At 53.7% G+C, this 57,259-nt stretch carries 51 protein-coding genes (2 of these 51 only partly in view); 27 read left to right on the plus strand and 24 right to left on the minus strand.

The genetic code is table 11. The features are described from left to right. Positions 1-1,411 carry the 3' portion of a tetratricopeptide repeat protein gene (locus CBE72_RS09675; RefSeq protein WP_100143350.1) on the plus strand. The gene continues 2 nt to the left of window position 1, outside the view, so the window shows 1,411 of its 1,413 coding nt (coding positions 3-1,413); its start codon straddles the left edge of the window (only 1 of its three bases is visible, at position 1); the stop codon is at positions 1,409-1,411. Here CBE72_RS09675 and CBE72_RS09680 read toward each other — a convergent pair. After that, entirely contained in the window at positions 1,408-1,707 is a 300-nt protein-coding gene (locus CBE72_RS09680) for a hypothetical protein (RefSeq protein ID WP_100143351.1), read from the minus strand. The genes CBE72_RS09675 and CBE72_RS09680 overlap by 4 nt on opposite strands. A 324-nt stretch (positions 1,708-2,031) precedes the next feature. Between CBE72_RS09680 and CBE72_RS09685 the strand changes: the two genes are divergently transcribed. Further along, a complete protein-coding gene (locus tag CBE72_RS09685) occupies positions 2,032-3,903 on the plus strand; it encodes a methyl-accepting chemotaxis protein (protein WP_100143352.1) in 1,872 nt (623 codons plus the stop codon). Between the two features lie 24 nt (positions 3,904-3,927). Here the strand turns inward: CBE72_RS09685 and CBE72_RS09690 are convergent, their stop codons facing one another. Beyond that, positions 3,928-4,887, minus strand: coding sequence for a LysR family transcriptional regulator (locus tag CBE72_RS09690; RefSeq protein WP_100143469.1), 960 nt, complete (start codon positions 4,885-4,887; stop codon positions 3,928-3,930). A gap of 113 nt (positions 4,888-5,000) precedes the next feature. Here CBE72_RS09690 and CBE72_RS09695 point away from each other — a divergent pair, with 113 nt between their 5' ends. After that, positions 5,001-6,206, plus strand: a complete 1,206-nt coding sequence (locus tag CBE72_RS09695) for a multidrug effflux MFS transporter (RefSeq protein WP_100143353.1) — start codon at positions 5,001-5,003, stop codon at positions 6,204-6,206. 199 nt (positions 6,207-6,405) lie between these two features. After that, positions 6,406-7,002 carry a tRNA-uridine aminocarboxypropyltransferase gene (locus CBE72_RS09700; RefSeq protein WP_100143354.1) on the plus strand — a complete coding sequence of 199 codons (597 nt, stop codon included), beginning with the start codon at positions 6,406-6,408 and terminating at the stop codon, positions 7,000-7,002. A gap of 215 nt (positions 7,003-7,217) precedes the next feature. Here the strand turns inward: CBE72_RS09700 and CBE72_RS09705 are convergent, their stop codons facing one another. Continuing rightward, positions 7,218-9,311, minus strand: coding sequence for a putative bifunctional diguanylate cyclase/phosphodiesterase (locus CBE72_RS09705; protein ID WP_100143355.1), 2,094 nt, complete (start codon positions 9,309-9,311; stop codon positions 7,218-7,220). A gap of 221 nt (positions 9,312-9,532) precedes the next feature. On the opposite strand from CBE72_RS09705, the gene CBE72_RS09710 reads away from it, so the two are divergent. From CBE72_RS09710 to CBE72_RS09720, 3 genes are all read left to right on the plus strand, one after another. Beyond that, positions 9,533-9,886 carry a hypothetical protein gene (locus tag CBE72_RS09710; RefSeq protein ID WP_229671977.1) on the plus strand — a complete coding sequence of 118 codons (354 nt, stop codon included), beginning with the start codon at positions 9,533-9,535 and terminating at the stop codon, positions 9,884-9,886. A 126-nt stretch (positions 9,887-10,012) separates the two neighbouring features. Beyond that, complete coding sequence (locus CBE72_RS09715; RefSeq protein WP_100143356.1) at positions 10,013-11,341, plus strand: M16 family metallopeptidase; 1,329 nt, start codon at positions 10,013-10,015, stop codon at positions 11,339-11,341. Positions 11,342-11,397: 56 nt separating this feature from the next. Continuing rightward, the gene (locus tag CBE72_RS09720) at positions 11,398-12,771 is read left to right on the plus strand and encodes a M16 family metallopeptidase (protein ID WP_371873388.1); all 1,374 of its coding nucleotides are present in this window, start codon (positions 11,398-11,400) and stop codon (positions 12,769-12,771) included. 70 nt (positions 12,772-12,841) lie between these two features. Here the strand turns inward: CBE72_RS09720 and CBE72_RS09725 are convergent, their stop codons facing one another. Then, entirely contained in the window at positions 12,842-13,819 is a 978-nt protein-coding gene (locus CBE72_RS09725) for a hypothetical protein (protein WP_100143357.1), read from the minus strand. Between the two features lie 291 nt (positions 13,820-14,110). Here CBE72_RS09725 and CBE72_RS09730 point away from each other — a divergent pair, with 291 nt between their 5' ends. Together CBE72_RS09730 and CBE72_RS09735 are read left to right on the plus strand one after the other, a co-directional pair. After that, positions 14,111-14,668, plus strand: a complete 558-nt coding sequence (locus CBE72_RS09730; protein ID WP_100143358.1) for a hypothetical protein — start codon at positions 14,111-14,113, stop codon at positions 14,666-14,668. Beyond that, the gene (locus CBE72_RS09735; protein ID WP_100143359.1) at positions 14,625-15,164 is read left to right on the plus strand and encodes a hypothetical protein; all 540 of its coding nucleotides are present in this window, start codon (positions 14,625-14,627) and stop codon (positions 15,162-15,164) included. The genes CBE72_RS09730 and CBE72_RS09735 overlap by 44 nt, the downstream gene beginning before the upstream one ends. A 1-nt stretch (position 15,165) precedes the next feature. On the opposite strand, the gene CBE72_RS09740 is transcribed toward CBE72_RS09735, so the two are convergent. The 3 genes from CBE72_RS09740 to exaC all read right to left on the minus strand — a co-directional run bounded on the left by CBE72_RS09740 (position 15,166) and on the right by exaC (position 20,342). Then, positions 15,166-15,630, minus strand: coding sequence for a tRNA (cytidine(34)-2'-O)-methyltransferase (locus CBE72_RS09740; RefSeq protein WP_100143360.1), 465 nt, complete (start codon positions 15,628-15,630; stop codon positions 15,166-15,168). A 130-nt stretch (positions 15,631-15,760) separates the two neighbouring features. Then, positions 15,761-18,625 (minus strand): TonB-dependent receptor plug domain-containing protein, encoded by a 2,865-nt coding sequence (locus CBE72_RS09745; protein WP_100143361.1) that lies wholly within the window; start codon positions 18,623-18,625, stop codon positions 15,761-15,763. Between the two features lie 196 nt (positions 18,626-18,821). Continuing rightward, on the minus strand, positions 18,822-20,342 hold the full coding sequence (gene exaC / locus CBE72_RS09750; protein ID WP_100143362.1) for an acetaldehyde dehydrogenase ExaC: 1,521 nt from the start codon (positions 20,340-20,342) through the stop codon (positions 18,822-18,824). Positions 20,343-20,589: 247 nt separating this feature from the next. Here exaC and CBE72_RS09755 point away from each other — a divergent pair, with 247 nt between their 5' ends. From CBE72_RS09755 to dddY, 5 genes are all read left to right on the plus strand, one after another. Next, a complete protein-coding gene (locus CBE72_RS09755) occupies positions 20,590-22,392 on the plus strand; it encodes a sigma-54-dependent Fis family transcriptional regulator (RefSeq protein ID WP_100143363.1) in 1,803 nt (600 codons plus the stop codon). A gap of 208 nt (positions 22,393-22,600) precedes the next feature. Then, positions 22,601-23,584: an acrylyl-CoA reductase (NADPH) gene (acuI, locus tag CBE72_RS09760; protein ID WP_100143364.1), complete on the plus strand. Its 984-nt coding sequence runs from the start codon at positions 22,601-22,603 to the stop codon at positions 23,582-23,584. Positions 23,585-23,998: 414 nt separating this feature from the next. After that, entirely contained in the window at positions 23,999-25,519 is a 1,521-nt protein-coding gene (ardA, locus tag CBE72_RS09765; protein ID WP_100143365.1) for an acrylate reductase flavoprotein subunit ArdA, read from the plus strand. A gap of 26 nt (positions 25,520-25,545) precedes the next feature. After that, positions 25,546-25,899: an acrylate reductase cytochrome subunit ArdB gene (gene ardB, locus CBE72_RS09770; protein WP_100143366.1), complete on the plus strand. Its 354-nt coding sequence runs from the start codon at positions 25,546-25,548 to the stop codon at positions 25,897-25,899. Positions 25,900-26,172: 273 nt separating this feature from the next. Further along, positions 26,173-27,417: a dimethylsulfoniopropionate lyase DddY gene (dddY, locus tag CBE72_RS09775; protein WP_100143367.1), complete on the plus strand. Its 1,245-nt coding sequence runs from the start codon at positions 26,173-26,175 to the stop codon at positions 27,415-27,417. A gap of 112 nt (positions 27,418-27,529) precedes the next feature. On the opposite strand, the gene CBE72_RS09780 is transcribed toward dddY, so the two are convergent. Continuing rightward, positions 27,530-28,384, minus strand: coding sequence for a LysR family transcriptional regulator (locus tag CBE72_RS09780; RefSeq protein ID WP_100143368.1), 855 nt, complete (start codon positions 28,382-28,384; stop codon positions 27,530-27,532). Between the two features lie 113 nt (positions 28,385-28,497). On the opposite strand from CBE72_RS09780, the gene CBE72_RS09785 reads away from it, so the two are divergent. Next, on the plus strand, positions 28,498-29,181 hold the full coding sequence (locus CBE72_RS09785; protein ID WP_229671976.1) for a TetR/AcrR family transcriptional regulator: 684 nt from the start codon (positions 28,498-28,500) through the stop codon (positions 29,179-29,181). Here CBE72_RS09785 and CBE72_RS09790 read toward each other — a convergent pair. Next, on the minus strand, positions 29,159-30,526 hold the full coding sequence (locus CBE72_RS09790; RefSeq protein ID WP_100143369.1) for an ATP-binding protein: 1,368 nt from the start codon (positions 30,524-30,526) through the stop codon (positions 29,159-29,161). The two genes, CBE72_RS09785 and CBE72_RS09790, sit on opposite strands and share 23 nt — an antisense overlap. After that, positions 30,526-31,212 carry a response regulator gene (locus tag CBE72_RS09795; protein ID WP_100143370.1) on the minus strand — a complete coding sequence of 229 codons (687 nt, stop codon included), beginning with the start codon at positions 31,210-31,212 and terminating at the stop codon, positions 30,526-30,528. The genes CBE72_RS09790 and CBE72_RS09795 overlap by 1 nt, the downstream gene beginning before the upstream one ends. 208 nt (positions 31,213-31,420) lie before the next feature. On the opposite strand from CBE72_RS09795, the gene CBE72_RS09800 reads away from it, so the two are divergent. From CBE72_RS09800 to CBE72_RS09810, 3 genes are read left to right on the plus strand one after another with little or no spacing between them, the layout of a single operon-like run. After that, a complete protein-coding gene (locus CBE72_RS09800) occupies positions 31,421-32,041 on the plus strand; it encodes a Spy/CpxP family protein refolding chaperone (protein WP_229671975.1) in 621 nt (206 codons plus the stop codon). A gap of 45 nt (positions 32,042-32,086) precedes the next feature. Beyond that, on the plus strand, positions 32,087-32,956 hold the full coding sequence (gene fieF, locus CBE72_RS09805) for a cation efflux pump FieF (RefSeq protein WP_100143371.1): 870 nt from the start codon (positions 32,087-32,089) through the stop codon (positions 32,954-32,956). 11 nt (positions 32,957-32,967) lie between these two features. Continuing rightward, positions 32,968-33,300 (plus strand): hypothetical protein, encoded by a 333-nt coding sequence (locus tag CBE72_RS09810; RefSeq protein ID WP_157929058.1) that lies wholly within the window; start codon positions 32,968-32,970, stop codon positions 33,298-33,300. A gap of 51 nt (positions 33,301-33,351) precedes the next feature. Here the strand turns inward: CBE72_RS09810 and glnG are convergent, their stop codons facing one another. The 7 genes from glnG to CBE72_RS09845 form a co-directional block, all read right to left on the minus strand. Then, a complete protein-coding gene (gene glnG, locus CBE72_RS09815; RefSeq protein ID WP_100143373.1) occupies positions 33,352-34,755 on the minus strand; it encodes a nitrogen regulation protein NR(I) in 1,404 nt (467 codons plus the stop codon). A 16-nt stretch (positions 34,756-34,771) separates the two neighbouring features. After that, entirely contained in the window at positions 34,772-35,830 is a 1,059-nt protein-coding gene (glnL, locus tag CBE72_RS09820; protein WP_025889905.1) for a nitrogen regulation protein NR(II), read from the minus strand. Between the two features lie 115 nt (positions 35,831-35,945). Beyond that, positions 35,946-36,491, minus strand: a complete 546-nt coding sequence (locus tag CBE72_RS09825) for a DUF4124 domain-containing protein (RefSeq protein ID WP_100143374.1) — start codon at positions 36,489-36,491, stop codon at positions 35,946-35,948. 71 nt (positions 36,492-36,562) lie between these two features. After that, positions 36,563-37,720 carry an iron-containing alcohol dehydrogenase gene (locus CBE72_RS09830; protein WP_100143375.1) on the minus strand — a complete coding sequence of 386 codons (1,158 nt, stop codon included), beginning with the start codon at positions 37,718-37,720 and terminating at the stop codon, positions 36,563-36,565. A 12-nt stretch (positions 37,721-37,732) separates the two neighbouring features. Next, positions 37,733-39,712: an FUSC family protein gene (locus CBE72_RS09835; RefSeq protein ID WP_100143376.1), complete on the minus strand. Its 1,980-nt coding sequence runs from the start codon at positions 39,710-39,712 to the stop codon at positions 37,733-37,735. A gap of 123 nt (positions 39,713-39,835) precedes the next feature. Further along, on the minus strand, positions 39,836-40,693 hold the full coding sequence (locus CBE72_RS09840; RefSeq protein ID WP_100143377.1) for a DMT family transporter: 858 nt from the start codon (positions 40,691-40,693) through the stop codon (positions 39,836-39,838). A gap of 122 nt (positions 40,694-40,815) precedes the next feature. Continuing rightward, the gene (locus CBE72_RS09845; protein WP_100143378.1) at positions 40,816-41,862 is read right to left on the minus strand and encodes a toxin-antitoxin system YwqK family antitoxin; all 1,047 of its coding nucleotides are present in this window, start codon (positions 41,860-41,862) and stop codon (positions 40,816-40,818) included. Positions 41,863-42,087: 225 nt separating this feature from the next. On the opposite strand from CBE72_RS09845, the gene CBE72_RS09850 reads away from it, so the two are divergent. After that, entirely contained in the window at positions 42,088-43,011 is a 924-nt protein-coding gene (locus CBE72_RS09850; protein ID WP_100143379.1) for a C-GCAxxG-C-C family (seleno)protein, read from the plus strand. Positions 43,012-43,020: 9 nt separating this feature from the next. Continuing rightward, entirely contained in the window at positions 43,021-43,518 is a 498-nt protein-coding gene (locus CBE72_RS09855) for a hypothetical protein (protein ID WP_100143380.1), read from the plus strand. A 95-nt stretch (positions 43,519-43,613) separates the two neighbouring features. Here the strand turns inward: CBE72_RS09855 and glnA are convergent, their stop codons facing one another. Continuing rightward, positions 43,614-45,023 carry a glutamate--ammonia ligase gene (gene glnA / locus CBE72_RS09860; protein ID WP_100143381.1) on the minus strand — a complete coding sequence of 470 codons (1,410 nt, stop codon included), beginning with the start codon at positions 45,021-45,023 and terminating at the stop codon, positions 43,614-43,616. 455 nt (positions 45,024-45,478) lie between these two features. Here glnA and typA point away from each other — a divergent pair, with 455 nt between their 5' ends. Beyond that, the gene (gene typA / locus CBE72_RS09865; protein WP_100143382.1) at positions 45,479-47,293 is read left to right on the plus strand and encodes a translational GTPase TypA; all 1,815 of its coding nucleotides are present in this window, start codon (positions 45,479-45,481) and stop codon (positions 47,291-47,293) included. Between the two features lie 186 nt (positions 47,294-47,479). Here typA and CBE72_RS09870 read toward each other — a convergent pair whose 3' ends face one another. The 3 genes from CBE72_RS09870 to CBE72_RS09880 form a co-directional block, all read right to left on the minus strand. Continuing rightward, positions 47,480-48,694 (minus strand): 4Fe-4S binding protein, encoded by a 1,215-nt coding sequence (locus CBE72_RS09870; protein ID WP_100143472.1) that lies wholly within the window; start codon positions 48,692-48,694, stop codon positions 47,480-47,482. Between the two features lie 182 nt (positions 48,695-48,876). Next, positions 48,877-49,527, minus strand: coding sequence for a DUF2959 domain-containing protein (locus tag CBE72_RS09875; protein WP_045283279.1), 651 nt, complete (start codon positions 49,525-49,527; stop codon positions 48,877-48,879). 20 nt (positions 49,528-49,547) lie between these two features. After that, positions 49,548-49,766, minus strand: a complete 219-nt coding sequence (locus tag CBE72_RS09880) for a hypothetical protein (RefSeq protein WP_025010146.1) — start codon at positions 49,764-49,766, stop codon at positions 49,548-49,550. A gap of 182 nt (positions 49,767-49,948) precedes the next feature. Between CBE72_RS09880 and CBE72_RS09885 the strand changes: the two genes are divergently transcribed. The 5 genes from CBE72_RS09885 to CBE72_RS09905 all read left to right on the plus strand — a co-directional run bounded on the left by CBE72_RS09885 (position 49,949) and on the right by CBE72_RS09905 (position 53,489). Then, positions 49,949-50,836 carry a virulence factor BrkB family protein gene (locus tag CBE72_RS09885; protein ID WP_226684670.1) on the plus strand — a complete coding sequence of 296 codons (888 nt, stop codon included), beginning with the start codon at positions 49,949-49,951 and terminating at the stop codon, positions 50,834-50,836. Then, a complete protein-coding gene (locus CBE72_RS09890) occupies positions 50,787-51,779 on the plus strand; it encodes an alpha/beta fold hydrolase (protein WP_229671974.1) in 993 nt (330 codons plus the stop codon). The genes CBE72_RS09885 and CBE72_RS09890 overlap by 50 nt, the downstream gene beginning before the upstream one ends. Continuing rightward, positions 51,776-52,213, plus strand: coding sequence for a D-aminoacyl-tRNA deacylase (gene dtd, locus CBE72_RS09895; protein ID WP_028780049.1), 438 nt, complete (start codon positions 51,776-51,778; stop codon positions 52,211-52,213). The genes CBE72_RS09890 and dtd overlap by 4 nt, the downstream gene beginning before the upstream one ends. A 1-nt stretch (position 52,214) precedes the next feature. Then, entirely contained in the window at positions 52,215-52,685 is a 471-nt protein-coding gene (locus CBE72_RS09900; RefSeq protein WP_100143383.1) for a thioesterase domain-containing protein, read from the plus strand. 210 nt (positions 52,686-52,895) lie between these two features. Further along, on the plus strand, positions 52,896-53,489 hold the full coding sequence (locus CBE72_RS09905; RefSeq protein ID WP_100143384.1) for an FMN-dependent NADH-azoreductase: 594 nt from the start codon (positions 52,896-52,898) through the stop codon (positions 53,487-53,489). A gap of 249 nt (positions 53,490-53,738) precedes the next feature. Here CBE72_RS09905 and CBE72_RS09910 read toward each other — a convergent pair whose 3' ends face one another. After that, a complete protein-coding gene (locus CBE72_RS09910; RefSeq protein ID WP_044735420.1) occupies positions 53,739-54,059 on the minus strand; it encodes a rhodanese-like domain-containing protein in 321 nt (106 codons plus the stop codon). Positions 54,060-54,217: 158 nt separating this feature from the next. Between CBE72_RS09910 and CBE72_RS09915 the strand changes: the two genes are divergently transcribed. Continuing rightward, a complete protein-coding gene (locus CBE72_RS09915; protein ID WP_229671973.1) occupies positions 54,218-55,333 on the plus strand; it encodes an HD-GYP domain-containing protein in 1,116 nt (371 codons plus the stop codon). A gap of 100 nt (positions 55,334-55,433) precedes the next feature. Here the strand turns inward: CBE72_RS09915 and CBE72_RS09920 are convergent, their stop codons facing one another. Together CBE72_RS09920 and CBE72_RS09925 are read right to left on the minus strand one after the other, a co-directional pair. After that, the gene (locus tag CBE72_RS09920; RefSeq protein WP_100143386.1) at positions 55,434-56,666 is read right to left on the minus strand and encodes a beta-ketoacyl-ACP synthase; all 1,233 of its coding nucleotides are present in this window, start codon (positions 56,664-56,666) and stop codon (positions 55,434-55,436) included. After that, positions 56,663-57,259: the 3' portion of a 3-ketoacyl-ACP reductase FabG2 gene (locus CBE72_RS09925; RefSeq protein ID WP_100143387.1), read on the minus strand. The gene runs 129 nt beyond the window's last position; 597 of the gene's 726 nt are visible here — the last part of the coding sequence; its start codon lies beyond the right edge, outside the window — the gene reads right to left on this strand; it ends in the stop codon at positions 56,663-56,665. Before CBE72_RS09925 ends, CBE72_RS09920 begins: the two co-directional genes overlap by 4 nt.

Below are 57,259 nucleotides of genomic sequence, written 5' to 3' on the forward strand. Positions count from 1 at the left end.
GCTGGATGATGTTGCCTTTATAGCCAGTGTGTCGGAAGACTTGGCCCGGGAGTACCGCACAGCCAAGCGCTACGTGCAGGATGTGCCAACCCAGGCACTTCTGCATGTTCGCAGTTTCGCCCATAGACTGACCGAGCTTCTGGCCGCCCCGGCCAGGCTCAGTTTTGATAGCCCCAACCTTTACGATAGGATCGAACAGCTCAATCGTCAGCGGTTGATCGATGTGCGCATCACCCGTGCATTGCACCGCCTGCGGGCCGATGGTAACCGCGGCGCCCATCCGGAAAAATTTCACCTCACCGAAACTCAATTGCTGCAACTGGCTAAAAAAGCCATCGGCGATCTGCTGAAATTGATGGAGCTGGCTTACCCTAAACTGAAGGGCCGGGAAGCGCCTGAATATCACTTCGATGACTTTGATCTGCAGGCCGGACGTGAACTCTGCTACCGAGCCGTAATGGAGGATGATGCCGAGGCGCAATATCTGTTGGGGATGGCGCTCAAGAATCGGGCGCTGATCGCTCGTGGTCAGGAGCAGGCGCTGCAGGATAAGGCTGACGAGTCGCTCGCGGGTGACTCGGCGCGAATGCTGGCCAAGGCGGCATATTGGTTTGCTGAAGCATCAGCGAGCGAGCCCAAGGCACTATTCGAACAGGGGGTTGCCCTGATCCACGGTTACAGTGGCGAAATAGATATTGCCGCCGGGCAGCGGGCGATTCGTCAAGCCGCCGAGGCTGGCGTGACCGATGCCATGGCGCTCATGGGTTACTTCTATCTGGTCGGCAGTGGTGAGCTGGCTAAAGATGAGACCGAGGCTGAGCGTTTCCTCAGTGCTGCTGCCGCCAATGAACAATCTGAGGCGATGGCCAATCTCGGGGTGCTTTGTTATCAACGCGGTCAGCTGCAACAAGCCTTTGAACACATAACCCGGGCGGCCAGAGCCGGGGATCCCCACGCTCAGTATCACCTTGCCTTGATGTTGGCCCGAGGCGAAGGCTGTGAAGCCGACCCAGGCGCCAGTGAACAATGGCTCGCCGAGGCGGCGGAGCAGGGACAGCTCGATGCCATGTTGGCGCGAGCGCAGCATATGCTCAACGATGACACCGCCTTTGGCTCAGATCTGTCCCAGGCAGAGCGTTATTTACGGCAGGTTATCCGCTACGGTCACAGTGTGACTGCCATGATTGAACTGGCGATAGCTCTGACCGATGGTTGCCTTGGCCGCATAGACGTAGTGGAGGCTGTTGCTTGGTTGCGTCTGGCGCGGGATCGCGCCGATGAACGTGAGTTGGAAGTGATAAGGCTCTTGTGGCAGTCACTGCAACAACAGGTTGAGAGTGTACTTCGACTGAGCCAGTCGGCAGAAGAGCGGCGTGCCCTGAAGCGGGCACAGGAGCTACTGGCCGATTAGTCCGGCTCGTGTTCTATGATGCGCCCTCTGGCCGCCATTCCAGATTCCCGGTACAGATTGGGCTCCAGATCGTAGAGATCCCTTTGCCTTTCTTTATAGCGGTACTGATTAATGCTAGTTAACTGTCGCTTCAGATAACTGCGACCAAACAGAGCCAGACACAGCAGCGTAGTTGCCGCTAGGATCAACACCAATGGCACAAGCAAGAGTGCCAGACTAAAGGCACTGAGACTCAGCAGTGCTCCCATCAAGGTTCTGGGATTGAGTGGCTGAATCTGCGCAAACTGTCGGTACATTTTTCTTCCTCCGGGCTTGGCCTGGGCCTTAGTGTGACCTCGTCCTGAGCTCAGGTCACGTTAAATCTGCTTCATTATTCATCATGTTTAATACGTCTTTATTAAGAAAGCGTTAAGAGGCTGGCGTTTATCGCATGATTTTTAATCATTTAGCTGGATTTAAAACCCAAACTAGGTTTTTTTGTTGAAAAACCGACCTGTTTCACAACTAATTGTGAACTAACACTCAGCCAAATCAGCAGAATATGCGATTATTCCGCCACCCCCAAGGGGAGCTCCCCAAAAGAGAGTTGGCCTTTTCTACAAAATCGGATCCCGCTGAAAATGAAATTCCGTTCATTGAAACACAAGTTGCTGGTGTGTGTGGTACTGGCATTGACTCTGGTTGTGGCAGCACTTTCCTGGCAAAGTTACAGCAGTCAAAAAACACAACTGTTGCAAACCGGCCAACAGGAGTTAAAGCGTATTGGTGATATGCAGGCGCAGCGTATTACCGAATGGTTGGCGATTCGCACCAATGTGGTTTCGACCTTGAAGGACTATATCAGCGATGACTTTGTGCCAGCGCTGCAACAGGCGAGGGCGGCCGGTAAACTGGAATCGGTTTACTTCGGTGGCAACGATGGACGAATGCAAGATGCCGACCCCAGTGTGGACAACAGTCATTACGACCCCCGCAGTCGCCCTTGGTACCGAGATGCTATGGCTAAAGGTCGAGCCATTATTACCAAACCCTATATTGATGCCGGTTACGGGACTCTGGTTGTGTCTTTGGCACAGCCGACCGCTAAAGGGGTGATAGGGGGGGATTTGGCGATCGATACCCTGGTGACAGAAGTGAAGCGCATGGCCATCCCGGCTGAAGGCTTCGCCATCATGATGCATAACGATGGTACTGTGATAGCTTACAAGGATAACGGCAAGGCGATGCGTCCGGTCGTTGAGATCGATAATGACTTAGGCGCAGGCATTCTGGCCAATATTCAAAAAACGGCGCAGCTACAATCCCTGTATTTTGACGCCGATGGTCGGGAAAAACTGGTGTGGGCAACAGCCATCCCGGATACCGATTGGCAACTCTTGCTACTACTGGATAAGGCAACGCTTGAAGCCCCTCTTGGCAAACTGCTTTGGACCCAGGTCGGCCTGGCGGTGCTGGTGCTCTTGGTCAGTATTGCAATTATCTCCTGGTTTATCGGGTTATTACTGGCGCCGCTTGGGCGAGTATCCCAGGCTTTGGCGAGGATTGCCGATGGTAATGGCGATCTGACTCAGAGGATCACAGTCGACAGCAATGATGAAGTGGCCGAGCTGGCCGACAACTTCAACCGTTTTGTCTCGGCGCAGCATCAGCTGATTAGCCATATACGTCAGTTGGCGGCCGAACTGGATCTGGATGCCGAGCGGGGATTGAACACCACTCAAAGCACGGTGACTGAGCTGCAGAGGCAGCAGCAGGAAGTCGCTATGGTGGCAACCGCCGTCACCGAGATGGCCAGTGCCACTCAAGAGATTGCGACCAACGCCGAGCTGACTGCTACCGCGGCGCAGCAATCCTCATGCAGCTCGCAGCAGGGCAAGAGTCTGGTGCTGCAGACCCGTGACTCGATCCACTCCTTGGCCGAAGAAGTGGGGCAAACTACCGAAGTGATCAACGAACTCAATCGTCATGCCTTGGCCATCAGCGGTATTCTTACCGCGATTCAGGGAGTGGCCGAACAGACCAATCTATTGGCGTTGAATGCTGCGATTGAGGCCGCTCGTGCCGGCGAACAGGGTCGCGGCTTTGCCGTAGTGGCCGATGAGGTGAGAGTCTTGTCTCAACGAACCCAAGATTCGACGGCTGAAATTCACGCGACTATCGAAGCATTGCAGCAAACCACGGCCAGAGCAGTGGCCTCTATGGAAAATAGTCGCCAGATGGCGGGACGCAGTGTCGGTGATGCCGAAGAGGCCAGTAAGGCGCTGGAAGAGATTGCCATTGCGGTGGCACAGATTTCGGATATGGCCGGGCAGATAGCCACGGCGGCAGAGGAACAGACTCAGGTAACAGGGGAGATCACCCAAAACACCACGGCCATCAAGGATGTTACCGATGAGATCACCGCTATCGCCATGGACGATCTCGAGCACGCCAAGGCGCTCAAGGTGTGCGCGACCGATCTCAATGCCAAGGTTGCGACCTTCATTCTATAATCACACCGAGCAAAAGGCCGCCACTCAGGCGGTCTTTTTATCGCTCATGCTGTCACCAATTAACTGCCGCATCCAGCGGTGGCCTGGGTCATTGTTATTGCGCTCATGCCACAGCAACACATAAGCCATGGGCAGAAAGTCTATCGGCAGCGGCAATTGTTGCAACGAGTAGAGCTTGCAGGCGTGCAAGGCAAAGCTTGAGGGCAGGGTAAACACCAAGTCACTGTGGGCACAAATACTGGCGGCACCATAAAAGTCGGGTACTGTGGCGCTCAGGCGGCGATGATGACCAAGCTCCGCCAGAAAATAGTCCAGCGCCCACCAATCGTTGCCTTCACATCGCACCTGTACATGGGGCAGTGCCAGATAAGCCGCTAGATCCCAGACCTGATTCTTCTCGGCCTGCAAGGCCGGATGCCCTTGGCGTACTAGGCATACCTGATGATCCTGGAATAGGGTTTGGTACAGGATCCCCTCCGGCAACTGGTTGAAGTGAAAACTGGAGTTGGGCTGCAGATCCCGTCCCGAAATTCCCAAGTCTATCTGTCCCTGTTGCAGTGCCTGCATCGATTTCTCGGTCCAGACGTAGGAGTCGAGCCTGAGATTGGGCGCATTGTTGAGTAAGCGACCGATAAAACTGGGTAACAAGGTTTCATAGGCACTTTCTACCATGGCGAGCGAGAATTGCCGGTTGCTGCTGGCCGGGGTGAATACCGGTGGTTGAGTCAGTTGATGCAAACTCTGTAAGGCGATAGGCAGATGTTGTGCTAACTGTTCGGCGTGAGCCGTTGGTTTGAGGCCGTGGGCGGTACGTTGGAACAGGGGATCGCCCAGCATCTCGCGCAGGCGGTTGAGGCTCTTGCTCAATGCCGACTGACTCAAATGTAACCTATTGGCGGCGCGGGTCACGCTGCGCTCTTCAAGCAATATCTGCAGTATGACCAGCAGATTAAGGTCGATACGAGCCAGATTATCCAGATTCACTATGATATTCCCCAAGGGAAATTACATTGTGAGATTATATCATTTCTTTTCATACCAGTGGCTCATTAAAATGTGCCCCATCTTAGTTTTCACTCAGGATTGAACGACAACCTATGGCAAAAAACCTCCTGCCTATGCTGATGGCCATGGTGCTGCTAAGCCCCCTGGCTATCGATATCTATCTCCCCTCCTTGCCGACCATGGCGAGTGAATATGGCGTCAGTGCGGGTGACGTCCAGTCTACGCTGGTGCTTTTCCTATTCGCTATGGGGCTGGGGCAGATCCTCATAGGTCCTTTGGCCGACCGATTTGGTCGTCGGCCTGTGGCATTGGGAGGAATAACTTTCTATGTACTCAGTGCGCTATTGGCTGTGGTAGCCATGGAGTTCGAATGGTTACAGATTGCCAGGGTATTGCAGGGGTTGGCCGCTTGTTCCACTTCGATAGTGGTGTTCAGTGCGGTGCGTGATTGTTATAAACCGGCCGAAAGTGCTCGCATCTACAGCTATCTCAATGGCGCGATCTGTGTGATCCCGGCATTGGCGCCGACACTGGGTGGGGTAATGGCATTGCATTTCGGTTGGCGTTCCACCTTTATGTTGATGGCGCTATACGGCTTGGTAATGTTGTTGCTGGTGGGGATGCGTTTTCCTGAAACTCGCCCCGAGAATACTATCAGTAGCGGTCCACTGTACCGTTGGGGTCGTTATCAGCCGGTGTTGGCCGAGCGGCACTTCTTGTTTTATGCCTTCTGCTGCATGGCGGGAATGGCGTCAATATTGAGCTATGTGTCTTATGCCCCTGTGTGGCTGATTGGTCATTTGCAGATGTCAGAGTTGGCATTCAGCGGTCTGTTTGGCCTCAATGCCTTGGTCAATATCATCGCCTGTTTTGCCGCGCCAGTGGTCACCAAACGTCTTGGAAATCGCGCGACTGTGGTGTTTTCTCTCTGGTTGCTGTTGGCCTCGGCCGCGATACAACCGGCGTTGCAGCTCTACGGTCCTCAGCAAGGCATGGCTGCTGCCATGAGTTTTATGTTGCCCATGATGTTGCTGTGTGTCGGTTTCGCCTTCCTGTTGGGGCCAGCCACCAGCATGGCGTTGGCGGCCTTCGGTGAGCGCGCCGGTACAGCGGCGGCCTTGCTCGGTTTCATTCAGATGAGTGGCGCCTCCTTACTGGCTGGCCTGGTACAACAAACCGACCTCAGCGCGCCCTTTGCCGTGACACTGGTGATGGGCAGCCTATCTATGGTTTTGCTGCTGATCATGGCCCAGAGTCGTTTCAACGCCTGGCATCAAGAACAGTTGGTGCATCACTGAGTTTCAACAGATTTAAGCATCACCCTTGGCCCGTTGCAGTTGACCGCTGCTGCGGGCATTTTTTTGTTTTAAGGGCAGCATAGATGACAGTCTGCAGTGGCGGTTGAGTCATGAGGCTTGTGTTACCATTGCGGCCTCCGTATTGTGGTCATCTCACGCCTGATGCCGTCTGGAAACTATTGGCCTTGAGAGAGGAATCATGACTCGTGCTTACTGTGAACAATGTGGTTATCCGCAAACCGCCTGCGTTTGTGGTGCCGTAGCAGCCATTTTTCCCCGCAGCCAACTGTGGATATTGCAGCATCCTTCTGAGGTGGATCACGCCAAAAACAGTGTGCGCCTGTTGCAGTTGGCTGTGCCGGATGCCCGGGTGATAGTGGGCGAAACCGAGGCGGATTTTGCTGCGCTGAGAGCCGAATTGACCGGGGATAGCCTGCCGACTTTCTTACTCTATCCCTCTGATGAGAGTCTGCCACTGCCAGCTACCGTTGCATCTGAAACGGTGCGGCTAATTTTGCTGGATGGCACCTGGCGCAAAACCTTGAAGATGTTTCGGCTTAATCCTTGGCTACAGGCGTTGCCCCAAAGACATCTGCCGCTGGCGGCGCCGACAGCGTATCGCATACGCAAGGCCAGCCGCAGCGATAGTTTATCGACGCTTGAGGCCGCGGCGGTGGCATTGTCTCAGCTGGAACCCGGGCTGGATGTGACCCCGATGCACGACTTACTGGCGGAGTTGGTTGAGCAGAGATTGCGGCGGATGCCACCCAAGGTAAGGGAAAGATATTCCAGATAGATGATTGATCTCTAAGGAAATGAAATAAAACTGCGGCCTATGATGAAAACTCTGTATAGATCACGACATTTATAGGCCGTTATGGTTTTAATTAACCCACATCATCATCCCTGATGATGGAGTGGGACTGTCGGCGAATCGCTTTTTGCAGGGGAGTGGTTGCAGAAGATTTCTGTTGCCGACAGTCCTGTTTCTCTCTGGTTTACCCGGAATTATTACAGTTGAAAATGGGCCAGGGTGAATTGCTCAGGATGCAAGGGGTAACCGAAAAAGAATCCCTGCGCCAGCCCATCGCCCATCTGCCTTACCAGATCATTTTGATGCGCCGTTTCTATCCCCTCGGCAACAAAGTTAAGCTCCAGCGCCTGAGACAGCTGCACTATGGCCTGACACAGACGTTTACCCTTGGGGTGCTGTAGTTGTTCGGCAAATTCACCGGCTATTTTTAGGCCATCCAGGGGCAGGCTGCCCAGACGACTCAATGATGACAGCCCGGTTCCGAAATCATCGAGGACAATTCTAACGCCCAGTGCTCTGAGCTGTTTGAGGGTTTGTTTTGCCTGGTGTGGATGACCCAGCAGAGCCGATTCGGTGATCTCTAAAATCAGTGCATCGCTGGGTAGTCGGTGGCGTTGCAGCGCCGACTTTACCTGCTGATAAAAGTCCAAGTGTTCCAATTGTAGCGGCGAGATATTGACCGAGATAACAAAGTCGCTGTCATGTTGCCGCCACAGCGCCAGTTGCCGACAGGCTTGCTCGACCACCCAGTTACCGATAGAGACTATCAGCCCAGTTTCCTCCAACAGGGGGACAAAGTCGGCGGCCTCCAATAATTCATGTTTATTTTTTTGCCAGCGCAGCAGGGCTTCCGCTCCCGCCATACTATGGTCTTTGAGCCTGACTATGGGCTGGTAAAAGAGGCATAGTTGCCCCAATCCCAGGGCATGACGCAGATCGCCGAGCAGTTTGAGCTTATGTTCGGCGGCTTCACTCATGGAGCTGTCGTAGAAATTGATATGGCTGGCACTGCGCTTGGCACTGTACATGGCCGTATCGGCTTGACTCAACAGCTCGGATGATTCTATCTCGTGTTCCCCAAAGATACTGATACCTATGCTGGTACCCAGGTAGAACTTTTGTCCTTCCAGTTCGAACGGTGTTTCGAACAGCGCCAGTATCTGTTGGGCAAAATGATAGATCTCCTCCCGATTCTGGCAGTTTTGCAATATCAGGGTGAACTCATCGCCTCCCATGCGGGCAATATCTGCCCGCTCCAGGCAACCGGCTTCCAGCCTGGCCGCAACCAGTTGCAGAATTCTGTCGCCCATGGAATGGCCAAAACTGTCGTTGACGTGTTTAAAGCCGTTGAGGTCGAGAAACATCAGGGCGCCGATGTTGCGATTGCCTAGCTCTAGACTATGACTGATGGCGCTGCGTAATTTACGCTTCAAATGGCGGCGATTGGGGAGTCCGGTCAGCATATCGAACATGGCCTGTTCTGTTAGGCGCGACTCCAGTTGTTTACGCTCGCTGATATCATTGAAGATGGTGACCAGATAACTGCCAGAATCGGTCTGCAACTTGCGGCTGCTCTGCCAAGCCGGGAAATGACTGCCATCCGCGCGGGTGTGACGGACCTCTCCTTGCCAGAAGTCCCTTTGAGCCAGCGCCATGCGGCACTCTCTCTGTTTGGGATCATTCTCGGTTTCAATGACTTGTAAACTTTTCCCTATTAAGTGTGTCTGGCTGAAGCCACAGAGGCGGCACAGCGCCCGATTGACCGCAAGAATTTTCCCGGCGGTATCACTGATGACAACGGCTTCGGCACTTTCTTCAAGGATCCCGGACAAGACGCTGCGAGGCAGTAATCCGAAAATGTCTTGGTTTTCCCTCTTGGTATTATCGTGAGACGCCAGGGATTCGAAACGCACCAGAATCATCTTGTGACTATCTATTCTGACCGGCTCCAGATAGAGGCGGGTGGGCAGCTCTTTGCCGTGGCGATTGAGATGCAACCAATCCCAAGTTTGCGATTGTTCCGTGGCGGCCTGCAGTAGTTTTCGGGCCAGCTCTATGCTGCATTGCCCATCAAGTTGCAGTCTGGGAGCAAAGTCATAGAGAGTCGCATCGAGAATTTCCTGATCCACACAGGCGAAATAATTCAAGGCTGCCTGATTGGCGGCGAAAACTTTGCTCCCCTTGAACAGTGCCAGAGGTGTCGCGTGTGGGTCGCTATGCCAGAGTTGCAGTTGGGGGGCGAGTTTTGCATCGGCCACCAGCATCTGCAGCAGTTGTGTCCATCGGATCATCCGGGATACTCCCTTGTCATTCTCTGCTGAGAATCCTTTCCTTTTGAAGTTGTTATTCCATTCCTTTGGTTTTAACACTTAACAGCTTTACTTTGTGGCTCAATCAAACAATCAAAATGTCGTTTTGTTGCTAAAAGTGTCTATTATCAGTCAAACTGGTGAAAAAATGTGTGATAGTCCTAGAAAGATGGATTTTTGTACTCTCTAAGTTGAGGGATTTTATGAAGAGGTTACTGCTGTTATTGGGAATGGGGTTTGCCTTTGGTACGACGGCCACCGATTTGACGCAGCTGAGTGAAAAGGCCAGTGAAGATGCCCGGCGCCTGGAACAGGAACAGTTGGAAAAGGCCAGAGCCGCTACCAAGGAAACTGCCGAGCGGGAGCAAAAGGTGCTCAAGCGCCAGCAATCCGGTGATTGGCAGGAGGAGCAGAGGCTGAAGGCCAGTCAACAGTTTGATGAGAGGGCGCAGCGGGAACAGAAATACCTGCAGGAAGCCAAAGAGGCGGCGGCCAAAGAACGTCAAATTGAACCGCCTAAGATGAAGAAGCTGAAACAAAAACAGATAGAGCCCTAAGTGAAAGCCGTTCACACCTTTACTTACAAAATATGCTAAGTCAGTGACACTTGTTACTTGATTTGCAGTGCTTTTTTACCCGATATTGGATCTTTTGAAATCAGCAATCAGCCAAGGAGCGACCCAATGAAGCGTACGCTGACCGCCCTGCTGATGTCAGCCAGCCTTCTTGGGGCGGCGACAACACAGGCGACCACGGCCGAAGATATTCAGAGTTTTACCCTGAATAACGGCATGAAAATCATGGTGTTGGAGGATTCGTCCATTCCCAATGCCAACATGTATCTGTTTTGGAAGGTGGGCTCACGCAACGAGGTGCCCGGGATCACAGGGATCTCTCACTTCTTCGAGCATATGATGTTCAATGGCTCCAAGAAATACGGCCCCAAGATGTTTGACCGCACCATGGAAGCGGCCGGTGGCGCCAACAACGCCTACACTACTGAAAACGTGACCGTTTATACCGACTGGTTCCCTTCCAATGCTCTGGAAACCATTTTTGATCTGGAAGCCGATCGGATTGCGGCGCTGGATATCAATGCCGAGATGGTAGAGAGTGAGCGCGGCGTAGTTGCCTCCGAGCGTACCACAGGGCTGGAAAACTCCAACTGGCGTACCCTGCAGGAAGAGGTAAAAGGTGTGGCCTTCAGGGCGCATCCCTATAGCTGGTCTGTGATTGGCCATGAATCTGATATTGCAGCCTGGACCTTGGAAGATCTGGTGCAGTATCACAAGACCTACTATGCCCCCAACAATGCGGTGGTGGTGATTGCCGGTGACGTTAAGCTGGCCGAGGTCAAGCGTCTGGCCCAGCGTTACTTTGGCCCTATCCCGGCGCAAGAGCCACCCAAGGCGGTGAAGACAGTCGAGCCGTTGCAAAAAGGGGAACGACGGGTCTTCGTCAAGAAAGAGTCTGTCAGCACGCCCAATATCATGCTGGCCTATCACGTACCGGCCACCACCAATAAAGACTATTATGCGCTGGATCTGCTGACCTCGATTCTGAGTGAAGGCAACAGCTCGCGCCTCTACAAGGCTTTGGTGGACAAGCAGTTGGCGATTGCCGCCGAGACTTATATGCCTATGTCTTTTGACCCCAACCTGTTGTACATCCTTGGGGTGGCGGCCCCAGGTGTCAGCGCCACCACTCTGGAGCAGGCATTGATCGAAGAGGTCAACCGTATTGCCCGTGACGGCGTTAAGGCTGAAGAGTTGGCAAAAGCCAAAAATATCAAGCTGATGGATTTCTATCGCAGTATGGAAACCATCAATGGCAAGGCCAATACCCTGGGCACCTACGAACTTTATTTCGGTAGCTTCGACAAGCTGTTCCAGGCACCGGATGCCTATAACCAGGTCACAGTGGCCGACATTCAAAGGGTGGCAGAAACATACCTGCGCCGGGCCAACCGCACTGTGGGGGTACTGGCTGCACAAGAGGAGGCGGATCAATGAGCAAGGTTTTTTCTCTCAAGGCCTCTCTGGGCGCCGTGGCCATTGCCGCAGCCTTGATGGTTTCAGGTTGTCAGTCTACCCAGGTGAAGGTGAGCCAGGATACCGGCCACTTTGTACTGCCAACATATGAAAGAGTCACTCTGGATAACGGCCTGACGCTGATGCTGATGCCGCAGAAAGAGGTGCCGTTGATCACCCTGAACGCCGTGGTGAAAGTCGGCAGCGTCAATGACACCACAGCCGGTGTGGCAGAGGTGACGGCTCAGGGCTTGTTGCTCGGCGCCGCCGGTCGCACCAAGGCCAGCATAGAGCAGGAGGTGGACTTTCTCGGTGCCAGTCTGAATGCCGATGCCGGCCGTGAGGGCAGTTACCTCAGTGCCGATTTTATGGCCAAAGATGTCGATACCATGCTGGGATTGTTTGCCGATGTGCTGACCCGTCCCGACTTTGATGCCACCGAGTTTGATAAACTCAAGAGCCGCAGAGTCGCCGAGCTGGCGCAGGAGAAAGAGAGTCCCAAGTCCGTGATTGGGCGCTACTTCAACAAGTTGGTCTTCGGTCAGCATCCTTATGGCAATGCCACTTCGGGAACCAGCGAGTCTGTGTCCCAGTTGACAGTCAACCAGCTGAGAGCCTTCCACAAGGGCTACTATCAACCGGCCAATACCGCTATCAGCGTGGTGGGCGATTTCGACCCGGCGCAGATGAAGGCCAAGCTGCAGGCGGCATTCGGTCAATGGAACAACAGTGAATCGCTGCGTGCCGTCGACCTCAAGCAGGGGCTGCCGACTCTGTCTGCTAGCCGAGTCTTGCTGGTGGATAAGTCGGACGCGATAGAGACCACCTTCACCATAGGTGGCCTGGGTGTGACTCAGGATAACCCTGACTATGTGGGCCTGACTGTGGTCAACACCATACTCGGTGGCCGTTTTACCTCCTGGCTTAACGATGAGCTGAGGGTGAATGCCGGTTTAACCTATGGCGCGCGCTCGGGTTTCGTCCCCTATCGTGACTCAGGGGTGTTTATGATCAGTACTTTCACCAAGTCGGCTACGACAGAGGAAGCCATTGACTTGGCACTCAAGACCTACAGTCGCCTGTGGCAGAAAGGGATAGATCAGCAGACTCTGGATTCGGCCAAGGCCTACGTCAAAGGCCAGTTCCCGCCCAAGTTTGAAACCAGTGGCCAGTTGGCTGGTCTGCTGTCAGACATGTACTTGTACGGTTTTGATGAGTCCTATATCAATCAATTCCAGCAACGGGTGGATGGACTGACTCTGGCGCAGACCAAGCAGTTGGTCGACAACTACTTCCCCAAGGATAAGTTGCAGATGGTGCTGATTGGCAGCGGCGACAAGATAGCCCCGATAGCAGCCAAGTATGGCGAAGTGACCCGGGTCGATATCAAGGATGTCGGTTTCGGCGGTTAACCCGGGCAACCGGATCATAAAGCCACCTCAATTGAGGTGGCTTTTTTTATATCATTCTGCATCCGCGCTTTTACTTTGGGGCTTGAACCTCACACAAGTTCAGTCTGCGTTTGTCGTGAACGACAAACAGCCTGTCATCCATAAAGCTGACCTGAGCCTTGGCCGGTTTGATGTCACCGAGACTTTGAACCTGGGTTAGTGCCAGTTCAAAGGCGCTTTGCTCCTCGGTCAGTGAATGGCACTCGAAGCGATTGTTGCCCTTGGTTCTTAACCACAGCTGTGGCCCACAATGGCTGAAGCGGGCGCTGCCGGGCGCCAGAAGGCGAGACGATTGCAAGAGCAGATCTTTTTCCTGACCACTGCCGAGCATTTTGGAAAGCTTGCCAAAGAGGCTGTCCGGCAGGCCATATCTGTACTCTGCCAATATCGTCTCTTGACTGTCCGCTGCAGACTGCCCCTGACAGAGGCAGAAAATCTGCCTGTCACAGACCTGGATCTCTTCAAGCCAGTGTGGGCTGCCTGGCTTGAAGGCGGTGAGCTCAGGTTCGTCCGGCTCCTTGTATCTGTTGACCAAGTGACACTGATCATCCTTGATAAATAACCAGGAAATGGCTCGGCCCTTACGGGTATTGGGGGAACTCATTCGTAGCAGCAGTTGATTGTCATCCAGCGGGCAAAGCTGCAATGGCAGAAAGTGGAAGTGTTGCTGTTCCACAGTCATGGAAAGCACATCCGGATTGGCAAAGGGATAGTGCTGCGCCTGATCTTCTGCCAGCGACTGCCAGATCCAGAGCCCGGTTTCATCCACCAAGGTGAGTTGTTGACGCCAGAAGCAGACCTGGGGATGCCCCTTAAATTGAGTGAGATCCAGCAGCAAGCTGGGGGAGTCCGCCTCGGTAGGCCAAATGGCCAGCAGCGGCTTACGCTCTGACTCGTCCCACAGCGTCAGCGCCAATAGCTGCGGTGCCAGGAAGCGTGCGGCCTCCAGCAACCAGCCTTTGTGGTTGAAATCCCACTCTCTGATGATACGGCTCTTGAGTCTGTGCATGAGATCTCCGGCAATAACAGCATTGGCATTGATTGTCGCAGAAACTGTGCAATAGATCTGCTACGAAAACAGAAATTTATCGGCTTGTTTATCGGGAAACTTTGTTCTGTTCCAGGTGCGGTTCGACTGTGGGATTTGGCGGAGTTCAAAAGCTCCTGGGTACTAACGCCCCGGGCACTAACACATAGTCACGATATCGGGTTGCCGTTTGCCGACCGCGCCAGGTAAGAGGCAAAAGGCGTTTTATGTCCTAAACTTCTTTATGCCTGCCACTCAGCCACAGAGATCCCCATGACAGATAACAAGCCGCTCGAAACGCCCACGACTCTGGATTCACTCGATTCGGCCCAATGGCTGCATATCTCGGAAACGGTAAAACTCCTGTTGTTGTCGATAGCCCAGATAGAGTTGACCCTGACTGACGGTGAACACAATGTCACCGGTCTAGGGAGCCTGTTTACCGACATGGCGGAGCAATTGCGTGAGGTGAATGCTTGGTTGGAAACTCAGGAGAATACTCCGGCCGAGATCCGCGATCATGGCCGCCATCTGGCCGGTAAGGTTAATGAAGGCATCATAGCTTTTCAGTTCTATGATCGTCTGTCACAAAGGCTCAACCATGTGGTGACCGGGCTGGCGCTGACTGAAGAAGTTTTGCGTGATGAGCATGGCCGCACCTCGGAACATGCCTGGAAAATGTTACAGCGTACGATTAAGTCGACATACTCGCTGGACTGTGAACGCAAAATGTTTGATCTTGTGCTGCAGGGAATGCCACTACACGAGGCTTTGAGCCAGTATCAAGATGAACATCTCAAGCACAACAGCAACCATATCGAACTCTTCTGATTTTCTACGCCTGTTTATTATTTCCCTGGCCTTGGCCTGGCAACCCGCCTGGGCCGGCAAGGCCTCCTTTAGCCAATTCTGTGAAGCGCTCAATGGCCATTGGCAGGGGGATGGCGCCCAAAGCGGACAAACACCGAAGGAGCTCAGCCTGGATGCCATCTGCAGTAAAGACAAGCGTCAGTTGTTACTCAGCGTCAGTGAAGGGGCACGCCATCCCCTGAGTGAAACCTGGTGGTTCAGAGACCAAGACCCCAGCGTGGGGCTCTGGTACTTTGACGGTGTGACCGAAGAACGCTTTCAATCCTTCACTCTTTACCATCAGGGCAGCGGATTTTCCCTGCTGGGTGAAGGGCAGTCCGGCGGACGCCCGGCGCTGATCCAACTGCTATTCGAAGCCGATAATGACGGCTGGCTCTGGCGCCAGAACTTGCATTATCTGGATGAGGACTCGGATAGCTATCAAACCTACAGAGCCATCTCATTGCAACCTCTCTGATTTATTTAGCGCCGCTGAAACCCTGTTGACGCCATGCTTCATAGCTGATGATAGCCACTGCATTGGAAAGGTTCAGGCTGCGGCTGGAGGGCACCATAGGGATCCTCAATCTGTGCTCTGCAGCAATGCTCTGCAATATTTCCTGAGGCAGGCCGCGAGTCTCGGGGCCAAACAAGAGCACATCCCCTTGCCGATACTCGAGTTCAGAATGTGGTCGGCTGCCCTTGGTGGTGCAAGCCAAAATGCGTTTGCCCGCCATGGCCGCGAGAAAATGCGGGAAATCCGGGTAACGGTTTACTCGGGTCAGATCGCCATAATCCAGCCCGGCCCGGCGCAGTTTTTTCTCTTCCAGATCAAAACCCAAAGGTTCTATCAGGTGTAGCTCGCAGCCGTTGTTGGCGCAGAGACGGATAATGTTGCCGGTATTGGGGGCGATTTCGGGTTCATAGAGGGCGATGTGGAACACGGGTTGACCTTATTGCATGCAGATTGGGACATTATACCATTCCGCAACGGAGTGTTCCCCTCTCAGTGAGAATGCAAAGTCGCTAGAAAGTAAAAAAGCCCCTTAAGGGGCTTTTTCGGATGAGAGATGCTTACATCTCGTATTTGACAGTCAGGTAATAGAAGCGGCCTATGTTGTCATAGCTGGCACTGCCTGCACCTGTACCAGTAGTGCTGCCTGGCAGATCACGGTCGAATGCGTTGTCTATCCCGAGACCGAACTCCAGACCATTGTCCATGGTATAGGTGGCATACAGGTCTGTAACACTGTATGAACCATAGCTCATGACATTGGAGTAAGGCACGTCATAGTTGGCGCGGAACTGTGGTGTATACAGATCTACCGAGTCCAGATAGCGTGTCTTCCAGTTCAGGTTCCAAGCATCATAACTGTAGTTCAGCACCAACTGACCTTGCCACTGTGCTTCACCCAGAGTGCCGGCATACTCTTCATAATTGGTCGCATCATCCTGGAAGGGATATTCGTTGCGTTCAATCAGATAGGTACCCAGCAGGTTGGTGCGCAGGTCGCCGCCAAATAGTGGGAAGTCATAGCCGACTTCAAAGTCGACCCCTGAGGCTTCCTGCTTGGCTACGTTCTGCACAATCTGAGTGATGTTAGTGATCTCGTGTGAGGTGGCATCCCGGGTGATCAAGTCACAGTATTGGTTGTTGATACCTGTGGGTGAATCCACGCAGCGATCGATAATATTCTGTGCAGAGATATTGGCGATAGCATCTGTGATTTCAATGTTCCAGTAATCCACTGTCATCACCAGACCTTCAACGAATGAAGGCTGATAAACCAGACCGACTGTGTAGCTGTCAGACTCTTCAGGCTCCAACTGGTCATTACCACCGGAAACCCCTTCGAGGGTGGCGCTGTCATAGTTGGAATCGAAATCAGCCGGAATACCGAGAGCGGCACAGTTGGCTGCACGAATCGCCTGCTGATCCGGGCTCAGACCCGACAGCTCACTGGCTTTACAGCTATCGTCAACACTGAAGAAGTTCTGGCCTTGGGCACCATAGTATTCACCAATGTTAGGGGCACGCAGAGCGGTAGATAGAGTCGAGCGTAAACGCAGTGAATCTATGATGGTCCAGTCCAGACCCAACTTCCAGCTGGTGGCATCGCCAATAGTGGAGTAGTCGGCGTAGCGGACCGCACCATCAACTGTCAGGTTCTGGATACCAGGCAGGTCTTCCAGCAGTGGTACAGAGATCTCGGCATAGATTTCTTTGACATCGAAATCACCGCCTTCACTCTGCAGGGCGTTGAAGAAGGTGGCACCGGTGGCGGCAAATGGATCTTCTTTACTCTTACTCTTTTCCTTGCGGTATTCGATACCGGAAGCGAAACCAACCATACCGGCAGGCAGTTCAAACAAAGCAGAGTTGGACATAGAGCCACCGATTACATACTGCTCAATCTTAGCAGTACCTTCAGTGGTAGTGCTGAACCAGTCGGCAGCTTCGCGGGTTACTGCACCATCGCCAAACAGATTGACGGGCACACAACCTGCGGCCTGGGCATCTGCGTCACGACAGACGATTTCGCCGCTGACAGGATCGCGGATGGCATCGACTGACTGCTGGAAATTTTTATAGATCAAGTTGTTGTAGTTGGTACGGGTCTGCTCTGTCTGACCATAGATGGCATAGGCTTCCATCTCCCAGTCTTCCAGTACAACGCCGTTTAGACCGATCACATACCTTTGGGTGGTACGCTCATCATCTTCGGTGCGGGGACCCAGATCCGACATAAAGCGGTTAACCACGACATAACCTTCTCCGGCCTGGTCCATCAAAGCACCCAATTCATCAGAGATGTAGGGGTTATCACGGGTAACCAGAGTGTTGTCCGGATCGAAGAAGAAGAACGCCGGCTGCCCTGAAGTAGTGGCATTGGTTCGGCTCCACTTGGCTTCAAAATAACCGTTCAGGTTATCGGTAAAGTCATAGTTAGTCTTAAAGTTGATGGTGGTACGATCAAACTCTGGCTGCAGTTCTTCCCACTGACGCAGGTTGATATAGTCACAGCCCTCACCGGCACAGAGTACACCGTTAGTGAACTCACCTGTTCCTACTTCGACCGGCGTGCCATCTGGCTTGAAGGTATAAAAACCTGGGGTGCCACCATAGAAGCCAACGGTACCTGCATTACTGATACCCCAGTAACCGGCATTCTGGTAGAGGGTCTTATAAGTGTCACTACCGGGTGGGTTGGTCAGTGAAGACCATGAGATAGCGGTCTGGTCGCGATCAAGCATTTCTAGGCGGTCTTGCTGAGCGTATTCGACCGAAATGGCGGCGTTACCGCGATCGTTATCAAAGTTGGAGCCATAGGCCAGGCTAAAGCGCTGGTTATTATAGTCGCTGTCATCGGCAATACCGGCGGCGGCTGAGGCTGTCAGTCCTTCGATCTTTTTCTTCATCTTGAAGTTAACAACACCGGTAACTGCATCGGCACCATAAATGGCCGAAGCACCCCCCGTGATGATTTCAACACTCTCAACCCACTCGGTTGGAATGGTGTTGACGTCAATAGAAGAAGTACCTGGGCTACTGGCCACATGACGCTTGCCATCGACCAGTACCAGAGTCCTGGAAGCGCCCATGCCACGCATATCCAACAAGTTCAGACCGGCAGTACCGATAGAACTTCCCGAGTTGGCCAGTGAGTAAGTGTTTGCCAGAGCTGGCAGTTCGTTGAGTGCTTCACCTATGTTGACGGCCCCGGTTTTAATCAGAGACTCGCCCGAAATTACGGTAACCGGGCTTGGTGCTATCGCGCCCTCACGCAGAATACGTGAGCCTGTTACCTGGATTTTTTCAATCTGCTGCTCATTTTGTTCCTCCGCCATGGCCGGAGAGGCCACTGCCAGAGAAGCAAAACCCGTTGCTGCAAAAAGTGAAAAGCGAATGGCGTTCGCTAACAATTTCTCTTTTAACATACCAACTCCCTATGAATTTGTTTCTATCTTGTTATTTATGTTTCTTGTTGTAGCTAATCAATACTAATGTTTGTAAAAAACTCTTTCAATAGTTGATTTTATGGTGTGTCTTGTATTAGTGGGTGTTAATTAAATGCGCTGACTTTATATGGTGGCAAGCCCAACAGAAGCCGGGCTTGTTTTTACTGTGTTTGATTTAGAAGAAGCCCAAGGGACTGGTGGAGTAACTCACCAGCAGATTCTTGGTATTTTGGTAGTGAGACAGCATCATTTTGTGGGTCTCCCGGCCGATACCTGACTTCTTGTATCCTCCGAAAGCGGCATGTGCCGGATAGGCATGATAACAGTTGATCCAGACTCGTCCTGCTTGGATCCCCCGCCCCATACGCTGTGCCCGATTCATATCCCGGGTCCAGACGCCGGCCCCCAAACCATACTGAGTGTCGTTGGCAATGCTGAGTGCTTCTGTTTCATCTTTGAAGGTGGTTACAGCAACGACAGGGCCAAAGATCTCCTCCTGAAATACCCGCATCCGGTTATGGCCGCTGAGTATTGTCGGGGTAACATAATAGCCCTGACTCTGGGAGCCAGGCAGGCTGTTGGCCTGACCGCCAAGCAGTACCTTGGCGCCTTCATTGCGGCCAATTTCCAGATAGCTGAGTATTTTATCAAATTGCTCCTGTGACGCTTGAGCGCCGACCTGAGTGTCGGTATCCAGCGGATCGCCCTGTTTGATACTCTGGGCTCTGGCGATGACCCGCTCGATAAACTTGTCGTAGATGGACTCCTGGATCAGTACCCGGCTGGGACAGGTGCAGACTTCACCCTGGTTGAAAAAGGCCAGCAACATGCCTTCGACCGCCTTATCCAGATAATCGTCTTCCTGTTCCAGGACATCTGCGAAATAGATGTTGGGGGATTTGCCGCCCAGCTCCACGGTCGAGGGGATTAGTGACTCGGCGGCGCACTTGAGTATGTGGTAACCCACTTCGGTTGATCCCGTGAAAGCCAACTTGGCGATGCGTTTGCTGGTGGCCAGCGCTTGACCCGCCTCGGCGCCAAAGCCGTTGACGACATTAAGCACCCCGGCAGGCAGCAAATCTTGAATCTGCTCCAGCAGTACCATGATGGAAACCGGTGTCTGCTCCGCTGGCTTGAGTACGATACAGTTGCCGGCCGCCAGTGCCGGAGCTATCTTCCAGGCCGCCATCAAGAGTGGAAAGTTCCAGGGAATGATCTGCCCAACCACGCCCAAAGGTTCGGGAAAGTGATAGCTGACCGTGGTGGCATCAATATCGGCAGCGCTGCCTTCCTGCGCGCGAATACAGCCGGCAAAGTAACGGAAGTGGTCCACCAACAGGGGTAAGTCGGCATTGAGGGTTTCCCTGACCGCCTTACCGTTTTCCCAGGTTTCGGCCACTGCCAGCATCTCCAACCTCTGCTCTACTCGATCGGCAATGCGCAGTAACAGATTGGCCCGTTCGGTGACTGAAGTCTTACCCCAACTCTCTTTGGCGGCATGGGCCGCATCCAACGCCAACTCGATATCCCGGGCATCAGAGCGGGCGGCCTGACAGAAGACTTCGCCGGTGACCGGGGTACGGTTATCAAAGTATTGTCCGCCAACCGGCGCGAGCCACTTTCCACCAATAAAATTGTCGTACTTATCCTTGAACTGCAGCAGGGCACCCTGAGTGCCGGGTTGGGCATAAATCATGGTGAGTTTCCTCGTCTTGTTGAAAGGTTTTTCTTGTATTTATCTGTTCGGCCACAGCGGCCTTGGCTCAGGTAAACGCAAAGGCCGGGCCAGTGTGAGCCTGCTTGTTCATTTATTGTGCTAACAGTATGATGAAAAACTAAATTTGCGATTGCTGTATCTTGGCGTGGTGCCGGGTACTCGAGTTGTCTATCGCGCAAACTGTGGCAAAAAGGTACACACAGGTGTGCCAGAATGGAGCAGGGCTATGACACTCAAGACCCATTCCCAATCCTGGTTATCGGCTTCCTGGCAACGTTGCCAGGGGGCCGGGCTCAATCCCGCCGCCATACCCGATGAACTCAGGCTCAATACTGCTGCTCTTGATGAGCGGCGCCAGCGCCATGGCCGGCTGCTGCAAGCCGTGGAGCACAGTGCACTGCCACTGTTCAATCAACTTATGGGGCGAACCCAGAGCCGGCTCATCCTCTCGGATCCTCAAGGTTTTGTGCTGCATCACTGGGGCGTGAGCCGCTACTCACAAAAGCTTGCCAATATTGCCCTGGATACCGGGGTCAACTGGCTGGAGCAATACAAGGGAACCAATGCCATAGCCGCGGCACTCAGCGAACGCCAGTGTGTTTCGGTTATCGGTGAGCAGCACTTTATCAAGAGCCACAGATTTATGAGTTGCACCGCCAGCCCGCTGTTTTCCCCGGACGGTGAGTTGCTGGGAGCCTTGGATATCACCAGTGAGCAGCAAATCCATACCCCAAAGACAGCCATTTTGGTGTCCAGTTTGGCGCAGCAGTTGGAGCTGGCCTTATTGTGCCGACTCCCCGGCGCTGCTGTTCGATTGGATCTGGCGCCGCAGCAGGCCCTGTTGCATTCTGGTTGGCAAGGCGTATTGGTGCTCGACCTTGGTGGGCGGGTGCTGGGCGCAAACCCTATGGCAAGGCAACTACTCAAAGGCATCAACCTGGGCCAAATTCACCAGGCCTTGTCCCCTCAGGTATTGAGCCGGGGCAGCGGCCGCTTGCAGCAGGGATTGGTGTTCAGAACCCAGGCGTTGGAGCAGCCTCAACATACCAAGCCTGTGGTTCGAGCGAGCCAGAGCCGAGAAAGCCAGAGCAGAGAAAGCAGCGCTGCTTTTAAAGAACCCAGGTTGGATCAAGCCTGGCAGCAGGCGCGTAAGGTGTTGGCACGAAATATCCCTTTGCTGATCCTCGGGGAAACCGGAGTGGGCAAGGAGCAGTTTGTCAAACAGCTGCATGTGCAAAGTGCCAGGCATCAGCAGCCTTTTGTGGCGGTCAACTGCGCCGCGATCCCGGCGGAGCTGGTGGAATCAGAGCTGTTTGGTTATCAGGCGGGTGCCTTTACCGGAGCTTCTAGGCAGGGATATGTCGGTAAAATACGTCAGGCGCACCAGGGATCCCTGTTTCTGGATGAAATAGGCGAGATGCCCCTGGCGGCCCAGAGCCGTTTGCTTAGGGTGTTGCAGGAGCGCGAGGTGGTGCCCATTGGCAGTAATCAGGCACACAGCGTCGACATTCAGGTGATTGCCGCCACTCATATGGACTTACCAGCATTGGTGCAGCAGGGGGCCTTTCGCGCCGATCTCTATTACCGGCTCAATGGCTTGCAGGTCACACTGCCTGCATTGCGCCAGCGAAGCGACCTACGGCGTCTGATCCACAAATTGCACCAGCGCTATCGAGTTCGGCCCCAGAGCCTGTGTCCTGTGCTGGAGCAGCGATTACTGCAATATCATTGGCCGGGAAACCTACGGGAGCTGGATAACCTGATGCAGGTAGCTTGTTTGATGGCCGAAGAGTTCCCTGAACTCAACTGGCAAACGCTGCCTGAGAGTCTGCAGCAAACCTTGGTGGCCACAGAAGAGACTGTGACCGGTTTGGTACCCGCGCCGGGCAACAATCTGCACCGCCAAATGCAGACGCAAATTCGCGATACCTGGCTGGCCTGCAATGGTAACGTCAGTGAAGCGGCACGCCGTTTGGGGATTAGCCGCAACACCCTATACCGTAAGCTTAAGGCGTTGGCGCTGAAGTAGTTTTAGATGTTGGTATTTTGTTAGTAAGCTCGCAGTGGTACCGTCAATGATTGAGGCCAGTGCAACAGATTGGAATTATTGAATGTGAACCAGGCCGCGAAATGGCCCATGAGTTGCACGCCTCGACACTCTGTCAATGATCCTGTGTTCCGTCGCGGTTTTTTCCACTAGTCTTGAATTTGTATTTTTAACAGCAGGAGCGGTAATCATGTTCAAGGCACTGGTATTGACCCAAAACGATAAACAGACCCTGGCCCAAGTCACTCAGTTGCAAGACGGCGATCTGCCCGAGGGGGATGTCCTGGTCGACGTTGCCTACAGCTCGCTGAATTACAAAGACGGCCTGGCGGTGACCGGGCTTGGCAAGATTATTCGTCAGTTTCCCATGGTGCCGGGTATCGACTTTGCCGGTGTGGTGCGAGAGTCGGCCCATCCTGACTATCAGCCAGGCGATGAGGTGATCCTCACCGGCTGGGGCGTTGGTGAAAACCATTGGGGTGGCATGGCCGAGCGTGCCAGAGTCAAGGGTGATTGGCTGGTGCCTATGCCGAGTGGCTGCAACGCTGCCAAGGCGATGATGATAGGTACCGCCGGCCTTACGGCCATGCTGTGTGTACAAGCGCTGCAACAGGCGGGGATCAAACCGGAAGATGGTGAGGTGCTGGTAACAGGTGCCAGTGGTGGGGTCGGCTCGGTGGCCGTAACGCTGCTGGCCAAACTCGGCTTTAAGGTTGTCGCCAGCACAGGGCGCCTGGAGCAGAACGCGACCTGGCTTCAGCAGTTAGGTGCCAGTGATGTAATTGAGCGCAGTGAGCTTGAGCAGGATGCCAGACCACTGGATAAACAGCGCTGGGCCGCCGTAGTGGATACCGTAGGGAACAAGGTGCTGGCCAGCGCCTTGTCACAGCTGAATTATGCTGGGGTCGCCGCGATTTGTGGCCTGGCGGGGGGCTTTGCCCTGCCAACCACGGTAATGCCCTTTATTCTTCGAGGGGTCAGTCTGCTGGGAATCGACTCGGTGCAGTGCCCGGCCGCCAAGCGCCGCGCTGCCTGGGAGCAGGTAGTGGCTCTGTTGCCTGAGAGTTACTATCAAGAGGCTTGCCATGAAATTACTCTGGAGCAGGTTCCCGAGGCCGCAGCGCAAATCGTTAAAGGTGAAATCAGCGGCCGCACTCTGATTAAAGTTTGCTGATCTTTGCCTAAATGGCAGTATGAGGGGGCATGAATGTGCCCCCAGAAGCCCTTTGGGGACATTACAGGCCCAACGTTCCAACCTATTTATCCTTTCCTGTTTACATTTTTCGAATTGAGTTTTGCTCTGAGCAACTCGAACGCTGATTTTAGCTCTGGAGTCAGCTCATAGCACATTGATGTTTAAGTTCCGCCATATTATCCAGATTATTCAATTGCTTTTTGATTTAAAGCTGTCATTGGAAACCGTTCCAAAAAATGTCGCACGTTCAGTTTTAGGGGCAAAATCCAGGTCAGATGTCACTTTTGCATGTTGGAGTTTTGTTTAAAACGCAACTGACGCTTAACTCCCGTTTTGGAATTGATTCCATTCCTAAGATGTCATTGTCGATGGAAACAAAAAAGGTGATGACAGATGAGCAAAGTAGATCTGCTGGGACGCCGTAATTTTATCAAAGGCGTCGGGGCTGCTGCCGGTGTTGCTGTGGCCGCTCCCGTGTTGGCTGTTTCGGAAAAAGCCGCGGATGTGAACTGGGATAAAGAAGTCGAAGTGTTGATTATCGGTTCGGGGTTTGCCGGTTTGGCTGCGGCGATTGAAGCGACCCGCAAGGGCGCCAAAGATGTGCATATCTTTGAGAAAATGCCCTATTTCGGTGGCAACTCGGCCATTAATGGCGGCTTGTTTGCGGCGCCCGGCTCGCCGATGCAGCAACAGGAAGGTGTCAAGGATTCAGTAGAACAGATGGTTGCCGATCAGTTGAAGTCTGGCCGGGGGATCGCCGATGAAGAGTTGCTGCGTCATGTGGCCTCTCATGCGGTGGAAGCTTTGCAGATGACGTTGGATGCCGGTGCCGAATACCATCCTTACCTGCAACAACTGGGGGGACACTCGGTTGCCCGTACCTATCAGACAACGGTCAGTTGCGGCGCGGGCATTACTCAGCCTCTGTATCAAGAGTGTCAGCGGCTTGGGGTCAAGACCCATAATCGTGCCAAGTTTGAGGGCTTTGTCCTCGGCAAGGATGGTCGCGTCGAAGGGGTGAAGATGCGTCAGGGGTATTACTTCGGTGAAGAGGACTCTGGCAAGCTGGTTTACATCAAGTCTAAGCGTGGTGTCTTGGTGGCCACCGGTGGCTTTGCCCAGAATATCGGCCTGCGAATGGCGCAGGATCCCACTCTGACCCATGAAGTGGGTTGTACCAACACTCCCGGCGCCACAGGTGAAGGCATGTTGGAGATGTTTCGTCTCGGCGCGGTGCCTGTGCACCTGGCACATATTCAGTCTGGGCCTTGGGCCTCTCCCGATGAGGGTGGTTTTGGCTATGTTTCTAACTATTCCATCTTCAACTTCCCTCATTCAATAGCGATTAACCGTATGACGGGTAAGCGTTTTATGAATGAAATTGCCGACCGCAAGACCCGCGCCGATGCCGAGTTGGCCTGCCGCGACGCCAAGGGGGAGCCACTGCCGCCTATCTTGATCACCAGTTATAAGGATTCCAAACAGCATCCCAATACCGCCAAGGTGCTGAAATACAATGTGGGTTGGAAGTTTGATTCGCTGGAGGCGCTGGCCAAGCATTTTGATGTGCCATTGGAACCGCTCAAGGCACAAATCGAAGAGTACAACGGCTATGTCAAGAGTGGTGAAGACAAGCAGTTTGGCAAGAACATGACCAAGGCAAAAGACAAGTATATTGAAGCACCTTTCACTGTGGTGCGCTTATGGCCAAAAGTTCACTATTGTCAGGGCGGGGTGCAGGTCAATACCAAGGCTGAAGTCAAAGATAGCCTCACTGGTAAGCCGATACCCGGACTCTATGCCGCGGGTGAAGTGTGTGGCGGCATTCATGGCGTCAGCCGTCTGGGTAGTTGTTCTATTCCCGAATGTATGGTGATGGGGATGACTGCGGTACGTAGCATGATGCAGGCCTGAATTGGACGGTGAGAGAGGAACAAATGATGAAGAAAGCAAACTTAGTGTGGGCACTGCTGCTGGCAGGATTAACTTCGGTATCGGTTCATGCCGTTCAACAGCGCGATTATCACAAGGCGGTGATAGGTAACGATTGTGAAGTGTGTCACGACCAGGGGGTAGATCAATACCCATCTGATAAGACTTGTTTACAATGTCATGATGTCGATGAGCTAGCGAAAGAAACCGCCCGTAGCGGCGAGGACAGATGGCAAAATCCCCATGATAATTTGCACTATGGAAAAGACCTTCCCTGTGTTGAATGTCATGGTGAACATCATCCGAAAAAGCCTTTGTGTAACAGTTGCCATACCTTTAAATACGACAAACATCAGGAGTAACAGCTAATATTTGATGCTGTTTTATTTTCCTCCACAGACAGTACGAATTATGAGTTTTATTGAATGAAAAAATAGTTCCCTGCAAGTGACTGTTTTAATTCAATACCAGGCCCTTTTCATCATAAAAAGGGCCTTTTTTTGTTCGATGTGTTACAGCGATTTTTCATTCTATTATCTTATTTTGGCTATTGTGTTCTGACAGTATTTTTGGAAAAAGTTCCAAAGATATGCTTTCACTCTACTTACTTTGGGTGTGAAATTAGGTGTAGGGTAATGAATAAAAAGCTGATATTTATTTCACTGTTATTATCTAATACAGTAATGGCGGAAAAACTTCCCGATTTTTTAGCGTTGACCGATATTGAAAATGCAACTTTTGTTTGTTTAGGAGAAACACCAGAGTATTCTAAGCAAGATCAAAAGTATGTCGATATTCTTTGGGATGAAACCTTACGTTATTTAAATGGTTTTGCCCAGGCGCTTACTCATGGCGAACAAGCAAATTGCCTGAATTCGGATGAGGCTATTTACGACACCAGTGCCGGCGGACAAAAGTTCTGTGTAATGAATCGCCGCGATATGCAGTTGATGGTGAAAAATATCTATCAGGTATTACACAATCCCCAAAGTGCCAAACGTTGTTTCGGGGCTCGCCGTGACGTTAATTGGATCTACAGACCGGGTGGGGAGCTGGAGCAAAAATCCCCGGTGGCCCAGTGGGCGAAACGCATGAGCTTCAGTGAGTTCTTCGAGCAGAAGGTCAGCAACAAACAGGTGCAAAAACAGGGTAAAAGTTTTACCGATAATTTCTATAGAATGGTCACAGGGGATGAGGTGAAGATGCCATCGACTTTTCCCTATGACATCAGCGCCAACGCCTTGCCCAATTTGTGGGCCGCTGCTGGCTGGTTCCCCATGTATGCCGAAGAAAGCCAGCGCAATGACAAGAACTTCAATAATGTTCGTGGCGGTTATGCTTATGCAGAGATCTTAGGTCACTGGGGCCTGTTGAGAATTGACAGCATCAATGGTGAGAAAGTCGGCGCCGAAGTAGGTATGACAGTACAGGCGGTGGATACTCTTTACCCGTTTCACAACCATGCTATTTCTGAGATGTATTACAACATGCGCTTGCCAGCCTGCACCAATCAGTTCAAGAGCCTGGCGATTAAAGCGGACTCCCCTCTGTTGAAAACCGTAAAAGAGGATGCCAAGATGCGCCGGGTTCGTTTCGATGCCGGGCAACCCAGTGTCGATGCCATGTGGCTTTCCGGCAGTAGCGAACGCGATCCTCTGTTGTATTTTCACCAGAACACGATTCACGCCTTCGATGTCGATGGGCGCTGCGAAGCCAAGCCGGAAGAGCGAGCTCTGGTCTCGGTATGGGCCAGAAGTAATGCCCACAATAAGCACAATGACTATGGTACAACCTTGCTTTGTGAATCGGCCAAACAGCCGGGCACGCCGGCCAGAAAAGGCGAAGTCATTCAGTGCGATCTCACTAAACTCAAGTGGTAGTGGGTGGTAATACAGAGTGAGAACCCGGTCTTTGCCGGGTTCGATTATCGTCAACATTTTTCATTGAAGCAGCGGTTTATTTTTTGTCTAAATCAGTAGTCACTTTCAATAATTAATTCAATACCTTGAGGTTGGCCTTAAGCAAGGTGATCAATTGTTCACAGGCTTCCGTCTGGCTGTCTGGATTGAGATAAAGCGATTCATTGAATACCGGTAACGATGGTAGATCGTGTGCTATGGGATCGAGAATTTGCATTCTGTCATTGATCCTGAATTCGGCAATCGGGGCTATGGCTAAATCATTTTCAACCGCCATGCACAGCGCTTGAGGCGATGGTGTGGATAGCAGCACATTGATGGGGCGCATCGACAGCTGATGGTTGGCAAATACCTGGGCGCGTATTGGGCAGTTCTCTGGGTAAAGCGCCATGGGAATCGTCTCCCGCTTATGGGCACTGCCATGTTTGGCGGCCACCCATTGGAAGCGGCGTTCGAACAGGAGTTCACCTTGAACCGGCGGTTGCCAATGGGTCGCTACTATCAGGTCGAACTCCCCCTGATGCAACCGCTTATACAGATTACCGCTGACATCTGTGTCTATCACCAGTTCAATACAGGTAAATTCACGCACAAATTCCAACAGTCCATTATCCAGGTAATAGGTAATGTAATCAGTGGGAACCCCGAGGCGAATGACTTCACGATTTTGACAATCTTTCAATTCATCAAGCGCTTGGGTGTTGAGTTGGATCATCTTATAGGCGTAGTTGAGCAGAGTCTTTCCTGATTCAGTTAATACTACTCCACGATTATCGCGTAGTAATAAAGGCTGGCCAACACTCTCTTCAAGCTTCTTGATTTGCAAACTTAATGCCGAGGGGGTGCGACAAACTTTTTCTGCGGCCTTAGACATATTTCCACATTCGGCCACAGCAATAAAACTCTCGAGCAATTCTATTTTTAACATTGGCTATTGAGATGATTCATAATGCTATCAGTATTACTCAATGCCAGATTAACAAAAAGCCTGTTACTATTTTATTGTGAAGTTGGGAGTTAAACTTTGCTCAGGAGTAGTATATGGGAAAGTGGGAACGCCGAGGTAAATATCTGGTTGAGGTGGCGCAACGTTGTTTAAAAGGACAGAAGACTTTCAGTTTATGCCGTTCGCATTTAGTGGATGCCAGTCAAATATCCAAAGGTACTGTATATAATCATTTTATGACGGAAGCCGATCTTATGGTGGCCGTTGCCAGTAGTGAATATGAGTATTGGCTACAACAGGCAAAGCAGGATGAAATACAATATAAAGACCCTCTGGAAAGGTTTTTATTTCATCATTGTCAGCGGCTCTATGATGTCTTATCGACAAAAAAATTCGTGATAGAGCGGATAATGCCTAACCAAGCTTTACTATTGTCGGCAACTGAATTTTATCGTCACAGGTGTGAAAGGCACTTCGATGAATACATGCAATGGAATGCTAAAACTATTTCGGAAATCGGAGATGTGCCGGGGTTTGATCGGGTCGAGTTGGTGATGAGTTATTTGCGCGGTGCCATGATCAATACCGATGATGCTTGTAAGGCTCATGATGATCCTCAGCTCTATTATCAATTCAGCTATGCACTGGTTCACTTGATGGGGCACTCAGATAAGCGCCATCCATTCAAGCGAGTGTTTACCTGCTGGTTGAAGCAGCGACCATGCCTTGAGGGGGAGTATTGCTTTACAACCAATATCAGTCGAGTGGTAAACGGATAATGACTTCCAGCCCCCCTTGTGGGCGATTACTTGCAAGGATATTGCCACCGTGGGCTTGTACTGCGGCATGGGCGATGGCCAGTCCCAGTCCCCAGCCACCGCTCTCTCTGTCCCTGGCCGAATGGGGTCGATAGAAGGGTTTGAAAATGGCTTCCAACTCTTCCGGGGCTATGCCGGGACCATCGTCGGCAATGGTGATGTCGACACACTTGTCAGTTTGCTCTGCCTGGATGCTGACCCGGGTTTGGCAGTAACGAATGGCATTGCGCAACAGGTTTTCAATCGCTCTGGATAAGGGTTTGGGATAGATGGGTAACTCCAACTCTTCCGGTATCTGAATCTTGAGCCCCTTGTGCTGCTGTTCGGCTTCAAACTCGGCATCGTCCAGGACTTGGCTCAGTGATTCAGCCAATCCAACGGTTAATTTGTTGTCTTTGGTTTTTAGCTTCACTCTGGAGAGTTCCAGCAGCTCGGCAATCATTTTTTCCAGCTGGTCGGCCTCATAAGCGATGCGTTCGGCTTCTTCACCGGCCATCCCCTTCTTGCGCGCCAGTGCCAGTGCCAGCTGTAGCCTGGTCAACGGGGTACGTAGTTCATGAGAAATATCGCTTATCAGCCGTTGTTGGTTGTTGACCATGGTTTCGATGGCGGCTGCCATGCTGTTGAAGGCCTGGGCCAGTTCCCCCATCTCATCGTGACGTCCAGCCGTGGCGTCATCGACTCGATTGCTCAGTTGTCCCTGAGCCAGGGCATTGGCACTCTGTTTCAATGAACGCAATGGTTTGCCTAGGTGCCAGGCCAGTAAGCCGCAGAGTAACCCTGACAGCAAAATAGCCAGCGATACTGTCAATAACTTGTGTTCGATGAAGAAAAAGAACCAAGGCATGGGGTGATGATCCGGAAGACGGCCATAGAGGCCGTAGTTCTTGCCTTCGACTTCAAAGTTGAACGGGCCGAAGATCAGTTCATCGCGAAACTGGTGTGAAATGGGAGTCGTGGCCTCATCCGCCATCAACATAAAACGGCGCATTCCTCGAGAGACTCTGCGGGTGTTGATTATCTGTCCCTGATCATTGACCAGGTAGATGCGAATTGGCTTGCCTTCCATGCTGCGTCTGCGTTCCCAATGATGCAGAAAATGGCCGTTTAGCTTGCTGGGCTGTTGTTTGAGTTCATCGGCAACCTCAGATAGCACCTGCCGCAGATGGGGCGGCATGGGGGCTCTATCATGGTTTTGTTGTAGCAGTGGCAGCATGCCCACGGCGACAATGATCAAACTGCTGCAGAGCCAGAACCCAAGCAGGAGTTTGATAAATAATCGGTTAGGCAATAGGAATGATTTCATCAAGGGATCCAGATATAACCTTTACCGCGAATGGTTTTGACTCTGGGACGGCCATCATTTCGCTCTGGCAATTTTTTGCGCAGATTGGACAGGTGCATATCCAGACTGCGATCAAAGGGCATCAGCTTCTTGCCCAGCACGGTTTCGCTCAGCTCATCTTTGCTGATCAGCTCACCGGCTTGATTGGCCAGGGTGTAGAGTAGGCTGAATTCAGTGCCGGTCAGCAGCAGCAACTGCTCGTTGCAATAGGCCTCCTGGCGAGCAGGATCCAGGCTGAGGTCGCCTATGGTTTGAATGCCGCTCTGGGGAGTATCCTGAGGGGTGATATTGGCGCGGCGTATGATGGCGCGGATCCTAGCGACCAGCTCTCTGTCGTTGAAGGGTTTGGGCAGATAGTCATCAGCACCTATCTCCAGGCCAATCACTCTGTCTATTTCATCACCGCGGGCGGTAAGCATCAGCACTGGAGTCTGCTTTTTATTACGTAACTCTCTGAGTACTTCAAAGCCGTTGAGCTTGGGCAACATCACATCCAACAGGATCAAATCGTAATCATGGCTAACGGCCAGTTCCAGACCGCTCTGGCCATCATGAGCCAGTGTCAGCTCAAAGCCTTCCAGCTCCAGCAGTTGTCCCAAGAGTTCAGCTAGGCCCAGGTCATCGTCTATCAATAAAATCCGGCTCATTTATACGCCTCACACAATTTCTCTCTGCCGAGTATACCCGCTTTTAGGTCAACTGCGGTTTAGCTGTGTAAGTCTGGGTAAAGATTGGGATATTTAATGCTTATGACCAATATTTACAGTGCTTTACTCAGCATGAACCCTCACTTACACATGGAAGATTAGACTGTATTACATCAAGTTCTTCCCGATCCGAAACGAGGATACTCTTATGAATATTTCAATCAAAGCAAGTTTGTTGGCACTGATTGCCGGAACCGCTTTAATGACAGGTGTCGCTCAAGCCGCCAATGGTTACGGTGATTGTTATCATCGCGGTGATTATGCCGGTTATCACCATATGAATGGCGATCGTGGCTATCGTTGTGATGGTCCTGCTCGTGGTTATCACCATATGAATGGCGATCGCGGCTATCGTTGCGATGGCAATGGCTACCATCGTATGCATGGTGATAGAGGCTATCGTTGTGACGCTAGTGCTCGTGGGGGCTATTACGGTATGTTCGGTCTGAGGGGGCTGGGGCTGACCGAGGCTCAGTGGACAAAGATTGATGCCTTGATGGAGCAGCACAGAAGCAGCATGGTTCGTCCGGATGCCGCGACTCGCGATGCTCGCCGCGCCGAAATGCATGCATTGGTTACAGAGGCTCGCTTCGATGAAGCCAAGGCCAAGAAATTGATTGAACAGCGCCAACAAGTACGTGAACAGCATATGTTGGAACGCATGAAGTTACACAATCAAATTTATAATTTGCTGACACCTGAACAGCAAGCGAAATTCAAAGAAGGTCCTTACCGTTGTGGTGATTGTTTCGGGCCAGCAGCAAATTAAATCTGCTACTATGGGCTCAGTGACTCCCGACCGCTGAGCCCTTGAATGACACCGACTTCCCGCTACGAGTTTTGGGTAAAATTGGCGAGCCGCGCCGCTGTGGCGACCGCGATTACCCTGATCCTGATAAAACTGGCTGCCTGGCTCTGGTCCGGGTCTGCCAGTATGTTGGCTTCCCTGACTGACTCCTTTGCCGATGCCCTGGCTTCCATAGTTAACTTTATTGCCATTCGCTATGCCCTAGTCCCTGCCGATCAGGAGCACAGGTATGGTCACGGCAAGGCTGAGCCACTGGCGTCTTTGGCGCAATCGGCTTTTATTATGGGGACGGCATTCCTGCTGCTGTTTCACGGCGGTGAGCGCCTGGTTAACCCCATGCCTTTGACCCATGCTACTCTAGGTATTGTGGTATCCATCATCGCTATGGTGCTGACCTTGGCCTTGGTATTACTGCAAAAACGGGCCTTGGCGGCCACCAAGAGCACAGTGGTCGAAGCCGATGCGCTGCACTATAAGTCAGATCTGTTTCTCAATGGCGCCGTGTTGTTGGCGCTGATTTTGGCACAATATGGCTGGTGGTGGGCCGATGGTTTGTTCGCAGTATTGATCGCTCTCTACATAGGTCAACAGGCCTGGTCGCTGGGGTATCGCTCGATTCAGGCCTTGCTCGATAGGGAGCTCGATGATGAAACCCGGCTGCGCATTCGGCAATTGGCCGAGCAGGATACTCAAGTGCGTGGCATTCATGACCTGCGTACCCGTCAGGCGGGCAAGACCACCTTTATTCAACTGCATCTGGAGTTGGACAAAGAGCTGAGCCTGCAACAGGCCCACGATATTGCCGTGGCCACAGGCGAGCGGATCCGCGCCGACTTTGACCATGCCGAGGTGATTATTCACCAGGATCCTGTGTAGCGGGCACTGTCATGGCATGGATGCAACAACAGAAGTTGAATCTCGAAGGGGGTGAACTGCACTGTCGGTATTATCCATTAAGCAGTCGCCTGGAACTGGAATGGCAGGGGCAACAGTGTTTTTGTCAGCGCCTCTATGGTTTGCCAAGACGGCAAATCATAGTCTTGAATGGTCAAGACTACCGACTGGAGATCATCTCTTTACCGCTTTGGCGCGCCGAGTTGATTGCAGCCGATGGTTCCAGTTGGCCACTCTTGCCTGAGCGCAGACGCAGGGGACTGATCCGTTGGGGCTATTCCCTGAGTTTGGCGGCACTGCGTCTGGGCGCCAAAATCCTCTCTTAATAACCTGCACCCTTGGGCTTATTTGGGTCATGTCCCCATCTTTATGAGGTTTCAGTCCATCGCCAGTTCTTTGAGCTTGCGGGTCAGGGTGTTGCGGCCCCATCCCAGGCGTTTGGCGGCTTCCTGTTTGTGGCCCTGGGTATGCTCCAGCGCGGTTTCCAGCAAGATGCGCTCAAACGCGGGTTGGATTTCGGTCAGCAGATCGCTCTCGCCCTGTGACAGGCGCATATCCAGCCACAATTTCAGGGCGTTTTGCCAATCCTGGGACGGGCCGGCACTGCCTTGAGGTGCCTTGGGCTCCTTGAATAGCTCAGGCGGCAGATCCTGAGGGATAATTTCCTGGCCCGAAGCCATCACGGTCAACCAGCGGCAGGTGTTTTCCAACTGGCGCACGTTGCCGGGCCAAGGCAGTTGTTGCAGCTTGGCGGCGGTTTCCGGGGTGAGTATTTTGGCCTCTACCCCTATCTCTTTGGCGGCACTGGCCAGGAAATGGCGTGCCAACTGCGGAATGTCTTCCCGCCGCTGCGACAGCGGTGGCAGATGAACTCGAATCACGTTCAGGCGGTGGAACAAGTCTTCCCGAAAGCCCCCCTTGAGTACCAGTTGTTCCAGGTCCTGATGGGTTGCGGCAATAATCCTGACATCGACTTGCACCGGAGAGTGGCCGCCGACCCGATAGAATTGGCCATCGGCCAGTACCCGCAACAGCCGGGTCTGTACGTCCAGTGGCATATCGCCTATCTCATCGAGAAACAGGGTGCCGCCATTGGCCTGCTCAAACCGCCCCTGACGCACACTGGCAGCGCCGGTGAAGGCGCCTTTCTCATGGCCGAACAGCTCGGATTCGATCAGCTCCTTGGGGATGGCCGCCATATTGAGGGCGATAAAGGGTTTGTCTTTGCGTGGACTGTGTTTGTGCAGCGCCCCGGCAACCAACTCTTTACCCGTACCGGACTGACCGTTGATCAGCACACTGATCGATGAGCGTGACAAACGGCCTATGGCGCGAAACACCTCCTGCATCGCGGGGGCTTCGCCTATGATCTCAGGTGCCTTGACCTGAGGCTCGGCCGCTGCAGGAGCCTGCTCTGTGGCATGGTTGAGCGCCCGCTCCACCAGGGCAATCGCCTCATCTATGTCGAAGGGCTTGGGCAGATACTCGAACGCTCCGGCCTGATAGGCGCTGACGGCACTGTCTAGATCTGAATGAGCCGTCATTATGATCACCGGGATATGGGGATAATGCAGGCCGATACGTTCCAGCAGGGTCAGGCCATCGGTCCCCGGCATGCGGATATCCGAGACTATGACCTTGGGCTGGGAGATTTCCAGCGCCTGCCACAGCGACTCGGCGGCGGCAAAGCTGGCGCAGCTGAGTTTGGCGCCTTGCAGCGCCCGTTCCAGTACCCAACGAATTGAACTGTCATCATCGAGGATCCAAACCTGTTCACTCATATTGTTTCCTCTCTTGTTAGCCGCTGTGGTTGTTGATCGGCAATGTCAGGCTGAACTCTGTGTGTCCCGGGGCCGAATCGCAGTCGATACGGCCGCCGTGGAGCCTGGCAATATTGTGGGCGATGGATAGCCCCAGGCCGTTACCGTCCTTACGGCCTGTGACCATAGGGTAAAACAGGGTATCCACCAGTTCCGGGGCGATACCCGGGCCGTTGTCTATGATTGACAGCACCAGCACCAACTTGTGTCTCTGGTTACCTATGGTGACCTGATGGGCGGTGCGGGTGCGGATCATGATATCGCCGCCCTGATGCTCCAAGGCTTGTACTGCATTTTGCACTATGTTGAGGATTGCCTGTTGCAGTTGATCTTCATCCATAGGCAAGTCCGGAATCGAGGGGTCGTAATCCTGACGCAGATGTATCTGTTGCGGCAGGGTCACACTCACCAGGTTGATCACCTTTTGCAGCACCAGATGGATATTCTGCAGCTTGTGCTGCGATGGTTTCTGCGGCCCCAGCAATCGGTCTACCAGGGCGCGCAGCCTGTCGGCCTGCTCTATGATGAGTGTGGTGAACTCCTTGAGCTGCGGCTCGCTAAGCTCGCGGGACAACAGCTGCGCCGCGCCGCGCAGTCCACCCAGCGGATTTTTGATCTCATGGGCCAGATTGCGCACCAGATATTGAGCCGCCTGCTGCTGGGCGTCCAGGGTCAACTGCTGGTGAATACGCCGCTGCTGATCCACCTGTCTGAGTTCCAACAGGCTCAAGGGCTTGAGCTGTTCTCCCTGCTCCAGTGGGATCAGTGTCATATCCACAGTGTGATGCTGGCCATCCAGGCTGATGAGCTGGGCGGTATTGACCGTCAGCCCCTGACGTTCCAGCACCGCGCTTTGCAGCACTCTGGGTTCAACTCCTATGGCATGCAGATGCTCTGTCAGTACCTGCTCCTGCAACCTGTGGCTGGAGACGCCCAGCAACTGCTCGGCAGCGGCGTTGGCATAGCTGGGGAGCAGGTCACTGTCGATGACCAGAACGGCAGTTGCCAGATGATTGAGCAGGATATTTGTGTCCATAGAGTTTCCCATAGCAGGATTGCACCATAATGGTGCACCAATTCGGTGCAGGCCGCAAGCCAACAACTCTGTGGACTAACTCGAAATGCAAAGTAGCTAATTCATTGAAATAAAATTAGTTACTTGGCTTGGGGCCCTTCCCGGGAGCCGGGAAGGCGGGTTGCATCAGTCCGGCTTGGTGCAGAAAAATGGTTATGGGACTACTGGATGCAAGGACTTTGCCGTTTTGTTGCACCGCCTTGAGTTGCAGCGTGTGTTCGCCGCGGTCGATGTCCTTGAGCTGGAAGAGATTGCTGCGCTGAGCATCGCTGGTGGAGATGCCATCTATGTAGAGTTGCAGAAAATGACCCGATGCCAGCTCCGGCTCTACTTCTACCTGAACCTGAAAATCACCGGCGTTATCGCGAATGGTTTCTTCATGCTGTGGTGAAAGTATCTTCAACCCATAGCCGACCTGTTCCACTGTTATGGGATCGGGCAGAGCTTTAGGTGTTTCCAGGCTTATTTGATTCTGGGTCTTGTCGGTGAATTCCACTGCCTGGGCTTGGGGGTTGGGCTCATCGCTGTAATGCACCTTACCATCTTTATCGACCCACTTATAGACAGTCGCCTGGGCAACCAGCGACAGCAATGCCAGGCTGATTATCATCAGAGTACGCATAAAGACTTCCCTTGTTATGCAGTTGTGAACTTGTTTCAGATTAGCCTGTTTATTGGCAAAAATCACTGCCTTTAAAGGCTGGCCTGAAAAACCTGTCGGCTCAGCTCAAGGTCGACCCGGCCGTCTTCCCCCAGTTGGGTCAGGCCCTGGCGCTCAAGGTTTTCCAGCAGCGGCGTTATGGCCTCGTGGCCTATGCCATAGTCACTGAGGTGAGTCTTGATTCCCATGGATTCAAAGAACAGTCGGGTTTGCTCTATGGCTGCATCTATGCGTTGTTCTTCGCTGCCGTCGCTGAGTTGCCAGACCCGTTCGGCATACTGCAGCAGCTTGGCGTGTTTGGCAGCTTTTCTCAGGCGCAGCATGGCCGGCAGCAGTATGGCGAGGGTCACGGCATGATCCAGGCCGTGGCGCACCGTCAGTTCGTGACCCAGCTTATGGGTCGACCAGTCTTGCGGAACACCGGCGCCGATCAGGCCGTTGAGCGCCATGGTGGCGCTGAACATGATATTGGCGCGCACCTGATAGTTTTCGGGCTCTGCCAGCGCCTTGGGGCCTTCCTCTATCAGAGTGAGCAGCAGGCCTTCGGCAAACCTGTCCTGTACCTTGGCGTCGACCGGGTAAGTCAGGTACTGCTCGGTCACGTGCACAAAGGCATCCACCACGCCGTTGGCAACCTGTGGTTGCGGCAGGCTGAAACTCAGTTGTGGTGCCAGCACAGAGAAGCGGGGAAACACCGAGGGATGACGAAAGGAGCGCTTGAGGCCAAGAGTGCTATTGCTGATCACCGCGCAGTTATTCATCTCTGAGCCCGTGGCCGGCAGGGTCAGCACAGTACCGAGCGGCAGAGCTTGGTCAATGTGGCGACCGTCGGTTTCCAGTATCTCCCAGGGCTCTCCCTGATAGGGCACGGCGGCGGCAATAAACTTGCCCGCATCTATGATGGAACCGCCGCCGATGGCGAGAATAAAGTCCAGCTTTTGTTGCCTTATCTGCTCTACCGCCTGCAACAGCTGGTGGTACTCGGGGTTGGGGCTAATGCCGCCGAACTCGGCGCAGACACGTTGACCCAATACTAGGCCGACTTGGGTCAGGGTGCCATTGCGTTTGGCGCTTTGGCCGCCGTAGAGCAAGAGCACTCTGGCATCATTGGGCACCAGAGTGTCCAACTGCTCCAGGCTGCTACGGCCAAAGAGCAAGCGGGTTGGATTGTAAAATTCAAAATCGTACATCTTGAACTCCTGTCAGCCGTGAGTATTGCCGCCTAGGGCGTAGGGACGTTGCCAGTCAAGCCAGGCATAGAGATGGGCGATATCCTGCATTACCCAAGTGGGAATCGCTTCAGCTTGTTTGGCTGACAGCTGCGTAGGCGCATCTGTTGAATTGGGCGCTGGCCCGGACTCGGCTTGGTGCATCTCTGTTGCCAAAAAGCGCTGGCGAAACAGCTGGGGCCAGGCCGCCAACTGTTGCTCTGCCAGATGCAGCGGCGGCTTTTGCTGCTGGCGTGCCACCAACACCAGGGTGCAGTGCAGCGTCAGCCCAAGCCAGAGAAAACTCTGCCAGTCCTGCAGCTCCCGCTGGCCTGTGTTGGGCTCGAGCTTCAAAAAGCCGACTTCTTGCCCCAGTTGCCTCAGCGCCGCATGGGCTTGCCAGCGCAGGGCGTTGTCGGCTTTACCTGTATTGATACTGGCAAGCCAAGCCCGTTCCAGCTCGATAAAGTGGCACACATAGCTGTCGAGCCAGCGCCGGGTCCAACTGGGAATAAACAGATGCATCGCCAGAAATGCCATCAGGGCGCCGGTAAAGGTGTCCAGCGCTCGGTAGAAGGCGATATAGGGGTCGCTTGGCAACAACAGGGTGATGGCAAACACCATCAGCATGGTGAGCCAGAATACATGGATCTCGTATCTGGCCTTGTAAAAGGTGGCAAAGGCCAGAAAGGCACTCAGGCAGGTGGCCGGTAATAACCAGCTACCGGCGCCCAGATACCAGATAAGCCCCAGTGCCAACACAGAGCCGAGCACTGTGCCATAGAAGCGGCTCCAGATCCTGGCCTGCAACTGCCCGAGCGGCGCTACCATCAGCACTATGTAGGCGGTGAGCGTCACCCAATACCCCTGCGGCAGTTGCAGTAGTTCCACCACTGCCTGACAACACAGCAGAGTGAACAGAATTCTCAGGCCGTGGTGCCATTCCCGCGAGTGTTTCACCAGGGCCTTGCGCCATTGACTGCGAACGCTTTGGGCATCGGAAGGCCAGATAAGCTCTAGGCGCTCGCGCCAGTCGGCTGCCAGCGGTCTTTGGGGATCCAGCGCCAAGGCCAGGCGGTTGGCGGCATCCAATAGCAGAGGTTGCGGCTTGTCACCCAAGGGCGGCGGCGTCGGCTTGATGCCTTTTTCCCTGTGGGTCTTGAGTTCGTTGGCAAAATTGGCCAAATACTGCTGCAGTGCCGGGTTGGCGGCATCATTTTGTTGCAGCCTGCCTATGCTCTCCAGAGTTTCTATTAGGATAAGATTCGACTCCAGTTGCCAGGCGATGTGTTGCACCTCGGCTTTATCCGGCATTTCCAGCAGCCAGTGGGCCAGTACGGCGATGGCATCATCGAGCTGTTCCCGCAAGGCTAGACGCTGGCCGACATTGGCGGCGTCCGAGTGGCTGAGTATATTGCACCAGAAGCCGAATTTGCGCTGCACACTGGCCAGCAGCTGTTCGCCTTGACGTATCGCCATCCAGGGCCCGGCGACGACGGCGCTGATGACTGCCAACCAGCTGCCGAACAGGCTGGAGAGCAACAACATCTTCCAGTCGGTACCCGACTCCAGCAGGTGCAGGCCGCAGATCAGGCAAAAGCCGGCGTTGTAGGTCAGCAGCTGAATGTATTTTCTTTGGTTTGAGCTGAGGCCATATAACAGGCCTATGGCGCCGAGTACGCTGATCCCCAGCCAAGGATGGATCAGGCTCAGCAAGGCCAGAGCGCTGCTGATACAGCAAAGGAGTGCCGACTTGCTCAGCAGCCCGGCTCGTTTGGGATAAGCCAGGTTGCGTCCCTGGACGCCGACCAGCCAGGCACAGATCAGGGCGTTGACGCCGCTGGCACTGTCGCCGAGAAACGAAAACAGCAACAGGCCCGCCATCATGGGCAGCCCTATGCGTAAGCCTTCGGGAAGATCGGCACGATCAGGCAGCCATTGCAGCAGGCGCTGGAATAGATTGGATAGTTTCACTTTATGTTGCTTAGACAGCAGAATGGCACAAGAGGGACGTCATTCTACCTCATTTGAGTCTGCTTGAGTGCCGGGTGGATAACAATTTTCCACCCGGCAAATCGACTCAGTGGGCCTGCAGACTCAGCGCCGGACGGGGCGTAGGCGATACCAGATGGCCGGGACAGGAAGTTTCATCAGCAATAGTGACGACATGATCAGGCCGATCCCCAGCCATTGATAGCCGTCCAGTTGTTCGCCGACCAAAAACACGCCGAGCGAGACGGCCACCACAGGGTTGATCAAGGCCATCATGCCCATGATTTGCGGTCCCAGATGCTTGATGGACCAGATCCAGGCCCAGTAGCTCAGCGCCGTGCTGAAGATGGCCAGCCAAGCGATGGCGGGCCAGGTCTTGGGCTCGGGCAGTGTGGGAGCCCCTGCTACTGTCCAGGCCAGCGGGATCAGCATCAAGCCGCCGAGCAACAACTGCCAAGCACTTAGTACCAGAAGATCGCCGGTTTGCCAGCGTTGCATCCAACGGGATGACTGAGCCACAAGCAGAGTGGCACTCAGGGCGCAGAGCACACCAATCATGTCCAGCTTGGCCGAAGGATTGAGCAACAAGATCACTCCACTCAGTCCCAGCAGCGCCAGCAAGGTCCACTTCAATGCCGGCCTTTGGCCATCAAGCAGCCAGGCCAGCAGCAGAAACATCAGTGGCAGTGTGGCCCCCAGGGTGCCAGCCACGGCGCCTGGCAGGCGGTAGGCGCCCATAAACAGCAAGGCGAAGAAGGCGCCGATATTACAAAATGCCAGCAAGAGTATTTTGCTCCAGGCGAGCGAAGGCAGCTTGGGTCGCAGCAGCAATAACAGGATCCCGGCAGGCAGGGCACGCCAGACGGCGACCCAGAAAGGGGACATATCCTGCAGGTACAGGCTGACTAGGGCATAGGTGGTTCCCCAGAAGACGGGAGCCAAGAGTGCGATTAAATAGGGCATTTCTTTTCTTAAAGTATCTTGATGTGAAGATATTTTAGAATTCAGTGCTGGGATAAGCAAGCCGCATTTGAAAAAGAGCTTTATTATCTCTGGATGATAAGTCCAACTGATTGAATATTATGTCAATCTTGGTAGGTTAGTTTACCCTGTTCATCATAGACCCGGGTATGCAGCACCTTGCCGTTTGCGCCTATCTCTTCCTGCAGATAGTTGCGCCCCTGCTCATCGAAGTAATTCAGAGTCTGAGGTATGAGCTTGTCTTGGTCGAAACGTTTGCTCACCTGCAACTGGCCATTGCAGTGAAAGAGCTGCTCCTCGCCCTGCTTGGCGCCTCGACTGTAGGGGGTGCGTTTGCTCAAGGCGCCATTGCTCTCGCAATAATTGAGCCAGATGCCATCGGCGGCTATCGAAGGAAAGAAACCATAATGTTGTTCGGACTGGCGCTGGCCATTGCGCCAGAAGGTGTGCTGCACCGCGGTGCGCTGCCGACGGTCGAACTGGTAGTCCAACTTGAGCCGACCGTTGGCGTAGTAACCTTGTTCCTGGAGTTTTCTGAGATTTTCTTCATCCAGATGTTCACTGAAGCTCTTTAATGAGCCATCTGGGAAATAGCTTTTCCAGACGGTGAATTTCTCGCCGTCTCGTTTGAACTGTTTCCTTCGCTCCCGCCCCTGCTCGTAAGAGATGAATTCAATCACTTTACCCTGGTCGAAACGCTTGAAACTGTCGAGTTGGCCTTGGCTATCGTAGAGCCAGAGCTCTTGGCGCTCACCGTCTCGATACAACTCCCGGCTGCGTAATTGGGTTTGCTGATATTGAAAGCTCAACTGCCAGCCGTGCAACTTGCCATTTTTATACCAGGCACTTTGGCTTAGCAGACGCTCGGGCGGCGCGGATGTGCTGAAGCTGTAGCCGTCCCGCAGGCCATCCTTGAACTGGGCCGCACTATAGCTGAGGCGATCCGGTGCTCCCCAAATGGCAATGCCGCTGAAGGGTTCTCCTCGGTATCCGTCAATGCAGCCTTCGAGGTAATAACCCAGGGCGCCATTGTTATCCTTTACTTCCCGGCAGTGGATTGGCTCCAGCTCGTCAGCCTGAATGGGTAGTTGCCCCTCAGAGTGACAGCCACTCAGCAACAGTGGAATGAGTAAAAAGACCTTGAGATTCATGGCTGATCCTTGCTTGACGAAGAGCTTTATTGTCACCGCCTAAGCATCCAGGCTCAAGTTGATCACAGGTGTTTGCGCTTTTTTATCCTGAAATCCGTTTTGGATCACATCTGAATAACACTAGTGGGCGTAAGCTGGATTTGCTTGTAAGTTATTGATTATAAATAATTAATTTTCACAAATTTGCAATTGTGCAATATGCAAGTGTAAAAAGAGGTGATGAGTATGAACGTGAATCGACGTCAGGCAATGGGTCAGATAGTGGGTTTGGTTGGTGTGGCTGCAGGGAGTTCGCTGATCGCGACTACGGCCCTGGCCGCAGAGTCTTGTCCCGGAGATACCAGCATAGGGATCGGCAGTGACGGGGGCGGAGAACTGGGTACCAAGCTGCTGACCTATGTGAAATTGGACCCGATGGAGGTCGCCAAGCTGGCCTATGAAGGTTATGGTCGTGGCGGTTGCATGTATGGGGTTTTCGATGCCCTGGTGAAGGCGTTGGCGGCCAAAGGGCATGCCGATGCCTGTAAGTTTGCCGCTATTCCTACTAACCTGGCGGCCTATGGTGGCGGCGGTATTGCCGGTTGGGGAACCCTATGTGGTTGCTTGAATGCCGCGGCCATGGCGGTCAACGTCCTGGGCGGGGTCAACCGCACCGCGGTGATCCGCTCTGTGTATCGCTACTATGAACACACGCCCATGCCGAGAAATGATGAGGCTTTCCTCAAGGCGATTGGCGCACCGACCCGTACAGACAACGCCGGTGAGCTATTGACCGCAGATAAGATAGGCCAGTCGGTTGCTAACTCCATTCTCTGTCACACCTCGGTGAGCCTCTGGTCGAAAGCGAGCAAGTACGGCTCCAGTCACCAGGCGAAAATGGAACGTTGTGCCCAGTTGACGGCCGAGATAGCCTATATAACCACTGACTTCCTTAATAAGTCGCTGGACAATGCTCTGAATGAAGAAACTGTAGCGGCAGGGAATGCCGAGTGTAGCAGCTGTCACAGCAGTACCAAGCGGGAGCCAGACACCTATATAGGAACAGATGTTAACTCACAAATGGAATGCCAGACTTGCCACAGTGCTCATGATATAGGTGCCGGTTTGACCGGAGTTCACGAAGGTGCGGTCTGCAGCGATTGTCACTAGGAGGCTGTTATGAAACATAAGAGTTTGATAGTGGCGTCTTTGTTGTTATGCCTGGGTGGTTGTGACTGGTGGGACGATGATGACGATCCTGTGGTTCCACCTAAACCTGAACCGGAGCAGTCGGTATCCATCAATGAAGCCGAAAGCCTCAAGGTGGCACTGAGCGCCATGGATCCTCAAAGCCAGGCACTGACCTTTAGCCTGACTACGGCGGAGGGCAAACCCGTCAAGGATGCCGGCAGTAACTATCTGGTGATGTACCTCAAGATGCCGGCCGCGCAGGCTTCAGCCTTCTCCATGCCTTGGCATAAGGGGGTGCGTTTCGAATGCAGTGAAACCGTCGACACCTGTGCTGGCACCATGGAAGCGCTGGAGACTGAAGGCCAATATCGCTTTACGCCAGAAGGACTTGAGGAGTTGAACCAGACAGAGGGTGAACTCAAGTTGGCGGTGATCCTCACCGGGGCCAAGGCCCAGAGTGCGTTGGAGATCGTCAGCGCGCCTTGAGTGTTAAAGCCTTAAAATAGTAGCGCCCCAGGATTGCTCCCGGGGCGCTTTTTTTATTATCCGATGGCTTGACTCATCGGTTGATTGCAGGGCAATTAGAGGCTGTAGTACAGCTCAAATTCGACTGGGTGAGTGGTGCGACTGACACGCTCTGCCTCGGCTTGTTTCAGCTTGAGATAAGAGTCGATAAAGTCATCGCTGAACACACCGCCACGGGTCAGGAACTCACGGTCTGCATCCAGAGCCGCCAGGGCGACTTCCAGAGACTCGGCCACAGTCGGGATTTCCGCTGCTTCTTCGGCCGGCAGATCGTACAGATCCTTGTCCATGGCATCGCCAGGATGGATCTTGTTCTGGATGCCATCCAGACCAGCCATCAGCAGTGCCGCGAAGGCCAGGTATGGGTTAGCCATAGGATCCGGGAAGCGGGTCTCGATACGGCGAGCCTTAGGGCTTGGTACTACAGGAATACGGATAGAAGCAGAGCGGTTACGGGCAGAATACGCCAGCATCACAGGGGCTTCAAAGTGTGGCACCAAACGCTTGTAGGAGTTGGTGCTTGGGTTGGTGAAGGCGTTCAGGGCACGGGCGTGCTTGATGATACCGCCGATATAGTACAGGGCAGTTTCAGACAGGCCGCCGTACTTGTCACCGGCAAATAGGTTAGTACCGTCTTTAGAGAGTGACTGGTGAACGTGCATGCCACTGCCGTTGTCGCCGACAATCGGCTTGGGCATAAAGGTCGCAGTCTTGCCATAGGCGTGCGCCATATTGTGAATGACATATTTCAGCTCTTGAATCTCATCGGCTTTCTTTGTCAGCGTGTTGAAGCGAGTGGCGATCTCGTTCTGACCTGCGGTAGCCACTTCGTGGTGATGAGCTTCTACAATCTGTCCCATCTCTTCCAGCACCAGACACATGGCGCTGCGCAGATCCTGTGAAGAGTCTACAGGAGCAACTGGGAAGTAGCCGCCTTTAACGAATGGCCGGTGGCCAGTGTTGCCTTCTTCATAGCTGGTACCTGAGTTCCAGGCGGCTTCTTTGGCATCGATCTTGACGAAGGTGCCGCTCATGTCAGTACCGAAACGCACGTCATCGAACAGGAAGAATTCTGGCTCAGGACCGATCAGCACAGTGTCGGCGATGCCGGTAGCGCGCAGGTATTCTTCGGCTTTCTTGGCGATGGAGCGAGGGTCGCGATCGTAGCCCTGCATAGTGCCTGGCTCAAGGACGTCGCAGCGGATCAGTGCTGTGGTTTCTTCGGTAAATGGGTCCAGTACAAAGCTGTCTGGATCTGGCATCAGTACCATGTCAGATTCGTTGATCCCTTTCCAACCACCGATGGAGGAGCCGTCGAACATTTTGCCGTCTTCAAAGAAATCAGCATCTACCTGATGAGTCGGGATAGATACATGCTGTTCCTTACCTTTGGTATCGGTAAAGCGTAAATCAACAAACTTAACTTCCAACTCTTGCAGCTTTTGTAAAACTGATTCGACTGACATTATCAAGCCTCCGGTAGGGTAAAGGGGGTGCCCTTTGTCAACTCTTAGTATGTAGCGTCTGGCGCCTTGTTGGTCTCTATTAAGCCAGACTTGTGCCAATATTCTATTTTGTTGAAACTAAAGGGAAATATAAAATGGTGGGCCGATGAGAGAAGCATTTTTGCACCAGAATGGTGCGTTGTGTGGTCCAAAAAGGTGCGTTCACCATAATGGTGCGCGTGCTTCCCAAGCCGGATATTCATAGGTGTTTAAAAAATAATCCTGTGCGATAGCCCTCCGCTAGAGTAGAATGGCACGCTTTTTAAAGCAACCATCCGGGGAAATTGTGTTCCTCGATACGATGGTAACCCAGGTTTTATAAGGCCTGGAGGGCAATCGCCAAGTAGTCAAAAGTGGTTGCACTATTCTTTTATAATGTTGCATCCCACAGAACAGAGATCGTAAGAGGCAAAACTGTGTTAGAGAATTTACGTAACATCGCCATCATAGCGCACGTTGACCATGGTAAGACTACCCTGGTAGACAAGCTGTTGGCACAGTCAGGAACCCTGGCCACCCGTGGAGAAGCTACCGAGCGGGTGATGGACTCCAACGATCTGGAGAAAGAACGTGGGATCACTATTTTGGCGAAAAACACCGCCATTAAGTGGAACGACTATCGAATTAACATAGTAGATACCCCTGGACACGCCGACTTCGGTGGTGAAGTAGAGCGGGTTCTGTCTATGGTTGACTCAGTATTGTTGTTGGTGGATGCGCAAGATGGCCCTATGCCTCAGACTCGCTTCGTAACCAAGAAAGCCTTCGCCCAAGGCCTTAAGCCTATTGTGGTTATCAACAAGATTGACCGTCCTGGCGCTCGTCCAGATTGGGTTATCGATCAGGTATTTGATCTGTTCGACAACCTGGGTGCTACCGACGAACAGTTGGACTTCCCTATTGTGTATGCCTCGGCACTGAACGGTTTTGCCAGTTTAGATCCCGATGAAGCCAGTGAAGATATGACTCCGCTGTTCCAGACTATCGTAGAAAAAGTATCTCCACCTGATGCCGATGCCGATGGTCCATTCCAGATGCAGATCTCTCAGCTGGACTACAACAGCTATGTAGGGGTTATCGGTGTGGGTCGTATCAAGCGCGGTAGCGTCAAGACCAACCAGCAGGTTACTATTGTCGGTGCCGACGGTAAGACCCGTAACGGTAAAATCGGTCAGGTTCTGGGCTACATGGGCCTGGAACGCCATGAAGTGGACAGTGCCAATGCCGGCGATATCGTTGCCATCACAGGTCTGGGTGAGCTGAAGATCTCCGACACCATCTGTGCTGTTGGTCATGCCGAGGCTCTGCCGCCATTGTCTGTTGATGAACCTACCATGACTATGACCTTCCAGGTCAACACCTCTCCTTTCGCGGGTAAAGAAGGTAAGTACGTGACTTCACGTAACATCCTTGAGCGTCTGCAACAGGAGCTGGTACACAACGTGGCTCTGCGTGTGGAAGAAACCGAGAGTCCGGATCGTTTCCGCGTATCCGGCCGTGGTGAACTGCACCTGTCCATCCTGATCGAAAACATGCGTCGTGAAGGTTATGAGCTGGCGGTTTCCCGTCCTGAAGTGATCATCAAAGAGATCGACGGCGAGAAGTGCGAGCCATACGAGCAACTGACCGTGGATGTGGAAGAAGAACATCAGGGCGGCGTTATCGAGAAGCTGGGTACCCGTAAGGCCGACATGCGCGACATGCAGCCAGACGGCAAGGGTCGCGTACGTATCGACTTCATGATCCCAAGCCGTGGCTTGATCGGTTTCCAGACTGAGTTTATGACTGCCACTTCAGGTACAGGTCTGCTGTATCACACCTTCGACCACTATGGTCCCTACAAGGGTGGCGATATCGGCCAGCGTAGCAACGGGGTATTGATCTCCAACGCGACCGGTAAGGCACTGACCTTTGCTCTGTTTGGTCTGCAGGATCGCGGTCGTCTGATGATTGGCCACGCCGCCGAAGTTTACGAAGGCCAGGTAGTCGGTATTCACAGCCGCTCCAACGACCTGACAGTAAACTGCCTCAAGGGTAAGCAGCTGACCAATATGCGCGCCTCAGGTACTGACGAAGCTCAGGTACTGACTCCGCATATCCAGATGTCTTTGGAACAAGCACTGGAATTCATCGATGATGATGAACTGGTGGAAGTAACGCCTAAGAGCATTCGGATCCGTAAGCGTCATCTGACTGAAAACGACCGCAAGCGCGCCAGCCGTCAAGGTTAATCTAGCCCAGGATGTAGAGACCCAAAGCGGACTCTTCATCAAACGGCACATTAGGCCTGATTTCGGTAACTGACCGTGATCAGGCCTTTTTTTCAACTGCTTATCTCTTAAGACTCTCCTTAAGTTCCACCCTTGTTCGTTTCAGCCTAGCCGCTGATGCTCCGTTGTTTGCCGTTAATGCAGGGATTAGTGACCCACGTAATCGATCATCTGTAATAGGTGCATGCGCACCGCATCCGGTGTTTGGCTTTCCCAGAAGCCCGAGGTGTAAGCTATCAAGGGCAGCAGGAATAGCAGTCCAAGGACCAGCAGCATTACCGACTTGGCCGACCAGAAATGATTGCGGCTCAGGCCGAACCCCAGCGCCGCTTTCTTGGGACAGGCGGCCACGCAGCGCATGCAGGCCTGGCATTCATCGCTGTGCACTGTATTTTTGGTATGCACTATGATGCCGGCCGGACAGGCGCGGGTGCACTTGTCGCATTTCATCCCCTTGGACTCTATCAGGCAATGCTCCGGGGCGCGGCGGATTTTCAGCGGGCTGAGAAAACTCAGCAGTCCCAGCAGGGCGCCATAGGGGCAGAGGTAACGGCAAAATCCCTGACGGCGCCAGGCGACAATGGCAAGGATCAGGCCAAAGCAGGCCAGGGTGATGAGCCCCGGAGTGATGAAAAACAGCGCCATCTTGAGATCGGCTATCTTGTGATAATTACTCTCCAGGTAGCCGGGGATCCCCATAGACGGCATGCCCAGCACTATGTAGAGCAGCGCCGCCAACAACAGATACTTGAGCATACGCAGTGGCCAGTCGAGCCAGGCAGGCGGCATAAATTCGCGTTTGATGAAGCGTTTGCGCAGTCGATAGAGGTACTCTCCGGCCAATCCCAGCGGGCAGGCCCAGCCACAGAAGGCCCGCTTGCACAGCAGTCCGGTCAACAACACCACTGCCAGCATCACGGCCGCCGCCGGGTGGGTTTGATCCCAGAGTCCCAGGGTGGCTATCGCCTTGAGCTCTATACCGCCGGCGATGGGCAGAAACGCATCCACCACATCCGGGCGTCCAATCCAGGGCGTGACTCCGGCCTTGAGCATCAGGCTGTTGATGGTGTACTGAATCGCGACCAGAAACAGGGACAGCGCCAACAGGTGCTGGCAGCCGCTGCGCAGGTTATTGATCCTGGGCTCGGATTGCAGCAAGCCGGGGCGCAGTTGCTGCAGTAATGCCAGGCTACCAACGGCTGTCAGCGTGGCCAGCAGTAACATGGGACTGCTGCTAATCAGCAGCGCGGTTAAAATCAGCAGCAAGGTGAGGCCGGCGCCGAAACGGCGGCCGCTCCACCAGAGTTGGCTGACACCATAGAGGAGTGCCAGCATGAGAGTGAGTGATTCTGTCAGTGTCATGAGAATAGAGGCCAGCAACAAACGACTGCCTATTGTGAACTCAAATAAGGGCACAAGTTCTTGAGTCAAAAAAGGAAGTGTGCAGCAGATCCAAATTTACATTCGCAGATAGAGAAATTCGTGCACTGGCTCACAGCTGAAAAAAAGCCCCGCGGTGCGGGGCTCTCTCTATGGCTTGGCGGTCAGTTACCCGACTCCATTGCCGCGATAAAGCGGTTGGACTCATCGATGGATTTATTCATCTCTTTGATAAGGCCGGAGATATCGCTCTGCAGACTGGCAAACTCACCCTTGATGGCCCCTATGGTCTGGGCGTTGAGGTTGTGCTTGAGGTAGAGCATGTTGTCTTTCATTGAGGTCAGGATAGGAGGCATCTTGCTCTCGGCACGGCGCATGCTGCGGATCAGCTGCTCGTAGGAGCGGCGGGTCTCTTTCAGCTTGGCCTGGCTCTTACTGCGCAGGCTGGCCTTGCTGATCTCACCGATTTCCCCTTGCCACTCATCGAACAGGGCTTCGGCCACATCTTCCACCTTGTTGATGCGGTTGCTGACATCGTCGGCGGCTTCCTGAGCCGACTCATACTCGTCTTTGGCCTTGTTGTAAGCCTTTTCCAGATCGCCGCCGTCATGGTTCAGCAGCGCCTGCATCTCTTCCAGTGCCGAACTGAACTGCTCCTGAGCTTCCTGTTGCGATTCTTTGGCGTCTTTGACCCGGTCGACCATGATGTCACGTTTGTGATAGCCAACCTTTTCCATGGCGCCGTAATAGGCACTCTGGCAACCACCCAGCAGCAATCCCAGGCTGACCAGCGTGGTGGTGAGGATCTTGTTCATAAGCTTTCTCTTTTCTCTGTTTATGCTTTGTATTTGGCGGCATCTATGATGCACCAGAGATGGGCGATGGCACCTATGATAGCAGGAACTATCAACCACCAGAGGGCGTAACCTGTGACTGTCACCAGAAAGAAGATCAGTGCGGCCAGGATCCGCCCCTGAACCAACTGCCCCAAACCCGGGAAAAATACGCTTGCCAGCGCGGCAATCACATTGCCCGCCGATCCTTGTTGTGACATTAACTCTCTCCTTTAAATTATGGGAGAAGCGCTGAACGACGGGCCTCGGCGCATGCCTATGCATAGCGCTGGCGTCATTCTCGGCTTCCTTTGCCCTGCTGCAGTGGCAGCATCACACTTTGTAATCCGGGCATTATTGTACGAAGATAGCGACACTAGACCCAGAGGATCAAGAGAAAACCGTGAGCAACAAGATAGATACCCGCAATTTCAGTTTGTTTATGAAAGGCTGCTGGCACTTCCTGCTGCACCTGAAACAGAGATTGCAGGACGATCAAATCAATATCCGAGCCGGTCATCTGGCCTATGTGACCCTGTTGTCGCTGGTGCCCATGGTGGCCGTTACCATGTCTATGCTGTCGGCTTTCCCTGTCTTCAAGGGGGTACGGCAACTGATAGAAAACTTTATTTATCAAAACTTTCTGCCGGCCGCAGGTGATACGGTTCAGGTCTATATCAACGAGTTTGTCGGCAACGCCTCCAAGGGTACAGCCGTCGGTATCGGCGCCCTGGTGGTGGTGGCCATTTTACTGATCTCCGCCATCGACAAGGCGCTGAACTATATCTGGCGCACCAAAGAAAAACGCCAGACTGTGGTGTCTTTTTCCATGTACTGGATGATCCTGACGCTGGGCCCCGTGTTGATGGGGGCCAGCCTGGCGGCCACCTCCTACTTGGTATCGCTGAAGATATTCAATGAAGCCGATACTTATGGTGTAGGTAGTTTCTTTGTCGCGCGTTTGCCATTTCTGTTTTCTGTCGCGGCCTTCCTGCTGCTTTACACTGTGGTGCCTAACCAAAAGGTGAAGCTGCTGCATGCCCTGCTCGGGGCCATAGTGGCTGCCTTGTTGTTTGAGGCGGGCAAGAAAGGCTTTGCCCTGTATGTGACTCACTTCCCCAGCTACGAGGCGATTTACGGCGCCTTAGCGACGATTCCGATACTGTTTGTCTGGGTCTATCTGTCCTGGATGATAGTTCTGATGGGAGCCGAGATCACCGCTTCTTTGCCGGAATTCCTCGATGGTGACGCCCCATTGGAGCCGCTGGATGATGACCCCGGATCGGCATAATCCCTTTGCCCGCGACTGGCTGGAGGTTGGTGGTGGCCACCGCCTGTATCTGGCGCAATTCGGCAACCCGGAAGGCATTCCGCTGCTGTATCTGCACGGCGGGCCCGGCGCCGGTTGCAGCCTTGAAGAGTTGGCGCTGTTTGATCTGCGCCGTTTTCGCTTATTGTTTCTGGATCAGAGGGGCGCTGGCTTATCGCGCTCCGAGAAAGGCCTGGCGCAGAATCACTTCCAGGGCCTGCTCGATGATCTCGAGTCGGTCAGAAAGGCGCTGCAGTTGCCGCGCTGGTGTCTGGCGGGGGGCTCGTTCGGGGCAACCTTGGGGCTGGTGTACGGCGGTTTATTCCCTGAGCGGGTCATAGCCCAGACATATTGGGGCAGCTTTATCCCCTCTGCCGAGGGCCGCGATTGGCTCTATGGTGCTGCTGGCGCCGCCAGCCGTTTCCCGGTGGACTATCATGGCTTTTCCCGCTGGCTATCCAGGAGTGAGCGCAGCACTGCGGCGCTGCTGGAAAGCTATGCCAAGGGGTTTACCTGTCTCAATGCCCAGGATTATGTCCGCAGTTGGCTGCGCTGGGAGCAGCATCTGTCTTTACCCGGGGGGCTGTTGCCGCCGCCAAGGGCGCCTAGGGACAGCAATATGGCCAGAATCGAACTTCACTATGCCCGCCATCACTATTTCGAAGCCATGAGTCTGTTTGACGCAGGGCTCAATAACTGGCCGAAACATACCCGCTTGCTGCAGGGGGAAAATGACTGGGTCTGTCCAACTCATTTGCTGCAGGCTCAGCTTGCACGCCAGACCCGCCCGGCCGAGTTGCAGCTGGTGGCCGGAGGTCATCACTCGCTGGTGGATGATAAAATGCGTCACGCCGTGGTTGCAGCCCTGTGTGCTATGGGCGACACTGCGGCCTCTTGTGAAACAGAATTAAGGAGTCAGGATTGATCGCCCTGATACAGAGAGTCAGCCGTGCCAAGGTAACGGTTGCCGATGAAGTGACCGGCGCCATAGATAAAGGTTTGTTGGTGTTGTTGGGCGTTGAACGCCAGGATGATATGGCGGCGATGGAAAAGCTGGCCACCAAGGTGATGAATTACCGGGTATTCAGCGATGACAACGGCAAGATGAACCTCAATCTGACTCAGGTCGGCGGGCAGTTGTTGGTGGTGTCGCAATTTACCCTGGCGGCCGATACCAGCCGCGGTCTGCGTCCCAGTTTCTCGGGTGGTGCCAGTCCGGCTCAGGCCGAAGAGCTCTATGAAGCCTTTGTGGCATTTTGCCGTAGCAAGGGGGTGACCACAGAAACCGGCCGCTTCGCTGCCGATATGCAGGTGGAATTGCTGAACGACGGGCCTGTGACCTTTAATTTGAGTGTTTGATATGTCTGAGCCATCACTGCTTAAGCAGCTGGAAAACACCTGGCATGGCACCATCCCCGTCAGTGCCTTTATGGGGATCCGGCCACTGGCTTTTGATGGCACAGAATTTCGTGTCGGTGCACCGCTGGCGCCCAACATCAATCTGCATCAGACCATGTTTGCCGGCAGTATTTATACCCTGTGCACTCTGTGTGGCTGGGGCATGCTCTGGCTGCAACAGCAGCGGGCCGGAGTGAGTGGTGATATAGTGCTGGCTCAGGCCGAGATCCGTTATCGGGCGCCGGTGACTGCCAATCCCGGCGAGTTGATTGAAGCCAGAGTCAGCTGGCCGGGCGTGTCACTGACGCCTTTGAGTGAAGGGCGCAGGGTCAAAGTCAGGCTGGAGGTGGAACTCTGGAGTCACGGCCTTTGCTGTGCTTCTTTCTTGGGGGTTTACGTTAGCCAGCCCAAGCAAGAGCCGACCCTGTCCTAGCTGGGATTACCTGGGTTTACAGGTTCGGTTTTAACCTTGTAAGCCTTGAGTGATAAGCCCTAGATAACAGCCTTTCCTTTCTAAAAAATCGAATTTAATATCAAATTTTCTCCGCTTTTTTTCTATTTTATCCATCAGTAGACTGCTCAGCATAGATTGGAGCAAAAGCTCTGACTCAAACAAATTCCTGAATCGAAGCGGAGCAGTATCATGAGCAAAGTATTAGTTTTGAAATCCAGTATCCTGGGTGGTTACTCTCAGTCCGGTCTCTTGGTCGACCACCTGATCAAGCATTGGCAGGAGCAGGGTTCCAGCATCACGGTCAGGGATCTGGCAGCCGAGCCGCTGCCGGTACTGGACGGTGAAATTGCCAGCGGCCTACGCGGCGGCGAACAGCTGAGCGAGCGCCAACAACAGGCGTTGGCCTTGTCTGATGAGCTGATCCAGGAACTGAAAGATCACGACACACTAGTAATAGCTGCGCCCATGTATAACTTCGGTATTCCGACCCAGTTGAAAAACTGGATTGACCTGATTGCCCGCGCCGGTGTGAGTTTCAGTTACACAGAAAATGGCCCTGTGGGTCTTATCACTGGTAAGCGCGCGGTAGTGATCACTACCCGGGGTGGGGTACATAAAGACTCGACCACAGACCATGTGGTGCCTTATCTGAAAACCGTGCTGGGCTTTATTGGAATTACCGAAGTGGAAACCGTCTACGGTGAAGCGCTGAACATGGGCCCGGATGCCAACGCCAAAGGTATTTCAGCAGCCAAATCTTCGCTGGCGGCCATCTCTGCCTGAGGCAAACATCCTCTTCCACCATCAATCTGAACGCCAGTTGCTTGACTGATTTGGTTCTACTGCCCCGGAGGTGACTCCCCGGGGCTTTTTTGTGACTGCTTGTTCGGCTCGAGCGCCTTGCTGCAAAGGGGACAAGCGGCATTAACCCCTTCCGCGGGCCACTGCTCGCGATAACGTACCCGCGCAGAGGCTTGGCCGCGATGTTGGCTTATCTGAAATCGCCCGGGCTTGCTTGTCATTGTGGCTACTCTACTCGGGTTGGCAGCAGACCAGCTCCTTGAAGGCGCCGCCGTTGAGCACGCAATCAAAGCCGTTGGCCCGCAGAATGTCGCAACCTTTCTGGGCGCGCATGCCGGCGCCGCAATAGAGTACAAAGGGTTCCTGCTTATTCGGTTGCTGCTTGAGCCAGGTATCCAGGGTATCCAGTGGTACATTCACCGCCTGCGGCAGGTGCCCTTCGGCGTATTCGGCGGCCGAGCGGACATCCAGTACCCTAACTCCCTTGGCGATCATCTCATGGCACTGCTCAGGGTTTAGGCGACCATCTTGTGGCGTGACGTTGGTTTGCATTTTCAGACTCTCTATCAATTAGAAATTTTTCAATAAGGTTAATCTTATGAATTTGGAAATGCAATGGCCTGGATGCTGGTCGTTTTCTCACCATGACTGTTTTTTGTTCTATCCTTTGGAAAAAGGAAATGATTTGAAAATAGTGTATGGACAAGAATATGCCAACAGCTCTCTGGTTGCAGGGGCACAACGCTTCTGAGCGTTTGGAACGCATTCACGAGCATCTGTTGCTTAGCTACCCTTGGGTGGATCGTATCGCCTGCGCCCTGTATCACGATTCGACCGGGCTGCTAAAAACCTTTATCAACAGCACTCACAGGGGACAGGCCATAGTGGGTTATGAATATCCCATGTCCGACAGCCCGGTGCTTAGCCAGCTGGCTGACACAGGGCAGTATCGGGTGATAGACGATATCAAGGCCAATATCTTGCCGGAAAACAGCCATTCGCGTTGGTTGCTGGAGCAGGATTACAACTCTTCCTTTACTGTGCCCCTCTACGATGAACAGAGGTTTCTGGGGTTTCTGTTTTTCGATTCATACCGTTTGGCGGCCTTCGATGCCAAGGCGCAGCGGGATATGGTGCTCTATGCCAACTTGATCAACATGTCTCTGTGCGCCGAACTCAGTGCGGTGCGCACTATTCTCGCCTCGGCTCAGGTGGCAAGGGACTTTGCCGACCTGCGCGATTTTGAAACCGGTGCGCACCTGGATCGCATGGCGGCCTATTCGGGCCTGATCGCCAGCATAGTCGCACCCAAATACGGCCTGAGTGATGAGCAGATAGAACATATCACCCAGTTTGCGCCGCTGCATGACATAGGCAAGATAGGTATTCCGGACAAAGTTTTGTTGAAAGAGGGGCCCTTAAGCATAGACGAGCGTACTCTGATGGAGACCCATGTGGATAAGGGCGAGTGCCTGATCCGCAAGGTGCTGGGGGATTTTGGTCTGGCGCACCTGCCGGATTCGGCCATCATGCTCAACATAGTGGCCTGTCATCATGAGTATCTGGATGGCAGCGGCTATCCCCGAGGCTTAAAGGGTGAAGAGGTGCCGATTGAAGCCAGAATAGTGACTGTGGCGGATATCTTCGATGCCCTCAGCAGCGAGCGGCCCTATAAGCAGGCCTGGCCACTGGACGCCTGTTTCCGTGAGTTGAGAAGCATGGTGGCCGCCGGCAAACTGGACGGCCACTGCGTCGAAGCCTTGGCGGCTTCGACTACACAGATCCTGGATATCATGGGGCGCTGCCGCGACGACAAGGCAGCCTGAAAAGAGGCCTGCAGTGCCGATGCATTCCGTTAAAGCTTCTTGGGCTTCCTCTGGTTTTCTAGCGCTTCCTCTGGTTTTCTAAGGCTTCCTGGGGCTAAGCTCATTCCTGCCAGCGGCGGAAGATCAACGAAGTATTGATGCCGCCAAAGGCAAAGTTATTGCTCATCACCAAGTCGGTATCCAGTGCCCGGCCTTCGGCGCGAATATAATCCAGCTCGGCGCAATCCTCGGCAACATTCTCCAGGTTGATGGTCGGTGCAAACCAGCCGTCACGCATCATCATAATGCTCCACCAGGCCTCCAGCGCGCCGCAAGCGCCCAGGGTGTGGCCGGTATAGCTCTTCAGCGATGAAATCGGCATCTGTTCACCAAATACTGCGGCAGTAGCCCGGCTCTCGGCGGCATCGCCGCGGTCGGTGGCCGTGCCGTGGGCGTTGACATAGCCTATCTGCTGCGGCGCTATCTTGGCATCTTTGAGTGCCAGCCGAATCGCCTTTTCCATGGTGTCGGCGTTAGGTTGCGTCACATGCAGGCCGTCTGAATTGGTACCGAAACCCAGCACCTCGGCGTAGATGCGGGCGCCTCTGGCCTTGGCATGCTCCAGCTCTTCGAGCACCAGGGTGCAGGCGCCTTCGCCTATCACCAGGCCGTCTCGGTCGCGATCGAAAGGCCTGGGGGTCAACTCAGGAGTGTCGTTGCGGGTACTGGTGGCAAACAGGGTGTCGAAAACGACTGCTTCTGTGGGGCAGAGTTCTTCGCCGCCACCCGCCAGCATCAAATCCTGCTGGCCATACTTGATGGCTTCATAGGCATAACCTATGCCCTGGCTGCCGGACGTACAGGCGCTACTGGTGGTTATCACCCGCCCCTTGAGGCCGAAAAATACCCCGACATTGACCGCCGTGGTATGGGCCATCATGCGGATATAGCTGGTGGCGGTAACACCGCTCATATCGCCGTGTTTGAGCATGTCGCCAAAGGCGGTGATGGGATCTGTGCTGCCGGTGGAAGAGCCGTAGGCTATGCCCATGGCGCCTGAGGCTATCAGAGGATCATGCAACAGGCCAGCATCCTCCAGCGCCATTTCACTGGCGCGGGTGGCCATCAGAGACACCCGGCCCATGGAGCGGATCTTCTTGCGCGAATAGTGCGCCGGAGTGCTGAAGTCGCTGACCGGCGCCGCCAGACGGGTGTGCAGGCCATCGAACCTGTCCCATTCATCCATACGCACCACGGCATTTTGGCCTGCCTGTAGCCTGGCCTTGACGCTGTCCCAATCCTGGCCCAGGGCGGAAATGCCGCCCATGCCGGTAATCACCACTCTGCGGCTCATAGCATGCCTCCGTTGACCGAGATCACCTGGCGGGTGATATAACCGGCTTCGTCAGACATCAGGAAGTTGGCCAGTGCCGCTATCTCTTCAGGCTGGCCCATGCGCCGCAACGGCACCAGTTGCTGTACCAGTTCGGGGCTGAAGGCATCGACCATTTCGGTTTCGATAATCCCGGGAGCGATGCAGTTGACCGTGATCTTGCGTTTGGCCAGCTCCAGTGCCAGCGCCTTGGTGGCGCCTATGATACCGGCCTTGGAGGCGCTGTAGTTCACTTGGCCACGGTTACCGGCCAAACCGGAAACCGAAGACAGCGTAATGATGCGGCCGCCCTTGCGTCGTTGGATCATCGGCATCAGCGCCGGATGGATCACATTGTAGAAACCATCGAGATTGGTGTGGATGACGCCATCCCATTCGGCCTCTGTCATCGCCGGGAAAGCCGTGTCGCGGGCGATACCGGCATTGAGAACCAGGCCGTGATAGGCACCGTTGGCTTCGATGTCGGCCTCAATGACTTGGCGGCAGGTCTGGCGCTCGGCAACATCGAACTGCAGCAGGCTGACCTTGACGCCCAAGGCTTGGATTTCGGCGGC

It is taken from the genome of Shewanella carassii (assembly GCF_002777975.1).
Taxonomy (GTDB): Bacteria; Pseudomonadota; Gammaproteobacteria; order Enterobacterales; family Shewanellaceae; genus Shewanella; species Shewanella carassii.

Excerpts from the sequence above, each read along its gene's own strand:
- ardB (WP_100143366.1), top strand. The coding sequence starts at position 25,546 with ATGAAGAAAGCAAACTTAGTGTGGGCACTGCTGCTGGCAGGATTAACT.
- dddY (WP_100143367.1), top strand. The coding sequence starts at position 26,173 with ATGAATAAAAAGCTGATATTTATTTCACTGTTATTATCTAATACAGTA.
- CBE72_RS09735 (WP_100143359.1), top strand. The coding sequence starts at position 14,625 with ATGAACATCTCAAGCACAACAGCAACCATATCGAACTCTTCTGATTTT.
- CBE72_RS09900 (WP_100143383.1), top strand. The coding sequence starts at position 52,215 with ATGTCTGAGCCATCACTGCTTAAGCAGCTGGAAAACACCTGGCATGGC.
- CBE72_RS09915 (WP_229671973.1), top strand. The coding sequence starts at position 54,218 with ATGCCAACAGCTCTCTGGTTGCAGGGGCACAACGCTTCTGAGCGTTTG.
- fieF (WP_100143371.1), top strand. The coding sequence starts at position 32,087 with ATGACACCGACTTCCCGCTACGAGTTTTGGGTAAAATTGGCGAGCCGC.
- CBE72_RS09745 (WP_100143361.1), bottom strand. The coding sequence starts at position 18,625 with ATGTTAAAAGAGAAATTGTTAGCGAACGCCATTCGCTTTTCACTTTTT.
- glnL (WP_025889905.1), bottom strand. The coding sequence starts at position 35,830 with ATGGACACAAATATCCTGCTCAATCATCTGGCAACTGCCGTTCTGGTC.
- CBE72_RS09825 (WP_100143374.1), bottom strand. The coding sequence starts at position 36,491 with ATGCGTACTCTGATGATAATCAGCCTGGCATTGCTGTCGCTGGTTGCC.
- CBE72_RS09795 (WP_100143370.1), bottom strand. The coding sequence starts at position 31,212 with ATGAGCCGGATTTTATTGATAGACGATGACCTGGGCCTAGCTGAACTC.
- CBE72_RS09785 (WP_229671976.1), top strand. The coding sequence starts at position 28,498 with ATGGGAAAGTGGGAACGCCGAGGTAAATATCTGGTTGAGGTGGCGCAA.
- CBE72_RS09880 (WP_025010146.1), bottom strand. The coding sequence starts at position 49,766 with ATGTCACAACAAGGATCGGCGGGCAATGTGATTGCCGCGCTGGCAAGC.
- CBE72_RS09705 (WP_100143355.1), bottom strand. The coding sequence starts at position 9,311 with ATGATCCGATGGACACAACTGCTGCAGATGCTGGTGGCCGATGCAAAA.
- CBE72_RS09685 (WP_100143352.1), top strand. The coding sequence starts at position 2,032 with ATGAAATTCCGTTCATTGAAACACAAGTTGCTGGTGTGTGTGGTACTG.
- glnG (WP_100143373.1), bottom strand. The coding sequence starts at position 34,755 with ATGAGTGAACAGGTTTGGATCCTCGATGATGACAGTTCAATTCGTTGG.
- CBE72_RS09845 (WP_100143378.1), bottom strand. The coding sequence starts at position 41,862 with ATGAATCTCAAGGTCTTTTTACTCATTCCACTGTTGCTGAGTGGCTGT.
- exaC (WP_100143362.1), bottom strand. The coding sequence starts at position 20,342 with ATGATTTATGCCCAACCCGGCACTCAGGGTGCCCTGCTGCAGTTCAAG.
- CBE72_RS09920 (WP_100143386.1), bottom strand. The coding sequence starts at position 56,666 with ATGAGCCGCAGAGTGGTGATTACCGGCATGGGCGGCATTTCCGCCCTG.
- CBE72_RS09790 (WP_100143369.1), bottom strand. The coding sequence starts at position 30,526 with ATGAAATCATTCCTATTGCCTAACCGATTATTTATCAAACTCCTGCTT.
- CBE72_RS09905 (WP_100143384.1), top strand. The coding sequence starts at position 52,896 with ATGAGCAAAGTATTAGTTTTGAAATCCAGTATCCTGGGTGGTTACTCT.
- CBE72_RS09830 (WP_100143375.1), bottom strand. The coding sequence starts at position 37,720 with ATGTACGATTTTGAATTTTACAATCCAACCCGCTTGCTCTTTGGCCGT.
- CBE72_RS09870 (WP_100143472.1), bottom strand. The coding sequence starts at position 48,694 with ATGACACTGACAGAATCACTCACTCTCATGCTGGCACTCCTCTATGGT.
- CBE72_RS09730 (WP_100143358.1), top strand. The coding sequence starts at position 14,111 with ATGACAGATAACAAGCCGCTCGAAACGCCCACGACTCTGGATTCACTC.
- CBE72_RS09710 (WP_229671977.1), top strand. The coding sequence starts at position 9,533 with ATGAAGAGGTTACTGCTGTTATTGGGAATGGGGTTTGCCTTTGGTACG.
- CBE72_RS09855 (WP_100143380.1), top strand. The coding sequence starts at position 43,021 with ATGAAACATAAGAGTTTGATAGTGGCGTCTTTGTTGTTATGCCTGGGT.
- acuI (WP_100143364.1), top strand. The coding sequence starts at position 22,601 with ATGTTCAAGGCACTGGTATTGACCCAAAACGATAAACAGACCCTGGCC.
- CBE72_RS09840 (WP_100143377.1), bottom strand. The coding sequence starts at position 40,693 with ATGCCCTATTTAATCGCACTCTTGGCTCCCGTCTTCTGGGGAACCACC.
- ardA (WP_100143365.1), top strand. The coding sequence starts at position 23,999 with ATGAGCAAAGTAGATCTGCTGGGACGCCGTAATTTTATCAAAGGCGTC.
- CBE72_RS09700 (WP_100143354.1), top strand. The coding sequence starts at position 6,406 with ATGACTCGTGCTTACTGTGAACAATGTGGTTATCCGCAAACCGCCTGC.
- CBE72_RS09780 (WP_100143368.1), bottom strand. The coding sequence starts at position 28,384 with ATGTTAAAAATAGAATTGCTCGAGAGTTTTATTGCTGTGGCCGAATGT.
- CBE72_RS09850 (WP_100143379.1), top strand. The coding sequence starts at position 42,088 with ATGAACGTGAATCGACGTCAGGCAATGGGTCAGATAGTGGGTTTGGTT.
- CBE72_RS09725 (WP_100143357.1), bottom strand. The coding sequence starts at position 13,819 with ATGCACAGACTCAAGAGCCGTATCATCAGAGAGTGGGATTTCAACCAC.
- CBE72_RS09910 (WP_044735420.1), bottom strand. The coding sequence starts at position 54,059 with ATGCAAACCAACGTCACGCCACAAGATGGTCGCCTAAACCCTGAGCAG.
- CBE72_RS09890 (WP_229671974.1), top strand. The coding sequence starts at position 50,787 with ATGGTGACGCCCCATTGGAGCCGCTGGATGATGACCCCGGATCGGCAT.
- glnA (WP_100143381.1), bottom strand. The coding sequence starts at position 45,023 with ATGTCAGTCGAATCAGTTTTACAAAAGCTGCAAGAGTTGGAAGTTAAG.
- CBE72_RS09680 (WP_100143351.1), bottom strand. The coding sequence starts at position 1,707 with ATGTACCGACAGTTTGCGCAGATTCAGCCACTCAATCCCAGAACCTTG.
- CBE72_RS09755 (WP_100143363.1), top strand. The coding sequence starts at position 20,590 with ATGACACTCAAGACCCATTCCCAATCCTGGTTATCGGCTTCCTGGCAA.
- CBE72_RS09720 (WP_371873388.1), top strand. The coding sequence starts at position 11,398 with ATGGTTTCAGGTTGTCAGTCTACCCAGGTGAAGGTGAGCCAGGATACC.
- CBE72_RS09800 (WP_229671975.1), top strand. The coding sequence starts at position 31,421 with ATGAATATTTCAATCAAAGCAAGTTTGTTGGCACTGATTGCCGGAACC.
- CBE72_RS09715 (WP_100143356.1), top strand. The coding sequence starts at position 10,013 with ATGAAGCGTACGCTGACCGCCCTGCTGATGTCAGCCAGCCTTCTTGGG.
- CBE72_RS09810 (WP_157929058.1), top strand. The coding sequence starts at position 32,968 with ATGGCATGGATGCAACAACAGAAGTTGAATCTCGAAGGGGGTGAACTG.
- CBE72_RS09695 (WP_100143353.1), top strand. The coding sequence starts at position 5,001 with ATGGCAAAAAACCTCCTGCCTATGCTGATGGCCATGGTGCTGCTAAGC.
- CBE72_RS09875 (WP_045283279.1), bottom strand. The coding sequence starts at position 49,527 with ATGAACAAGATCCTCACCACCACGCTGGTCAGCCTGGGATTGCTGCTG.